At 51.6% G+C, this 57,671-nt stretch carries 57 protein-coding genes and 1 tRNA gene (1 of these 58 running past the window's edge); 21 read left to right on the top strand and 37 right to left on the bottom strand.

The features are described from left to right. The first annotated feature begins 46 nt into the window (after positions 1–46). The 7 genes from AC07N2_RS06545 (at position 47) to AC07N2_RS06515 (ending at position 6,496) form a co-directional block, all read left to right on the top strand. Positions 47–670 (top strand): alpha/beta hydrolase, encoded by a 624-nt coding sequence (locus AC07N2_RS06545; protein ID WP_494777515.1) that lies wholly within the window; start codon positions 47–49, stop codon positions 668–670. A gap of 115 nt (positions 671–785) precedes the next feature. Then, positions 786–1,934, top strand: coding sequence for a D-alanyl-D-alanine carboxypeptidase family protein (locus tag AC07N2_RS06540; RefSeq protein ID WP_494777514.1), 1,149 nt, complete (start codon positions 786–788; stop codon positions 1,932–1,934). 195 nt (positions 1,935–2,129) lie between these two features. After that, positions 2,130–2,981, top strand: coding sequence for a D-amino acid aminotransferase (locus tag AC07N2_RS06535; RefSeq protein ID WP_494777513.1), 852 nt, complete (start codon positions 2,130–2,132; stop codon positions 2,979–2,981). 82 nt (positions 2,982–3,063) lie between these two features. After that, positions 3,064–3,342: an HP0495 family protein gene (locus AC07N2_RS06530; RefSeq protein ID WP_076593165.1), complete on the top strand. Its 279-nt coding sequence runs from the start codon at positions 3,064–3,066 to the stop codon at positions 3,340–3,342. Between the two features lie 10 nt (positions 3,343–3,352). Continuing rightward, positions 3,353–4,003: a lipoyl(octanoyl) transferase LipB gene (gene lipB / locus AC07N2_RS06525; RefSeq protein WP_076593164.1), complete on the top strand. Its 651-nt coding sequence runs from the start codon at positions 3,353–3,355 to the stop codon at positions 4,001–4,003. Positions 4,004–4,139: 136 nt separating this feature from the next. Then, positions 4,140–5,147 (top strand): lipoyl synthase, encoded by a 1,008-nt coding sequence (gene lipA, locus AC07N2_RS06520; protein WP_494777512.1) that lies wholly within the window; start codon positions 4,140–4,142, stop codon positions 5,145–5,147. 41 nt (positions 5,148–5,188) lie between these two features. Beyond that, complete coding sequence (locus tag AC07N2_RS06515; protein ID WP_494777511.1) at positions 5,189–6,496, top strand: MFS transporter; 1,308 nt, start codon at positions 5,189–5,191, stop codon at positions 6,494–6,496. A 115-nt stretch (positions 6,497–6,611) separates the two neighbouring features. Here AC07N2_RS06515 and AC07N2_RS06510 read toward each other — a convergent pair whose 3' ends face one another. Further along, positions 6,612–8,468 (bottom strand): ABC transporter ATP-binding protein, encoded by a 1,857-nt coding sequence (locus tag AC07N2_RS06510; RefSeq protein ID WP_494777510.1) that lies wholly within the window; start codon positions 8,466–8,468, stop codon positions 6,612–6,614. 168 nt (positions 8,469–8,636) lie between these two features. On the opposite strand from AC07N2_RS06510, the gene AC07N2_RS06505 reads away from it, so the two are divergent. The 11 genes from AC07N2_RS06505 (at position 8,637) to AC07N2_RS06455 (ending at position 23,047) form a co-directional block, all read left to right on the top strand. Beyond that, entirely contained in the window at positions 8,637–9,083 is a 447-nt protein-coding gene (locus AC07N2_RS06505) for a CopD family protein (RefSeq protein WP_076593160.1), read from the top strand. Positions 9,084–9,918: 835 nt separating this feature from the next. Beyond that, the gene (locus tag AC07N2_RS06500) at positions 9,919–12,849 is read left to right on the top strand and encodes a monovalent cation/H+ antiporter subunit A (protein ID WP_494777509.1); all 2,931 of its coding nucleotides are present in this window, start codon (positions 9,919–9,921) and stop codon (positions 12,847–12,849) included. Beyond that, positions 12,849–13,193 carry a Na+/H+ antiporter subunit C gene (locus AC07N2_RS06495; RefSeq protein ID WP_494777508.1) on the top strand — a complete coding sequence of 115 codons (345 nt, stop codon included), beginning with the start codon at positions 12,849–12,851 and terminating at the stop codon, positions 13,191–13,193. The genes AC07N2_RS06500 and AC07N2_RS06495 overlap by 1 nt, the downstream gene beginning before the upstream one ends. Then, on the top strand, positions 13,190–14,818 hold the full coding sequence (locus AC07N2_RS06490) for a monovalent cation/H+ antiporter subunit D (RefSeq protein WP_494777507.1): 1,629 nt from the start codon (positions 13,190–13,192) through the stop codon (positions 14,816–14,818). The genes AC07N2_RS06495 and AC07N2_RS06490 overlap by 4 nt, the downstream gene beginning before the upstream one ends. Beyond that, entirely contained in the window at positions 14,815–15,306 is a 492-nt protein-coding gene (locus AC07N2_RS06485; RefSeq protein WP_494777506.1) for a Na+/H+ antiporter subunit E, read from the top strand. Before AC07N2_RS06490 ends, AC07N2_RS06485 begins: the two co-directional genes overlap by 4 nt. 12 nt (positions 15,307–15,318) lie before the next feature. Beyond that, positions 15,319–15,597, top strand: coding sequence for a K+/H+ antiporter subunit F (locus AC07N2_RS06480; protein ID WP_494777505.1), 279 nt, complete (start codon positions 15,319–15,321; stop codon positions 15,595–15,597). Next, positions 15,594–15,968, top strand: a complete 375-nt coding sequence (mnhG, locus tag AC07N2_RS06475) for a monovalent cation/H(+) antiporter subunit G (RefSeq protein ID WP_494777504.1) — start codon at positions 15,594–15,596, stop codon at positions 15,966–15,968. Before AC07N2_RS06480 ends, mnhG begins: the two co-directional genes overlap by 4 nt. A gap of 218 nt (positions 15,969–16,186) precedes the next feature. Then, positions 16,187–19,531, top strand: coding sequence for a DUF748 domain-containing protein (locus AC07N2_RS06470; RefSeq protein WP_494777503.1), 3,345 nt, complete (start codon positions 16,187–16,189; stop codon positions 19,529–19,531). Positions 19,532–19,719: 188 nt separating this feature from the next. After that, entirely contained in the window at positions 19,720–22,068 is a 2,349-nt protein-coding gene (locus AC07N2_RS06465) for a Tex family protein (protein ID WP_494777502.1), read from the top strand. Positions 22,069–22,125: 57 nt separating this feature from the next. After that, positions 22,126–22,440: a Grx4 family monothiol glutaredoxin gene (gene grxD / locus AC07N2_RS06460; RefSeq protein ID WP_494777501.1), complete on the top strand. Its 315-nt coding sequence runs from the start codon at positions 22,126–22,128 to the stop codon at positions 22,438–22,440. 1 nt (position 22,441) lies between these two features. After that, positions 22,442–23,047 carry a UbiX family flavin prenyltransferase gene (locus AC07N2_RS06455; RefSeq protein ID WP_494777500.1) on the top strand — a complete coding sequence of 202 codons (606 nt, stop codon included), beginning with the start codon at positions 22,442–22,444 and terminating at the stop codon, positions 23,045–23,047. Position 23,048: 1 nt separating this feature from the next. On the opposite strand, the gene AC07N2_RS06450 is transcribed toward AC07N2_RS06455, so the two are convergent. From AC07N2_RS06450 to petA, 7 genes are all read right to left on the bottom strand, one after another. After that, positions 23,049–24,179, bottom strand: coding sequence for a branched-chain amino acid ABC transporter substrate-binding protein (locus AC07N2_RS06450; protein ID WP_494777499.1), 1,131 nt, complete (start codon positions 24,177–24,179; stop codon positions 23,049–23,051). Between the two features lie 131 nt (positions 24,180–24,310). After that, positions 24,311–24,386: transfer RNA gene (locus AC07N2_RS06445), tRNA-Thr, on the bottom strand. A gap of 28 nt (positions 24,387–24,414) precedes the next feature. Then, a complete protein-coding gene (locus AC07N2_RS06440; RefSeq protein ID WP_494777498.1) occupies positions 24,415–24,924 on the bottom strand; it encodes a ClpXP protease specificity-enhancing factor in 510 nt (169 codons plus the stop codon). Between the two features lie 115 nt (positions 24,925–25,039). After that, a complete protein-coding gene (locus AC07N2_RS06435; protein ID WP_012081111.1) occupies positions 25,040–25,651 on the bottom strand; it encodes a glutathione S-transferase N-terminal domain-containing protein in 612 nt (203 codons plus the stop codon). Positions 25,652–25,733: 82 nt separating this feature from the next. Beyond that, a complete protein-coding gene (locus AC07N2_RS06430; protein ID WP_494777497.1) occupies positions 25,734–26,498 on the bottom strand; it encodes a cytochrome c1 in 765 nt (254 codons plus the stop codon). Between the two features lie 22 nt (positions 26,499–26,520). After that, on the bottom strand, positions 26,521–27,987 hold the full coding sequence (locus tag AC07N2_RS06425; protein ID WP_494778125.1) for a cytochrome b N-terminal domain-containing protein: 1,467 nt from the start codon (positions 27,985–27,987) through the stop codon (positions 26,521–26,523). Continuing rightward, the gene (petA, locus tag AC07N2_RS06420; RefSeq protein ID WP_076593144.1) at positions 27,987–28,595 is read right to left on the bottom strand and encodes a ubiquinol-cytochrome c reductase iron-sulfur subunit; all 609 of its coding nucleotides are present in this window, start codon (positions 28,593–28,595) and stop codon (positions 27,987–27,989) included. The genes AC07N2_RS06425 and petA overlap by 1 nt, the downstream gene beginning before the upstream one ends. Positions 28,596–28,871: 276 nt before the next feature. On the opposite strand from petA, the gene mscL reads away from it, so the two are divergent. After that, positions 28,872–29,288 (top strand): large conductance mechanosensitive channel protein MscL, encoded by a 417-nt coding sequence (gene mscL, locus AC07N2_RS06415; protein WP_494777496.1) that lies wholly within the window; start codon positions 28,872–28,874, stop codon positions 29,286–29,288. Between the two features lie 82 nt (positions 29,289–29,370). Here mscL and AC07N2_RS06410 read toward each other — a convergent pair whose 3' ends face one another. Next, positions 29,371–30,087 carry a response regulator gene (locus tag AC07N2_RS06410; protein ID WP_494777495.1) on the bottom strand — a complete coding sequence of 239 codons (717 nt, stop codon included), beginning with the start codon at positions 30,085–30,087 and terminating at the stop codon, positions 29,371–29,373. Positions 30,088–30,240: 153 nt separating this feature from the next. Next, positions 30,241–31,008 carry a Nif3-like dinuclear metal center hexameric protein gene (locus tag AC07N2_RS06405; RefSeq protein ID WP_494777494.1) on the bottom strand — a complete coding sequence of 256 codons (768 nt, stop codon included), beginning with the start codon at positions 31,006–31,008 and terminating at the stop codon, positions 30,241–30,243. Positions 31,009–31,022: 14 nt separating this feature from the next. Between AC07N2_RS06405 and AC07N2_RS06400 the strand changes: the two genes are divergently transcribed. Together AC07N2_RS06400 and AC07N2_RS06395 are read left to right on the top strand one after the other, a co-directional pair. Further along, positions 31,023–32,198 (top strand): Do family serine endopeptidase, encoded by a 1,176-nt coding sequence (locus AC07N2_RS06400; protein ID WP_494777493.1) that lies wholly within the window; start codon positions 31,023–31,025, stop codon positions 32,196–32,198. Positions 32,199–32,213: 15 nt separating this feature from the next. Continuing rightward, on the top strand, positions 32,214–32,876 hold the full coding sequence (locus tag AC07N2_RS06395; protein WP_494777492.1) for a DUF2461 domain-containing protein: 663 nt from the start codon (positions 32,214–32,216) through the stop codon (positions 32,874–32,876). Between the two features lies 1 nt (position 32,877). Here the strand turns inward: AC07N2_RS06395 and tatC are convergent, their stop codons facing one another. The 27 genes from tatC to AC07N2_RS06260 all read right to left on the bottom strand — a co-directional run. Beyond that, positions 32,878–33,624, bottom strand: a complete 747-nt coding sequence (gene tatC, locus AC07N2_RS06390) for a twin-arginine translocase subunit TatC (RefSeq protein WP_157889171.1) — start codon at positions 33,622–33,624, stop codon at positions 32,878–32,880. A 104-nt stretch (positions 33,625–33,728) separates the two neighbouring features. Next, the gene (tatB, locus tag AC07N2_RS06385; protein ID WP_494777491.1) at positions 33,729–34,229 is read right to left on the bottom strand and encodes a Sec-independent protein translocase protein TatB; all 501 of its coding nucleotides are present in this window, start codon (positions 34,227–34,229) and stop codon (positions 33,729–33,731) included. 72 nt (positions 34,230–34,301) lie between these two features. Then, entirely contained in the window at positions 34,302–34,532 is a 231-nt protein-coding gene (tatA, locus tag AC07N2_RS06380; protein WP_076593136.1) for a Sec-independent protein translocase subunit TatA, read from the bottom strand. A gap of 47 nt (positions 34,533–34,579) precedes the next feature. After that, positions 34,580–34,954, bottom strand: a complete 375-nt coding sequence (locus AC07N2_RS06375; protein WP_494777490.1) for a histidine triad nucleotide-binding protein — start codon at positions 34,952–34,954, stop codon at positions 34,580–34,582. A gap of 54 nt (positions 34,955–35,008) precedes the next feature. After that, entirely contained in the window at positions 35,009–35,350 is a 342-nt protein-coding gene (locus AC07N2_RS06370) for a phosphoribosyl-ATP diphosphatase (protein WP_076593135.1), read from the bottom strand. Between the two features lie 13 nt (positions 35,351–35,363). Then, complete coding sequence (hisI, locus tag AC07N2_RS06365) at positions 35,364–35,768, bottom strand: phosphoribosyl-AMP cyclohydrolase (RefSeq protein WP_076593134.1); 405 nt, start codon at positions 35,766–35,768, stop codon at positions 35,364–35,366. Continuing rightward, a complete protein-coding gene (hisF, locus tag AC07N2_RS06360; RefSeq protein ID WP_494777489.1) occupies positions 35,765–36,529 on the bottom strand; it encodes an imidazole glycerol phosphate synthase subunit HisF in 765 nt (254 codons plus the stop codon). Before hisF ends, hisI begins: the two co-directional genes overlap by 4 nt. After that, positions 36,526–37,311, bottom strand: coding sequence for a 1-(5-phosphoribosyl)-5-[(5-phosphoribosylamino)methylideneamino]imidazole-4-carboxamide isomerase (hisA, locus tag AC07N2_RS06355; protein ID WP_494777488.1), 786 nt, complete (start codon positions 37,309–37,311; stop codon positions 36,526–36,528). The genes hisF and hisA overlap by 4 nt, the downstream gene beginning before the upstream one ends. 57 nt (positions 37,312–37,368) lie before the next feature. Next, positions 37,369–38,007, bottom strand: coding sequence for an imidazole glycerol phosphate synthase subunit HisH (hisH, locus tag AC07N2_RS06350; RefSeq protein WP_494777487.1), 639 nt, complete (start codon positions 38,005–38,007; stop codon positions 37,369–37,371). A 54-nt stretch (positions 38,008–38,061) separates the two neighbouring features. Next, positions 38,062–38,658, bottom strand: a complete 597-nt coding sequence (hisB, locus tag AC07N2_RS06345) for an imidazoleglycerol-phosphate dehydratase HisB (RefSeq protein ID WP_076593130.1) — start codon at positions 38,656–38,658, stop codon at positions 38,062–38,064. Positions 38,659–38,902: 244 nt separating this feature from the next. Then, positions 38,903–39,721, bottom strand: a complete 819-nt coding sequence (locus AC07N2_RS06340) for a DNA-methyltransferase (RefSeq protein WP_494777486.1) — start codon at positions 39,719–39,721, stop codon at positions 38,903–38,905. 19 nt (positions 39,722–39,740) lie between these two features. Further along, positions 39,741–41,054: a histidinol dehydrogenase gene (gene hisD / locus AC07N2_RS06335; protein ID WP_494778124.1), complete on the bottom strand. Its 1,314-nt coding sequence runs from the start codon at positions 41,052–41,054 to the stop codon at positions 39,741–39,743. A gap of 66 nt (positions 41,055–41,120) precedes the next feature. Next, entirely contained in the window at positions 41,121–41,783 is a 663-nt protein-coding gene (gene hisG / locus AC07N2_RS06330) for an ATP phosphoribosyltransferase (RefSeq protein WP_494777485.1), read from the bottom strand. Beyond that, entirely contained in the window at positions 41,783–43,033 is a 1,251-nt protein-coding gene (gene murA, locus AC07N2_RS06325) for a UDP-N-acetylglucosamine 1-carboxyvinyltransferase (protein ID WP_494777484.1), read from the bottom strand. Before murA ends, hisG begins: the two co-directional genes overlap by 1 nt. 30 nt (positions 43,034–43,063) lie before the next feature. Beyond that, the gene (locus tag AC07N2_RS06320) at positions 43,064–43,300 is read right to left on the bottom strand and encodes a BolA family protein (protein ID WP_494777483.1); all 237 of its coding nucleotides are present in this window, start codon (positions 43,298–43,300) and stop codon (positions 43,064–43,066) included. A gap of 59 nt (positions 43,301–43,359) precedes the next feature. After that, on the bottom strand, positions 43,360–44,115 hold the full coding sequence (locus tag AC07N2_RS06315; RefSeq protein ID WP_494777482.1) for an ABC transporter permease: 756 nt from the start codon (positions 44,113–44,115) through the stop codon (positions 43,360–43,362). Then, positions 44,112–45,023: an ABC transporter ATP-binding protein gene (locus AC07N2_RS06310; protein ID WP_494777481.1), complete on the bottom strand. Its 912-nt coding sequence runs from the start codon at positions 45,021–45,023 to the stop codon at positions 44,112–44,114. Before AC07N2_RS06310 ends, AC07N2_RS06315 begins: the two co-directional genes overlap by 4 nt. A gap of 157 nt (positions 45,024–45,180) precedes the next feature. Then, complete coding sequence (locus AC07N2_RS06305; RefSeq protein WP_494777480.1) at positions 45,181–45,468, bottom strand: STAS domain-containing protein; 288 nt, start codon at positions 45,466–45,468, stop codon at positions 45,181–45,183. Positions 45,469–45,476: 8 nt separating this feature from the next. Then, positions 45,477–46,112 (bottom strand): MlaC/ttg2D family ABC transporter substrate-binding protein, encoded by a 636-nt coding sequence (locus tag AC07N2_RS06300; RefSeq protein ID WP_494777479.1) that lies wholly within the window; start codon positions 46,110–46,112, stop codon positions 45,477–45,479. Positions 46,113–46,284: 172 nt separating this feature from the next. Continuing rightward, positions 46,285–47,007 carry an MlaA family lipoprotein gene (locus AC07N2_RS06295; protein ID WP_494777478.1) on the bottom strand — a complete coding sequence of 241 codons (723 nt, stop codon included), beginning with the start codon at positions 47,005–47,007 and terminating at the stop codon, positions 46,285–46,287. Next, entirely contained in the window at positions 47,004–47,477 is a 474-nt protein-coding gene (gene mlaD, locus AC07N2_RS06290) for an outer membrane lipid asymmetry maintenance protein MlaD (RefSeq protein ID WP_076593119.1), read from the bottom strand. The genes AC07N2_RS06295 and mlaD overlap by 4 nt, the downstream gene beginning before the upstream one ends. 130 nt (positions 47,478–47,607) lie before the next feature. Next, positions 47,608–48,387 (bottom strand): lipid asymmetry maintenance ABC transporter permease subunit MlaE, encoded by a 780-nt coding sequence (gene mlaE, locus AC07N2_RS06285; RefSeq protein ID WP_494777477.1) that lies wholly within the window; start codon positions 48,385–48,387, stop codon positions 47,608–47,610. Then, positions 48,384–49,187, bottom strand: a complete 804-nt coding sequence (locus tag AC07N2_RS06280; RefSeq protein WP_494777476.1) for an ABC transporter ATP-binding protein — start codon at positions 49,185–49,187, stop codon at positions 48,384–48,386. Before AC07N2_RS06280 ends, mlaE begins: the two co-directional genes overlap by 4 nt. A gap of 158 nt (positions 49,188–49,345) precedes the next feature. Continuing rightward, entirely contained in the window at positions 49,346–50,809 is a 1,464-nt protein-coding gene (locus AC07N2_RS06275; RefSeq protein WP_494777475.1) for a glutamate synthase subunit beta, read from the bottom strand. A gap of 88 nt (positions 50,810–50,897) precedes the next feature. Beyond that, positions 50,898–55,586 (bottom strand): glutamate synthase-related protein, encoded by a 4,689-nt coding sequence (locus AC07N2_RS06270; protein WP_494777474.1) that lies wholly within the window; start codon positions 55,584–55,586, stop codon positions 50,898–50,900. 172 nt (positions 55,587–55,758) lie between these two features. Continuing rightward, complete coding sequence (locus tag AC07N2_RS06265) at positions 55,759–56,472, bottom strand: transposase (protein WP_076593114.1); 714 nt, start codon at positions 56,470–56,472, stop codon at positions 55,759–55,761. A gap of 91 nt (positions 56,473–56,563) precedes the next feature. Then, a protein-coding gene (locus AC07N2_RS06260; RefSeq protein ID WP_494777473.1) for an HDOD domain-containing protein crosses the window boundary here: on the bottom strand, positions 56,564–57,671 show its 3' portion. 410 nt of this gene lie beyond the right edge of the window; the window shows 1,108 of its 1,518 coding nt (coding positions 411–1,518); its start codon lies off the right edge, out of view; the stop codon is at positions 56,564–56,566.

Raw genomic sequence — 57,671 nt, 5'->3', positions numbered from 1 at the left:
AGCCAGTGTTGCCGCAATCGCACCTATCGTCATAGACCGTTAAACCATGAACGCACAAACACAATATTTCTCCTTGCCAGGCGTCGCCGGTTCACTCGAGTGCGCGCTGGATCTGCCTGCGGATGCGCCACGCGGCTTTGCGCTGGTGGCTCACCCACATCCCTTATTCGGTGGCACGATGGACAATAAAGTCGTGCATACCTTGGTACGTTCCTTTGTCACGCTCGGTTATGCAGCAGCACGCATGAACTTCCGCGGCGTCGGTGCATCGGGCGGCGTACATGATGGCGGCGCGGGTGAAACTGACGACATGGCGCAACTGTTGGCACACATGCAAGAACAATATCCAGACTTGCCGTTTGCGCTGGCTGGCTTTTCCTTCGGCACCTTTGTTCAGGCGCAATTGCAAAAACGCCTGGAAGCACAAGGCACGTCCGCTGAACGCTTGGTACTAGTTGGCACAGCAGCCGGAAAATGGCCGCTGCCTACGGTTCCAGCCGGAACCATCCTGATCCACGGTGAGCAGGACGACACGATTCCGCTGACAAATGTATTCGACTGGGCACGCCCGCAAGACTTGCCTGTACTGGTGGTTCCGGGCTGCGATCATTTTTTTAATCGAAAATTGCAACATATCAAGAATCACGTTGTCGAAATGTGGCTGCGTTAATCCGCATGTATCGATAAATGTTCATCGATCACCACGACAGCGCAGCGCTATAATCCGATAACTTTTTCCAAATCGACGCTCGCACTCCGATTGCGAGCATCCACCACAGAGTCCAATGAAAAAATTACTTGCGGCCGTCGCTGCTACCGTCCTATCGCTTTCCACCGCCTTTGCCCAAAGTGTTCCATCGCCAACCATCAATGCCAAATCATGGTTATTGCTGGATGCAACCAGCAATCAGGTACTCGCATCGAATGAGCCTGATATGCGCATCGAACCAGCATCGCTGACCAAATTGATGACGGCTTACGTCGCGTTCACCGCAGTTCAGGACAAAAAACTGGACTTGAATCAGATGATCACCATTTCCACGAATGCGTGGAAAGTCGATCCTAGCAGCTCGAAAATGTTTATCGAACCGCGCGTACCCGTCAAGGTCAACGATCTGCTGTACGGCCTGATCGTGCAATCCGGTAACGATGCTGCGGTGGCAATTGCCGAAGCAGTCGCCGGCACCGAAGATGCATTCGTCTCCCTGATGAATCGTGAAGCCGAACGCATGGGCATGAAGTCCACTCACTTCGCCAATCCACATGGTCTGCCTAGCGCCAGCAACTATTCGACCGCACGTGATTTGTCGATACTGGCTTCGCACCTGATCAACGATCACCCTGAGTTCTACAAGATTTATTCGACCAAAGAATTTACCTACAACAACATCAAGCAACCTAACCGCAACCGTTTGCTGTGGTTGGACCCAACTGTGGACGGTATGAAAACCGGCTACACACAAGGTGCTGGTTATTGCCTGATTTCGACTGCAAAACGTCCTAACGGTACCGGCGAACGTCGTCTGATTTCTGTCGTACTCGGCACCGCTTCCGATCAAGCACGTGCGCAAGAAAGCCAAAAACTGTTGAACTGGGGTTTCCAGAACTTCGACACGGTCAAGCTGTATGCGAAGAACGAGCCTATCGCCACGCCTAATGTCTGGAAAGGCACACAAAACAGCATCAAGATCGGCTTCACCCGTGATGTCTTTATCACCGTACCAAAAGGCGTAGCTAACTCAATGAAGCCAGTTTTGGCACGTAAAGATCCACTGGTCGCGCCTATCGACAAGAACAGCCAAGTCGGCACCATCAAGGTAATGTCGGCTGACGGCAAGGTTGTTTCCGAATTGCCAGTCCTCGCGCTGGAACAAGTTGGCCAAGCCGGTCTGTTCGGTCGCGCACTGGATTCGATCCGCTTGTGGGTGCATTGATTGACGACATGCGTATGGCTTGACCATACGCAATCATCTAACGGCAGGCTCAACTTCATGTTGATCCTGCCGTTTTTGTTTGTGCAAGTTTCCATGAGTCAAACTGCCTCAACGTGACAGCTTGCCGCGATAACGTAACGCCGCTTTAGTGTTTGTGCCAAAATTAGCCTCTCAACACTGATGGGAAAAGCTGCCATGGATAACGATCCACTCGTCTACCTGAACGGCATCATGACACCGCTTTCCGAAGCGAAAATTTCCGTACTGGATAGAGGCTTTATTTTTGGCGATGGCATCTACGAAGTCATACCCATCTATGAGCGCAAACCATTTCGTCCCTCACAACATCTGGCACGCCTGTTCCGCGGCCTCAATTCCATAGGCATCGATAATCCATATACAGAACAAGAATGGCTGGGTTTAGTAGAAAAAGTCACCCGCGTCGATCCGGCAGATGATCAACTGGTCTATATGCAAGTCACGCGCGGCGTAGCCAAACGTACGCATGCCTTTCCGAATATCGAACTAACGCCCACTATTTTCATCATGAGCAATCCGCTCACCTTGCCATCGGCGCAAGCACGCGCGAATGGTGTTGCCTGCGTAACCATGGAGGACAAGCGCTGGCTGCACTGCGAGATCAAGTCCATTTCCCTGCTCGGCAATGTGCTGGCCGCGCAGAATGCGGCGGAGAATGATGCGATTGAAGCCATACAGTTTCGCGACGATTTTTTAACCGAAGGATCAGCTTCCAATGTCTGGATCGTCAAGAACGGTATACTGTCGGGTCCGCCCAAGGATAATTTGATTCTGGAAGGCATACGTTACGGCTTGATAGAAGAGCTGTGTGCAGCGGACAATATTCCATTCCAGGCGCGCCGCATCAGCCGTGATGAAGTATTTGCGGCCGACGAAGTGTTATTGTCATCCGCCTCCAAGGAAGTGCTGCCGGTGACTAGTATCAACAACCAAACCATTGGAAACGGCAAACCCGGCCCCATTTATCAAAAACTATACAAGGCTTACCAAAAAGCCAAATTCGCCTGATTTCGCTTCATTCTTCGCTTAATTTTTATTACCCGCCTTTGTGCTTTCTTGCATGAACGGCAATATTCAAGAGCAACTCATCATGACAGAACCACTAGACCCAACTGAAAGCCTGATCGAATATCCTAGCGACTTTCCCATCAAAGTCATGGGCCTGACGCACGATCAATTTGTACCTACGATAGTTGAACTGGTTACAATTCACGACCCTGAATTCCATGAAGGCAGGATAGAACAACGCCCGTCTTCGGCTGGTAATTATCTGTCGCTGACTGTGACCGTGCGCGCAACCAGCCGCGAGCAACTCGATAATCTGTATCGTGCGCTGTCGTCGCACCCTATGGTGAAGTACGTCCTCTAAGCAAGTGGATATGTCAGCTCTCAACCAGCCTATCGTCCTGCAGCGTGGGCTGGAAGCTTACGAGACCACTTTTGCCGCGATGCGCGCATTTACCGATGCACGCACGGCAGAAACCGCTGACGAACTATGGGTCGTCGAGCATCCACCTGTCTTCACGCTAGGTCTCGCAGCCGATACTGCGCATGTACTCAATGCGCACGATATTCCAGTGGTACAAACCGACCGCGGTGGCGAAGTCACGTATCACGGTCCTGGCCAAGTTGTCATTTACCTATTACTGGATCTGCGCCGCCACAAGGCCGACGCGCGTCTATTCGCTCGAGAACTGGTCAATAAAATCGAACAGGCGGTGATAGATACGCTGGCAGCGTATAATCTTGCCTGCGAACGCAAACCCGGCGCACCCGGCATTTATCTGTCGGATGGACCGGCGCAAGGCGCCAAAATCGCTGCACTCGGCTTGAAGATACGAGGCAACGGTTGCACGTATCACGGCGTCTCGCTAAATGTAGCAATGGATTTGACCCCGTTTACCTGGATCAATCCCTGCGGTTATGAAGACCTGGCCACCATAGATATGCAAAGCCTGGGCGCGCAGACGACACTTAGTGCCGTGCAAAATGCACTGGCAGAAAAATTGAGCAAGAGCCTGTCTCGATAGACTCTGCTGTATGACCGCTTTGTACCCGTAATATCCATTTTCATCGTGGCAAAGACGAACGTCGGCGCTACGCGTTGTTATCCAGCGCCGCACCCAGCGTTGACATAGCGACACCTGATAAAGAGCGACCAGCCTAATGACAATCGATACCAATCCAGAAGCGTCCACACCTTCTACGCCCGCCTACAATCCAAGCGAAAAGCAAAAAGGCGCAGCCAAAACCATCCGCATCCCGATCAAAGTGATCCCGATGGAACGGCTGCCAAAACCCGACTGGATACGTGTCAAGGCTGCATCGCCAACGACCCGCTTCTACGAAATCAAAGACATCCTGCGTGCCAACAACCTCGTCACCGTCTGCGAGGAAGCAAGCTGCCCTAACATCGGCGAATGTTTCGGCAAAGGCACTGCGACCTTCATGATCATGGGTGACAAGTGCACACGTCGTTGCCCATTCTGCGACGTTGGTCATGGCCGTCCTGATCCACTTGACGTCAACGAGCCGGAAAATCTGGCCAAGACCATCGCTGCACTGCGCCTGAGCTACGTCGTCATTACCTCGGTTGATCGCGACGATCTGCGCGATGGCGGTGCTGGTCACTTTGCCGAATGCATACGCCGCGTCCGCGAACTGTCACCGAATACCCGTATTGAAATTCTGGTGCCAGACTTCCGTGGTCGCATGGACCGCGCGCTGGAAATCCTGAACGCATCACCACCTGACGTGATGAATCACAATCTGGAAACCGCACCGCGCCTGTACAAGGAAGCGCGCCCGGGCTCCGATTACGCATATTCATTGAATCTGTTGAAGCGCTTCAAGGCGCAACATCCAAACACACCTACCAAATCCGGCATCATGGTCGGCCTCGGCGAAACCGACGAAGAAGTATTGCAAGTCATGCGTGACATGCGTGCACACGATGTGGACATGCTGACCATCGGCCAATACCTGATGCCTAGCGGCGACCACTTGCCGGTGCGTCGTTACGTTCATCCCGATACTTTCAAAATGTATGAAGAAGAAGCGTACAAAATGGGCTTCGCCCATGCGGCTGTCGGCGCAATGGTACGCAGCTCCTATCATGCCGATCAGCAGGCGCATGGCGTAACCAGCGGCCAAAGTGATCAGTTAAGCAAATAATCCGCGCAGCGGATAACAATCAGGGATGAAGGAAAGCAATAATGAGTCAAAGTAACGCCGGTGCCGAGAAAAAAAATTCACCGGGCACCGTGTTGTTTGCCAGTTTGATCGGCACAACAATTGAATTTTTCGATTTTTATATCTACGCCACTGCGGCAGTTCTCGTATTTCCCACACTGTTCTTCCCATCGTCAAGTCCGACTGCAGCCATGCTGCAGTCACTCGCGACTTTTGCGATCGCATTTTTCGCACGTCCTGTCGGCTCTGCCGTCTTCGGTCATTACGGTGATCGCATCGGTCGCAAGGCAACGCTGGTGGCAGCACTATTGACGATGGGTATCTCCACCGTTGTTATCGGTTTGCTGCCAACTTATGCAAGCATCGGTACCTGGGCACCTTTGCTGCTGGCTTTGTGCCGTTTCGGCCAAGGCTTGGGCTTGGGTGGTGAATGGGGCGGCGCCGTATTGCTGGCGACCGAGAATGCACCACCGGGCAAAATCGCTTGGTATGGTTGCTTCCCGCAATTGGGCGCACCACTCGGCTTCTTCCTCTCCGGCGGTATCTTCCTGTTGTTGAGCGAGACGCTGACCAACGAACAATTCTTCAGTTACGGCTGGCGTATTCCTTTCCTTGCCAGCGCCGTGTTGGTACTGGTCGGTTTGTATGTGCGTCTGAAAATTACCGAAACACCAGTCTTCCAAAAAGTATTGGACAAGAACGAACGCGTCAAAGTGCCGTTGGCTACCATCTTCCGTGAGCACAGCCGCATCTTGGTATTGGGCACCATCATCGCCACCGCAACCTTTGTACTGTTCTATCTGATGACGGTGTTTGCCTTGAGCTGGGGTACGACTGCGCTCGGTTACTCGCGCAAGCAATTCCTGATACTGCAATTGTTTGCAGTCGTATTCTTTGCGCTGACAATTCCTATCTCCGCTCTGCTGGCAGATAAATATGGCCGACGCATCACGATGATTTTGGTATCGGTCGCGATTGCATTCTTCGGCTTGCTGATCGCGCCTATGTTTACAGCCAACGACATGGTCGGCGTGACAGTTTTCCTCTCGCTCGGATTGGCGCTGATGGGCATGACATACGGCCCGCTGGGTACGATGTTGTCCGAATTATTCCCGACAGAAATTCGCTATACCGGCGTTTCCTTGACCTTCAATCTGGGCGGCATCATAGGCGCATCACTGGCACCTTATATCGCCACCTGGCTCGCGACCAATTACGGCTTGTCTTACGTCGGCGTTTATCTGTCCGGCGCTGCCTTGTTTACTTTGATTGCTTTGCTGATGGTAGGCAAACAGAAATCCATCACTGAAGCAGAACTCACGCCATCCTGAATCCATTCCTGACGGCGTAAGCTGAAGTACACGTAATAAAAAATCCGGTGTGATGATTGGCTTGCAAAAGCCCAACCGTCACACCGGATTTTTTACATCACGCGTTCAAGACGACTTATGCGTTAGCAGCAATTTCCTCATCGTCGTCTTCCTCACCCAGAAAGCCACCGCTCTGATGCGCCCACAAGCGCGCATACAAACCGTTCTGCGCCAACAGATCGCGATGCGAACCTTCCTCGACGATTTCACCTTTATCGAGCACGATCAATCTATCCATTGCAGCAATCGTGGACAAACGATGTGCAATCGCCACCACCGTTTTACCTTCCATCAATTGATACAAGCTGGCTTGTATCGCCACTTCAGCTTCTGAATCCAGCGCGCTGGTTGCCTCATCCAATAATAGAATCGGCGCATCCTTCAACATCACGCGTGCAATCGCGATACGCTGACGCTGACCGCCAGACAGCTTCACACCGCGCTCACCCACATGCGCATCGTAACCAGTACGTCCTTTGGCATCACTCAAAGTCAGAATGAATTCGTGCGCTTCTGCGCGTTTGGCTGCCGCGATCATTTCCGCATCTGTCGCGTCTGGACGTCCATACAAAATATTGTCGCGCACAGAACGATGCAGCAAGGATGTGTCTTGCGTCACCATACCAACCTGCGCACGCAGGCTGTGCTGCGTCACATGCGCGACATCCTGGCCATCGATCAAAATCCGACCACCCTCCAAATCGTAAAACCGCAAGAGCAGATTGACGATGGTGGATTTGCCAGAACCCGAGCGACCAACCAGACCCACCTTTTCTCCCGGATGTATCGTCAAATTCAGTTGTTCAATCACTGGACGCGTACCACCGTAAGCAAAATCGACATTTTCAAAATGCAGCTCACCTTTGCTTACATGCAGAGGCTGGGCATCAGGTGCATCCGTTACTGCATGCGCGCGCGACAAGGTATTGATGCCGTCCTGCACCGTGCCGACTTGCTCGAACAAGCTTGCCATTTCCCACATCACCCAATGCGAGATGCCGTTCAGACGCAAAGCCATTGCAGTCGCTGCCGCCACCGCACCGACGCCAACCTCGCCCAGCGTCCACAACCACAGTGCCACGCCTGCCGTACTCAGGATAAGCAGCATACTTAATGCGTGGTTCACCACTTCAAAGCCGCTGACCAGACGCATCTGGTTATGCACGGCAGCAAGAAACTCTTGCATCGCATTACGCGCATAGCTCGCTTCGCGACCGGCATGCGAAAACAATTTAACCGTGCCGATATTGGTGTACGCATCGGTGATGCGGCCAGTCATCAGCGAACGTGCATCCGCCTGCTTTCTGGAGACACGGCTCAAGCGTGGCACGAAGTAACGCAAAGCCACGCCATACAGCACAGCCCAACTCAAGAACGGCACCAGCATCCACAAATTGAAGGTGCCGACCACACTCACCAGTGTGACGAAATAAATAATCACAAACACCAGGATGTCGCCCATGATCATGCAGACATCGCGCACGGCCAATGCTGTTTGCATGACTTTGGCAGCAACGCGTCCGGCAAATTCATCCTGATAAAAACCCATGCTTTGATTCAGCATCAAGCGATGGAAGTTCCAGCGCAACTGCATAGGGAAATTACCGGCCAATGCCTGATGCTTGAATAAGGTCTGCAAGGCCACCAATACGATGCTGAGTGTGATCACGCCAGCCAGCATCAAAAGGCTTCCTCGCTCCTGCGTCCACAGCAATGCCGGCTTCACCGTGCTGAGCCAATCAACTATGCGTCCCATCATCGCAAACAGCAACGCTTCAAATGCACCTATGGCAGCAGTCAGCAAAGTCATGGCCGCAATATAACGACGCGCACCTTTGGTACACGTCCAGACAAATGCAATGAACCCGCTCGGCGGCGGAGTCAGCACATCTTCCTGATACGGGTGCAGCATTTTTTCAAACCAGACAAACATTCATTTCTCCAAAAACAGGATGTGGGAATTCACTTCCCATGTATTTATTACTACGACTGCGCATAGCCGACGAGACCAAGAGCACAGCGTGCTATTCAATTTTCTTTGTAATCCGCACACCTTCGGCTACCCTATGGCTCTCAATATCATTTCATCAAAGAGAACCTCATGATCATCGCGAAATTCTTACACATACTCGGATTCACCGTCTGGGTCGGCGGCATGTTCTTCGCTCATAACGCACTGCGCCCTACCGCAGCTGTCGTACTGGAACCGCCACAACGGCTGACTTTGCTGGCGGGTGTGTTCTCCAAGTTCTTCGCGTGGGTCTGGGTCTCGGTCGCACTGATACTCGGCAGCGGGATGTATATGATGGCCTTGATGGGCAAGCCACCGCTTTACGTCACCCTGATGTTTGTGCTCGGCATCATCATGATGCTGATCTTTGCACACATCTTTTTCGCGCCCTACCGTCGCCTATTACGCGCAGTCGCAGCACAGGAATGGAAAGCCGGCGGAGCCGCAATGGCCACGATCCGCAAACTGGTAGGTATTAATTTGATACTCGGATTGGTGACGATCGTCATCGGTACGCTAGGACCGCTGTTGCGTTAAACCTTCGCGTGGAATGCTTCTTTTGCAGAAGCATTCCACGCTGTACGTAGCATACCTGAATTGAAATTTTCGCGAGCGCATCACCGCGATATGATGCGTTCTCAAGTAGATGCAATTCAACTTCAGACTTTGCAAATCAGAAACACGATTGCACATACAAAACGAAACACACATCATCACCAATGATGAAATCTGTGCACCGCAACAAAAAGTTGCGCGCAAGCACACAAAGCAAGTCTGTTATTATTGACGGGCTGAAAAAATCGGTAACAAGATTTTATAAGCGGTGCGTAACATGCGCGCGCACGAGTAGACATGCTGACCACCGGTCAGTACCAGATGGGCCAATGGCGACCATCCGTCGGTACAACGCCATGTGTATCCAGATACGTTCAGGATGTTCAAGGAAGAAATACAAGGTAATTTTGCTCATGCGAACTGCAAGTGCAAAATGAACTTGCGGTGCGCGTAGCAAAAGCAGGCAAGAATTTTGCTCATGCCGTGCAACCGTTTTGATTTTCTTGTGCATTAAATTTGATTCGTTCATGCAGCAGGTTCAAGCGAGAAGTGATTGTGTCATTTTCTGCTTAGACTTCCTTGCTGCTCGTTCGCGTACAAGGTGGGATGTCCATGTACACATGTCGATTTTCCAGCGTGCTGCCGTCTGACAAAACAGCTTTGATGGAGATGATGTCCATCGAATGGCGAATGAGAACACTGACTTTGACTCAACCTGATGGAATAAATGCCTATGCCTTTAACATCTTGAACACATACGGTCCGCCGGTCGCGGCTATAACCCGACTCGCCATTTCTCCTGAATGTTTTCCTGCGCATGTATAGACTTATTCCAGACTCCTTACCTTTACTCTCCCTCGTCATCGTTCCCTTTATCGGTAGCGTGATCGCTGCCTGCATGCCTGCCAATGCGCGTAACCGCGAATCTCTGTTGGCTGGCGGCATCGCTTTATACGGTTTGCTCATATCGGCGTATCTATATCAGCAAGTCGGCGACGGCGAAATAGTGCGCTACCACGCGGCGTGGTTGCCTATGCAAGGCGTGGACTTTGCATTGCGCATGGATGGTTTGGCCTGGTTGTTCTCGATGTTGGTACTGGGTGTCGGTTTGCTGGTGGTGCTGTACGCGCGCTATTACATGTCACCAGAAGATCCCGTGCCACGCTTCTTCGCTTTCTTGCTGGCCTTCATGGGATCGATGCTGGGGGTCGTCCTGTCCGGCAATCTGATTCAACTGGTGGTCTTCTGGGAATTGACCAGTCTGACTTCATTTCTGCTCATCGGTTACTGGCACCATCGTATCGATGCGCGACGCGGCGCACGTATGGCGTTCACTGTCACTGCTGCGGGCGGATTATGTTTGCTGTGCGGCGTACTGATCCTGGGTCATATAGTCGGCAGCTACGATCTCGATACTGTATTAGCCGCTGGCGACAAGATACGCACACATGATTGGTATGTGGCAGCGCTGGTGCTGGTGGCACTGGGCGCGTTGACCAAGAGCGCACAATTTCCTTTCCATTTTTGGCTGCCGCACGCGATGGCGGCACCTACACCGGTTTCTTCCTATCTGCATTCTGCGACGATGGTGAAGGCAGGTGTTTTTCTGTTGATACGCTTCTGGCCTGCATTGTCCGGGACCGAAGAATGGACCTGGCTCATTGCTGGTGCTGGCGTGACTACGCTACTGATTGGCTCCTTCGTTGCGATTTTCCAGCACGATCTGAAAGGCTTGCTGGCGTATTCCACCATCAGCCATCTGGGCTTGATCACGGTATTGCTGGGCATCGGTTCACCGCTGGGCGTCGTGGCAGCAATTTTCCACACGCTGAATCACGCGATTTTCAAAGCCTCGCTGTTCATGGCGGCTGGCATCATCGATCATGAAACCGGCACACGCGACATGCGCGTACTACGCGGCTTGCGCCATGCGATCCCGATTACGGCGACGCTGGCGATTGTCGCCAGTGCTTCGATGGCTGGCGTACCACTGCTCAATGGCTTCCTGTCGAAAGAAATGTTTTTTGCCGAAACCCTGCACGTAGGCGGTACAGAAAACTGGTGGATGTCGTATGCCGCAGTAGCGATGGGCATTTTCAGCGTCGCGTATTCATTACGCTTCATTAGTGTGTTTTTTGGCAAGCTGCCTACCGACTTGCCGAAAACACCGCACGAACCACCACGCTGGATGCGCTTCCCGGTTGAGCTGCTGGTACTGCTCTGCCTGATTGTCGGCATTGTTCCTGGCTTGAGCGTCAAACCGTTTTTGAATAGTGCCGTCGTGTCTGTGCTGGGCGTGCAAACCCCTGAGTACGATCTTGGCATGTGGCATGGCTTTAATTTGCCACTGTTGATGAGCTTCATCGCGCTGGGCGGCGGGATTCTGTTTTACGTCATCTTGCGCCGCTACTTCTACCTGGCTTCAAGAGATAGCGTGCCGCTGTTCCGGCATTTCAGTGGTGCACAAGTGTATGAAACCGCGATGCTGCGCCTGACCTCAAGTGCTGCTTTCCTGGTGAAATGGCTGGGTACGCGTCGTCTGCAACCGCAATTATTCCTGATGATGGCTGCGATGATAGGCGTGCCTTTGTTGATGGTGCGACCGCTACCGACACTGAACGCAGCATCGTTTGCAAACATCGATCCGCTCTTTGCGACGATGTGGTTCATAGGTTGCGTATGCGCGGTCTCGGCCGCATGGCAGGCGAAATACCACCGACTCGCTGCGCTGATTCTGGTTGGCGGCACAGGCGTAGTCGTCAGCATGACCTTCCTGTGGTTGTCAGCACCTGACTTGGCATTGACGCAAATGATGGTGGAAACCGTCACCGCCGTACTCATTCTGCTCGGCATGCGTTGGTTGCCACGCCGCTTGGTGCCGAAAGAACTCAATATGCAAGTGCCGCGTACCGTCTGGCTGCATCGCTCACGCGATCTGGCGCTGGCAGTCGTTGGCGGATTGAGTATCGCTGCCGTCAGCTATGCCGTGTTGACGCATCCGCAACCAAAAAGCATAGGTGACTTCTTCCTGCTGCGTGCACTATCGGAAGGCGGCGGCTCGAATGTCGTCAACGTGTTGCTGGTGGACTTCCGCGGCTTCGATACGATGGGTGAAATCACCGTGCTCTCGATCGTGGCCCTGACTGTCTATGCCTTGTTGCGTCGCTTCCGTCCTTCGCCAGAAAGCATGGCGCCGCCGGAACAACAAATCAACGACATCGATCCAGCTGCACGACAAACACCAGTGGAACAAGTCGAGAGTGGTTATCTGATGGTTCCTGGCGTTTATCTGCGCTTCCTGCTGCCGTTCATGGGCATGATCGTCGCCTACTTCTTCATGCGCGGACATAATCTGCCTGGCGGCGGCTTCGTTGCCGGATTGATTTTTGCGGTCGCCATCATCGTGCAATACATGCTGGCTGGTACGACCTGGGTGGAATCGCATTTGCATCTGCGGCCACTGCGCTGGCTCTCATTTGGCTTGGTCCTTGCCTGTCTGACCGGATTAGGTTCTCTCCTGTTTGGCTATCCGTTCCTGACCAGCCATACCGCACATTTAAACCTGCCTGTACTCGGTGAAATTCATGTCCCGAGTGCCTTCTTCTTCGACCTCGGTGTGTTCGTGGTGGTGGTCGGTGCAACCATGTTGATCCTGGTCGCGCTGGCGCATCAAACGATACGTAGCCGACGTCCGCAACAGGGCGGCGCGGCCGAACCTACTGCAAGCAACAAGCGAGGGACCGTCTGATGGAAATTGTTATCTCTCTCGCCATAGGCGTACTGTTTGGATCAGGTATCTGGCTGATACTGCGTCCGCGCAGCTTCCAGGTACTGACTGGTTTGATGCTGATGTCTTATGCAGTCAATCTATTCATCTTCATCATGGGACGCTTGTGGGTCAATCGTCCGCCGCTGACACTCGGTGGCGCTGCACCCGATCCGGCCATGTTCAGTGATCCACTCCCGCAAGCGCTGGTCTTGACGGCGATTGTGATTGGTTTTGCCACCACGGCACTGTATCTGGTTGTCATGATCGGTTCGCGCGGCTTGACCGGCACCGATCACGTCGATGGTGAGGAGTCCGATCAATGAAGCTGGATTGGATGCAACATCTCATCATTCTGCCGGTGCTGTTGCCGCTGCTATGCGGCGCGCTGCTGATCCTGATCAATGAAAGCCGACATCAGTTCAAGTTCTTCGTGAATTTGACCTCTGTATTGCTGCAATTCGTGATTGCCGTCGTACTGATACAACTGACGGACAGCGGACATTGGGTCGATGGCATAGGCGTATATCTGGCTGCGAACTGGACTGCGCCATTCGGCATCTCGCTCGTCGCTGATCGCCTCGCATCATTAATGCTGTTGCTGACAGCCTTGCTCGCTACTGCCGCGCTGCTGTATTCGATGATGCGCTGGAGCCGCATAGGCGTGCATTTCCATTCGCTGTTTCAGTTCCTGTTGATGGGGATTAACGGTGCCTTCCTGACGCATGATCTGTTCAACCTGTTTGTCTTCTTCGAAGTCATGCTGGCAGCATCATACGGCTTGGTACTGCACGGCTATAACACCGCCCGCATCCGCGCCGGCATGCAATACATCGCGATCAATCTGGCTGCATCGCTGCTGTTCCTGATCGGCGTTGCGCTGATCTATGCCAGCACCGGCACCTTGAATATGGCCGATCTGGCCGCGCGTCTGCCGCAGGTCGAAGCGAGCGATCTGGTCTTCTTGAAAATCGGTGTTGCGATACTTGCCATCGCCTTCTTGGTGAAAAGTGCAATGTGGCCGCTCGGTTTTTGGTTACCAACCACTTATGCAGCAGCCTCTCCACCGGTCGCTGCGATGCTGGTCTTGATGACCAAAGTCGGTGCCTACGTGATCCTGCGCTTGTGGCTGCTGATCTTTTCACCGGATGCAGGAGCCGTTGCCGGCTATGGCTACGACGCACTACTGTGGGGCGGCATGGCGACCATCGTCTTCGGTGCCGCCGGCATGCTTGCCAGCGAAAATCTGGGACGCATAGCTGGTTATGGCGCCATCACGTCTTCCGGCACGCTGCTGGCTGTCATCGGTTACGGCCAAGCCTCGCTGGTCACTGCCGGCCTCTATTATTTAATCGGCTCCACCATGGCGATGGCAGCCTTTGTCTTGCTGATCGAACTGGTAGAGCGCATACGCTCACCCGGTGCGAACATGCTGGCACTGACGATGGAAGCGTTTGCGATTGAAGAAAAACCGGAGGAAACCGCCGGTGTCGGCATTCCGGGCGCGATGGCTTTTCTTGGCTTGGCCTTTGCCGGTTGCGCTTTGATCATCGCCGGTCTGCCACCGTTATCTGGCTTTGTCGCCAAATTCGGTTTGTTCCACGCGCTACTCAATCCTGATTCGAGCAGCATCGTCATTACCTCAGCCACTTGGGCCTTGATGATACTGATCGTGCTGTCAGGTTTTGCGGCGATTATTTCGCTGATGCGTTTTGGCGTACGGACATTCTGGGCATCGGGAGCGATCACTTCACCACGTTTGCATTTAACGGAAGTGCTGCCTATCAGTGTTCTGCTCTTGCTCTGCGTAGTGCTCACCGTGCAAGCAGGGCCAGTCTTTGCCTATCTGGAACGGACCAGCAACGATTTGCATAAACCTGCGCAATATATAGACCGGGTTATTTCCGAACCGGCCGTATCGCGCATCCAAAGTGAAGGGAGCCGCCCATGAAGCGCTGGTTACCTTCACCGGGGATGTCTTGCGTGTTGCTGCTGTTCTGGCTGCTGCTTAATGAAAGCGTCGACCCAGCGCAAATATTACTCGGCGTCATACTTGCCATCGCGATGCCGCTGCTGACCCAACGACTGCAACCATTAGGCTATCCACGAATATCCAAGCCGTTCACGCTGTTTCGCTTGCTGGGGATGGCGCTAGTGGAAATTGTGCGCTCCTGCTTCAACGTCAGTTGGCTCATTTTGTCTCCACGTCCAGGCAAACTGAATTCGCAATTCATACGCGTCCCACTGGACATCCGCAATCCATATGGCTTGGCGCTGTTATCGTGCCTGATCAATTCGACACCCGGCACGGTATGGGTAGAAATTCTGCCTGATACCAACGAGTTGGCGCTGCACGTGTTCGACCTGCATGACGAACAGTGGTGGATAGACACAATCAAGACGCGCTACGAAAAGCCGTTGATTGAAGTTTTTGAATAGGAGAATGTAAGCATGACGATACTGCTGGGATGGGCTATCCAATTCGCCTTCATCTGCATCCTCCTGGCGATGCTGTTCTGTGCCGTCCGGCTACTCATCGGCCCGACTGCGCACGATCGCGTGCTCGCACTGGACACCTTGTGGATGTGCGCCATGCTGTTGGCGCTGATGCTGGGAATACGCTTTGGCGACCTGATTTATTTCGAAGCGGCGATGATGATTGCGCTGCTGGGCTTTGTATCGACCATAGCCCTGACCAAATTCCTGATGCGTGGGGAGATTATTGAATGAACGGATTGGAAAACCTGCCAGCATGGGCAGCCCTCATTGTCTCCGTGTTACTGATCCTCGGTGGCGCCATCATCTTCATCGGCGCACTGGGCTTGATGCGTCTGCCCAGCTTCTATCAGCGCATACACGGTCCGGCCATCACGGTGACACTAGGTGCAGGCTGCCTATTGATTGCCTCGATGCTGTATTTCAGCGTGTTGCAGTCCAGGCTGGTGATACATGAACTGATTATTTCCGCCTTCATCATGCTGACGGCACCAGTCGTGTCCATGCTCATCATGCGCGCGGCAGTCTATCGGGATTTACGTGCCGGCAAGCGGGATGCCGGCGCTGACTCAGGCGAGGTTTACAGCTTCCCCGACAAAAAGTAAGTCTGCTCTGAAAATTGGGCGCAAAACGCGCTCAATTTTTGCCTTTCCGGCTTCCTGCCAAATTCGCCCTCTGGGCAAAAACCACTCCCAGCATCCACTTTCCCCGCCGTTGTAGCGTTTGCATAAGCTCACATTCGACGTATTCAAATCAGCAACATTTCGCCCGATCCGACTGGTAGAATCGAATTACCCATCACTCCGGCTTATGCTGAACTCCCATGCCAAACTCACGCACTCAGCAGCTAGCGCAATCCGCTCGCAATTTCTCGGGTAAACCGGTAGTTCGGCGCACCCTCATCGGGCTTGTTGTATTTGTTGTGTTGATCGGCCTGTTTGGCTTCTTTGCCTTGCCGGGCATCATCAAATCACAGGCAGAAAAGCTGATCACGGAAAAACTGCATCGCCAGACCACGATAGGCAAGGTTGAAGTCAATCCGTACGCGATGCGCGTCACGATTCATGACATGAAGCTGATGGAACCGGAAGGCGATGTTGTCTTCGCCAGCTTCGAGAAGCTGATGGTCAATACCTCGTATAAATCCATACTGCGCTTTGCGCCAGTAATAAAACAAGTACAACTCAGCGCACCCTACGTTCATCTGGTACGCAAAGATGCGACACACTACAACATCGATGACATCATCGAATTGATCAACAGCCAGCCACCGTCACCTGAACCGGCACGCTTTTCCGTCTTCAATATCGAAGTGGATAAAGGCCGCATCGAGCTCGATGACAAGCCGGCACAAACCAAGCACGAAATCGCCGATCTAAAGATAGGCGTACCTTTCATCTCATCTCTGCCGTCGCAGGTTGAAGTCAATGTTGAACCGTTGTTGAGTGCCACCGTCAACGGTTCGCCACTGCTGATCAAGGGCAAGGCGCATCCATTTGCCGACCCTGTCGATGCCGTCGTCGATCTCAATCTCGACGATGTGGACTTGACCGACTACATTAAATACGTGCCTGGCACGCCGCACTTCAAAGTACCTAGCGCCAAACTCGATCTGCACATGACGGCTAATTTCCGTCAGGAAAAAGACAAGGCACCTGCCCTGCTCCTGAGCGGCAACGTCAAACTGAAATCATTGCAAGTCAATGATCAGAATGGCAAATCAATAGTCAAACTGCCGGAACTGGCCATCACGCTGGACAATGCCAAAGTACTGAGCGAACGCTTTGAAGTTGCCAAGCTGGCGATCAACGGCATAGAAGCGGATATCGCTCGCAATGCAAACGGCCAATTTAATTTTGACAATCTACTGACGCCACCAGCGCCATCCAAAACTGTGGCAACAGCGAAAGCTGAACCTGCACCCGCAACGCCAGCGCCACCGGTTGCTACTGCAGCAAAAGCCCCTGCAGCCTTTACCTTTGCACTGGCAGAACTCGATATCAACAATGCAGCTTTGCGCTACGCAGATGCACAAGCGGCACGCCCGGTACTCGCCAGCATAGAAAAATTCAATCTGACAGTACGCAAGGTTGAAGTCGATACCAGCAAGAAAACCGTGATCGTCGATGAAGTCACATCCAATCAAGCCGGCTTCTCTTTGCAACAAGGCAAACCACGTAGCGCTGCAAGCACAAGCAATAAAACTAGCGAAACGCATGCCGCGACCAAAGCCAAAACACCAACCCAAACCACGGATGCCTCCTACACCGTAGACATCAACAAAGTTGGCATCGCGAATTGGTCTGCGCGTTTGGAAGATCGCAGCTTGCCAAAACCAGCCGTCACCGTCATCGACCCGCTGGCCTTGTCCTTGCAAAATCTATCCACCAAACCGAATGCACGCGGACAGATAGACCTGAAAGCTTCGGTCAACAAAAACGGACAACTCGCCGTCAACGGCAGCGTTGGCATGACACCTTTGCACACCGATCTCGCGCTGGATTTCAAGAGCGTAGACATCATGCAGTTGCAGCCGTACTTCACCGATCAGGTCAACATTCTGCTGACGCGCGCCGACATCTCTGGCAAAGGCAAACTGCAAATCGATCAGGGTAAAGGCGATGCACTAGTCGGCGGCTTCAAAGGCGATCTCACGCTGGGCAATCTGGCTACAGTGGACAAACTCAGTACCAATGATTTCCTGCGCTGGAAATCGCTGTACTTCGGTGGCATGGATGTAAAACTTGCACCATTTTCATTGAGCATAGATCAAGTTGCACTCAGCGACTTCTTCGCGCGCATCATCATCGACCCAACTGGTCGTATCAATCTGCAGGATGTGAAGATCAATGAAGCGACCGGTCAGAAAAGCGTAACGGAAGAACACAAAGCAGCACCGGGCACACCGCCCGTCGCAGCGAATAAAAATACCGTTACCTTGCCGCCGCCAGTCAAAACGGCCAGCGACATTCCACCAATTAAAATCAAGAAGCTGACATTGCAGGGTGGTCAGGTACGCTTTACCGATAATTTCATCAAACCGAATTACACCGCCAACCTGATGAAGTTCGGCGGCGTAGTGACCGGCTTGTCGTCCGATGCCAATAGCAATGCCAACGTCGATTTGAAAGGTCAGGTCAATAGCGCCCCGCTCGCTGTTGCCGGCACCATCAATCCGCTCAAAGGCGATCTGACCATGGATGTCAAAGCAGAAGTACACGGCATGGAACTGGCACCGCTGTCGCCATACTCCGGCCGCTACATCGGCTACGGCATAGAGAAAGGCAAACTCTCGTTTGAAGTCGCCTACAAGATTCAAGATCGCGTACTCAGCGCACAGAATCGCCTGATTCTGGAGCAGCTCACTTTGGGAAACAAGGTTGAAAGCCCGGACGCACCAAATCTACCAGTCAATTTTGCGTTAGCACTGCTACGCGATCGCAACGGCGTGATCGATATCAACCTGCCGATTGGCGGTTCGCTGGACGATCCACAATTTTCGATCGGCGGCATCATCGTCAAGGTGATCGTCAATCTCATCACCAAGGCAGTCACCGCACCGTTCGCGCTGATCGGCTCATTGTTTGGTGGCGGCGAAGAATTATCGAATCTGGATTTCGCTCCCGGCTTCGCCACGATCAACGATGCTGGCGAAACCAAACTCAAGACCATGGTAAAAATGCTGACAGATCGTCCAGCATTGAAACTGGAAATCACTGGCCGCACCGATCCAGAAGCTGATCGCGAAGGTTTGAAACACGCATCCATTACACGCAAAGTACGCGCGCTGAAATTGAAAGACATGGTGGCACGCGGTCAATCCGGCGATCTGGACAGCCTGACGGTCACACCGCAGGAATATCCAGCTTTGTTGAAACGTGTGTATAGCGATGAAAAATTTCCTAAACCGCGCAATATGATCGGCTTGCAAAAAGATTTGCCAGTGGAAGAAATGGAAAAACTGATGGTCACCAACACTACTGTCAGCGACGATGATCTGATTGCACTCGGCAATCGTCGCGCACAAGTCGTCAAGGATTGGCTGCTGCAAACCGGCAAGATCCCTGAAGACCGCATTTTCATCCTTGCTTCCAAGTCCGGTGGCACGGCTGCGAAAGACGGTGCTGCCGCAGCCAAAGCAAGCCGTGTAGATTTTTCCTTGAAATAAAGACACGCATTTCCTCAATCGCTTCCGCCTTGCATACGACGCAGCTTTCGCGTCGTATGCATTCCCCCGAATAGTTGCAACATAGAAAACATCTGCTTATTCCTCTGTCTTTTTCTCTGCTGTCAAGACTGGCGCATTCGCGTCAATTGCGTATCATCTAGCGCTCGTTATCCTCATTCTGATTATTCATGCTGCCTTCCATCGAACAACGTCTCGCCCTCGAACTTGCCGCTAAACCTATACAGGTCGCTGCTGCCATAGCTCTGCTGGATGAAGGTGCCACCGTGCCTTTTATCTCGCGTTACCGTAAAGAAGCAACCGGCGGCCTCGACGATATTCAATTACGTTTGCTGGAAGAGCGCCTGCGCTATCTGCGCGAACTGGAAGATAGACGCGCCGCGATTGTGGCCTCTATCGAAGAGCAAAATAAAATGACACCAGTCTTGCTCGACGCGATCATGCACGCAGAAGACAAGACACGACTGGAAGATTTGTATCTGCCGTACAAACAGAAACGCCGCACCAAAGCGCAGATTGCAGTTGAAGCTGGCTTGACGCCATTGGCTGATGCACTGATCGCAGACCCGACGCTGAATCCGGAAGAAGAAGCCACCAAATACCTGAAACCTGCTTTCACAGTAGATGGGATCGACAATCCAGGTGTAGCCGATACCAAAGCAGCGCTCGACGGCGCGCGCCAAATTTTGATGGAACGTTTCGCCGAAGATGCAGCGCTGCTGCAAGCCTTGCGTGAATACATCACCGAGCACGGCATTGTTGAATCCAAAGTGGTTGAAGGCAAAGAAGATGCGGGCGCGAAGTTCTCCGATTATTTCGATTACTCGGAAACCATCAGCACCATCCCTTCGCACCGTGCGCTGGCGATGTTCCGCGGTCGTCGTGAAGAAATGCTGAACGTCAATCTACGCCTCGACACAGAAGAAGAAAAACCGAAATGGGATGCGCCACACAATCCGTGCGAAGGTCGTATCGCTTCGCGCTTCGGCATCAGCAATCAAGGTCGTCCTGCAGATAAATGGCTGGCCGACACCGTACGCTGGACCTGGCGTGTCAAAGTCTTCATGCATCTGGAAACAGAGCTGATGACCAATCTGCGCGAGAAAGCAGAAGTCGAAGCGATCAATGTATTTGCACTGAATCTGAAAGCGCTGCTACTGGCAGCGCCAGCCGGACCGCGCGCCACGATGGGACTCGATCCTGGCCTGCGTACTGGCGTCAAGGTCGCAGTGGTCGATGCCACCGGCAAAGTGGTCGATACCGCCACCGTCTATCCGCACCAGCCACGCAACGATTGGGACGGCACGCTGCATACGCTGGCACAACTGGCAGAGAAACATAAAGTCGCGCTGATCTCTATCGGCAACGGCACCGCCTCGCGCGAAACCGACAAGCTGGCGCAAGACTTGATCAAGATGCGTCCAGAATTAAAGCTGACCAAGATCGTCGTCTCCGAAGCCGGCGCGTCGGTGTACTCCGCATCTGAATTCGCATCGCGCGAATTGCCGGATATGGATGTCTCGATCCGTGGCGCAGTATCCATCGCACGTCGCTTGCAAGATCCTTTGGCAGAACTGGTCAAGATCGATCCGAAATCTATCGGCGTCGGTCAGTACCAGCACGATGTCGGCCAAACTCAATTAGCGCGCTCACTAGACGCCGTGGTTGAGGATTGCGTGAATGCGGTAGGTGTAGACGTCAACACAGCGTCTGCGCCGCTGCTGGCACGTGTATCAGGCTTGAATAACAGCGTCGCGCAAAGCATCGTCAGCTATCGCGACATGAAAGGCATGTTTACTTCACGTGCTGACCTGCGCGCGGTGCCGCGCCTGGGCGACAAGACTTTTGAGCAGGCAGCAGGCTTCCTGCGCGTGATGTCAGGTGAGAATCCGCTGGACGCGTCGGCAGTCCATCCTGAATCCTATCCGCTGGTCGAAAAAATCCTGGCCGACATCAAGAAAGATGTGAAAAGCATCATCGGCGATGAAAAGGTCTTGAAGTCACTGAGCCCGGCCAAATACGCGGATGAAAAATTCGGTATCCCGACCATCACCGACATTCTGAAAGAACTGGAAAAACCAGGCCGCGATCCACGTCCGGAATTCACCACCGCCACGTTCAAAGACGGCGTGGAAGAAATCAAGGATTTGCGCCCAGACATGATTCTCGAAGGCGTAGTCACCAACGTCGCGGCCTTCGGTGCCTTCGTCGATATCGGCGTGCATCAGGATGGCTTGGTACATATCTCCGCACTGTCCAATACCTTTGTCAAAGATCCACACACCGTGGTCAAAGCCGGACAAGTTGTCAAAGTGAAAGTGCTGGAGGTTGACGAGAAGCGTAAACGTATCGCTTTGACAATGCGCCTGTCGGACTCGGCACCAGTTGCCGGAAGCAAACCAGAGCAACGTGCCGACCGTAATGACAGCCGCCGCCTGTCACAACACCAGAATCAGCAGAGCCGTCAGCCAGATAGCGGTAGCGCAATGGCAGCAGCTTTTGCCAAACTGAAGGGATAAGCAGCAAGTTTCCCCGGTTTTTCTTATAATGGCGCATTAACTTACAGTGAGGCAGCAATGAGCGACGACGTACAATCCTGGATCAAAGAAACCGTAACCCAAAATCCAGTCGTTTTATTCATGAAGGGCACGGCACAATTTCCACAGTGCGGCTTTTCCGGCAAGGCGATTGCATTGCTGAAAGAAAGTGGCGTAACCGATCTGATCACGGTCAACGTACTGGACGATGCTGAAGTTCGCCAAGGCATCAAAGACTATTCGAAATGGCCTACCGTACCTCAGTTGTACGTCAACGGTGAATTCATCGGCGGCTCCGACATCATGAACGAGATGTTTGAATCCGGCGAACTGCAAACACTGCTGAAAGCCTGATGTGACAGCGTCTGCTGACGCTATCACTGCGCCACGCCGGAAGCGATTAATCATCGCGATCACCGGCGCTACCGGCGTCATCTACGGCATACGCCTGCTGCAAGTACTACGCGATATCGCAGATGTGGAAACACATCTGCTGATATCTGAAGCAGGCGTGCTGAATCTCCATCAAGAACTTGATATGAAGCGCAAGGATGTGGAAGCGCTGGCTAATGTCGTGCATAACGTGCGCGATGTAGGCGCTGCTATCGCCAGCGGTTCTTTTCAATCCGACGGTATGATCATCGCGCCCTGCTCGATGAAGACGCTCGCAGCAGTCGCCCACGGCTTTTCCGACAACCTGATCTCACGCGCGGCCGATGTCGTTTTAAAAGAGCGCCGCCGTCTGGTTTTGATGGTGCGTGAAACGCCTTTCAATCTCGCGCATCTGCGCAATATGACTGCCGTCACGGAAATGGGCGGCATCATCTTCCCGCCGCTACCCGGCTTTTATCATCGCCCGGCATCGATTGCAGAAATGGTCGATCACACAGTAGGACGCGTGCTGGATTTATTCGATATCCAGCATAGCCTGACACCACGCTGGAACGGTCTGAAGGACTGACTCAGTTCGCCAGACGACGCTTGCCATCCTGGTAGGTGTAGATAGAAATTGTCGGATTCTTGATCTCGCCCCGCGCGTCAAACTGCACGTTCGACATCACGCCTGCAAAATGCACCTTGGTCATCGCCGGCAGATACTTCTGCGGTTCTATGCTATTGGCCGCCTGCATGGCTTTGGCAACTGCCAGCACAGCGTCGTAGGAATACGGGCCATGCATCTGGAATTGCCCGGGAAATTTTGCGTCATAACGCTTCTTCCAATCACGACTGGCCGCCATGCGATCCAGCGCAATGCCGCTATGCGCACACACCACATTGTCCTGAATTTTAAAACCTGCGGTACGCTGCTCCATGCTCTGCGTGCAGATACCATCGCCACCAAGGAATTTTTGCCGCGTCAGGCCTAGCTGTTCCATTTGCCGCAACATCGCACTGCCCTGCGGATCCATGCCACCAAAGAAAATACCATCCGGATTAAGCGCTTTGACCGCGGTCAGGATCGCACTGAAATCAACTGCCTTATCATTAGTGTATTGCTGCGTCACTACCTTCACCGGCGTATTACGCAATGCCGTCCTGAATGCATCAGCCAGTCCCTGACCGTAAGCACTGCGATCATCGATCACTGCCACCGTCTTGAGCTTCAAAACATTCACCGTATAGGCGGCAATCGCCTGTGCCAGGGTGCTGTCATTTGCCAGCATGCGGAAGGTGGTGTTGTAGCCGAACTTGCTCAGTTCCGGACTGGTCGCAGACGGTGTCAGATTCGGCAAGCCGCATTGATTGTAAATCCGCGCAGCCGGGATGGTAGTACCTGAATTGGTATGTCCGATCACCGCATTCACATGCAGGTCGCAAAAGCGTTGTGCGACTGCAGCTCCTTGCTTGGGATCCGCAGCATCATCTTCGGACAACAATTCAAACCGAAGCTGTCGTCCATCAACGATGATTTTCTTTTCATTCAACTCATCCACTGCCATGCGTGCGCCGTTCTGGCTATCCTTGCCATAAAAGGCTTGCGGCCCGGTCAGTGGTGCGGCAAGTCCGATTTTGACAGTCTGCACTTCCTGCGCCTGCACCAGCGCGGCAGCGGATGCGATCAATAAAGGAAAAATGAGGGAACTTGATTTCATGGAACCATTGCAGAATAAATGAATGACTTCATTCTATCCGCAGATCCGCACAAGACTGAAATGTGCACGCAATGAGAAGTGAACGGACAAGAAAAAGCCCTTTATAACTCGCGTTATAAAGGGCTTTTATTTGGTGCCGACTGCCGGTTTCGAACTGGCCACCTGATGATTACAAATCAACTGCTCTACCAAATGAGCTAAGTCGGCTAAACTTTTTGCAGAGCAGAATTATACTCTATTTGATGCGAGTAAGTGTAGGTCTTCCACCTTTTTTTGGTGGATCTGGCACATCGTCCGAACCATCATCGTCCTCATCTTTGTCATTCGGCTTATTTTGTGCCGTCGGAACCGAGGTTAATGCGGGCGCAGAAGACGCAGGAGCTTGATCTGCTGGTGCGGCATCGGCCTCATCAGCTTGCTCATCGCTCGACTTGTTACTCGCTTCAAACGCCATACCTTGCCCGTTTTCACGCGCATAAATGGCAACAACGTTATCGACAGGTACAGAAATATCACGTGAGACACCGCCGAAACGCGCACTAAAACGGATGAGATCGTTCTCCATCTTCAAGCCACTGGTTGCGCTGAAGCTGATGTTGAGCACGATTTCGCCGTTCTTGACGAATTCCATAGGCACACGTGTTGCGCCATCCACTACTGCAGCCATGTAAGGCGTGTAGCCATTGTCTGTGCACCACTCGTAAATGGCGCGCAGCAAATAAGGTTTTGTTGAAGTTTCAGACATGATTGCGATCAGCTCTACACGGCTAAAAAGTGTGCCATGAAACCCAAACGATGTCGTTGATTGAAATACAAGCTTTCACTCAACAGACATCATCGGGAACAACACGACGCAATTTTTAACGACGCATGACCTTTTCAGAAGGTGTCAGTGCTTCGATATAGGCAGGACGCGAGAAGATGCGTTCTGCGTATTTCATCAGCGGTGCAGCGGTTTTCGACAACTCGATACCGTAATGATCCAAACGCCACAGCAACGGTGCGATTGCAACGTCCAGCATCGAGAATTCATCACCCAGCATGTACTTGTTCTTCAAGAACAGAGGTGCCAGCGTCGTCAGGCGATCACGAATTTCGTTACGTGCTTTTTCCTGAATTTTTTCGCCGCTACGGCCTTTGTCATTTTCCAACGTATGAACGTGGATGAACAATTCTTTTTCAAAATTGAACAACATCAGACGTGCACGCGCGCGCATCAATGGATCTGCCGGCATCAATTGCGGATGCGGGAAGCGCTCATCGATGTACTCGTTGATGATATTTGATTCATACAAAATCAAATCACGCTCAACCAGAATCGGCACTTGGCCGTACGGGTTCATCGTCGAAATATCTTCCGGCTTGTTGAACAAATCTACGTCGCGAACTTCGAAGTCCATGCCTTTTTCAAACAGAACCAGGCGGCAACGTTGGGAGAATGGGCAGGTTGTACCCGAATAGAGAACCATCATTTTTATAGTTCCTTAGAAACAAAAGGGTGAGACCCGTTACGGCTCACCCTAAAACAAACCCCGCAAACTGCGGGCAAGAAAATTACTTGATATCTTTCCAATAGGAAGCATTCAAGCGCCAGGTGATTACGATGAATACACCCAGAAACATCAATACCCAAGCGCCGAGGCGTTTACGGGTATTTTGTGCCGGCTCAGCCATCCAGGTCATAAATGACACCAGATCGGCAACAGCTGTATCGTACTCCAACGGGGTCAATGTCCCCGGTGTGACTTGTTCAAAGCCGGCAAATTTGTGCACAACCTTGTTCGGGTCATGTGGATCTTTTTCATCTACGAATTTGGCATCACGTATGCCTTGAAGTTCCCACAGAACATGCGGCATACCGACGTTCGGGAACACCATATTGTTCCAACCCGTCGCACGTGTGTCATCTTTGTAGTACGAACGCAGATAAGTATAGAGCCAATCCGGACCAGTACCAGCGCCGGAAGCCTTGGCACGTGCGATCACCGACAAATCCGGTGGAACCGCACCAAACCAGTTTTTGGCATCTTTCGGTGCCATTGCAATGGTCATCATGCTGCCAACCTTGTCTGAGGTGAAGAGCAAATTATTCTTGATTTGCTCTTCAGTCAGGCCGAGATCCTGCAGCTTGTTATAACGCAATGACGATGCAGAGTGGCAGCTCAAACAGTAGTTCACAAAAAGTCTGGCACCGTTCTGCAGCGAAGCGAGATTTTTGGTGCGGTCTGGCGCATGATCCAGCGGGAAATCACTTTCCGACGCCAGCACCAAGCCTGGCAACAGCACCAAAGTCGCGATCAGTTTTTTCATCAATGTCATGATTCTCTTATCCCTTTGCGGCTTAGTGCGGATGAAAAACAACGCGATCCGGTACAGGCTTGAATGTTCCCATGGCACTCCACCATGGCATCAAGAGGAAGAAGCCGAAGTAAATGAAAGTACCAACCTGCGCGATGTACGTGCCAATTGCGGTCGGCGGCTGCACACCCAGATAACCGAGAATAACAAAGGCGATGCCGAACACACCATAGATATACTTATGCCAAGTTGGACGATATCTGATCGACTTGACAGGGGACACATCCAGCCATGGCAAGCCGAACATGATCATGACCGACACACCCATTAACACAACACCAAAAAACTTAGCGTCAAACCCTTTTAAAACATCAGGCACTGCGGCTGACAAATTTAAATGAGAAGCGATAATAGGGAAAAGGCCCATTGCAACTGCGATTAAAAACGCAATGACGACAACAGCAAGCTTGATAGGTTTTTGCAACTTCGTTTTAAACCAAATCAATGCCGCATAGGCAAAAATACCCGCTATCAGCCATACCATAAAGTCCGAAGTAGTCGCACGCAGAATCGAATAGAACGGCGTGAAGTACCAAACCGGCGCAATATGTGGCGGTGTTTTCAGCGGATCAGCTGGAACGAAGTTGTTGTACTCGAGGAAGTAACCACCCATTTCCGGCGCGAAGAACACAACAGCGGTGAACACGAACAGGAAAATCGTCACGATAAAAATATCGTGCACTGAGTAATAAGGATGGAATGGAATACCGTCGAGCGGAATACCTTTGTCATCCAGTTTTTCCTTGATTTCAACGCCATCAGGGTTGCTCGAACCTACTTCGTGCAGAGCAACGATGTGCGCTACAACCAAACCAATCAGGACCAGTGGAATTGCAATCACGTGGAATGCAAAGAAACGGTTCAGGGTTGCATCGGAGACGACGTAATCACCGCGTATCCACAAGGACAGATCAGGGCCGATGAAAGGGATCGCACCGAACAAGTTAACAATAACTTGTGCACCCCAATATGACATTTGGCCCCATGGCAGCAAATAGCCAAAGAACGCTTCTGCCATCAGGCACAGGAAAATCGCAACGCCGAACAACCAGACCAGTTCACGTGGTTTGCGATACGAACCGTACAGAAGGCCGCGCAGCATATGGATGTAAACCACGACGAAGAAGGCCGACGCGCCAGTCGAGTGCATATAACGCACCAGCCAGCCCCAAGGCACATCGCGCATGATGTATTCAACCGAAGCAAACGCAAGCGTTGCGTCCGGTTTGTAATGCATGACGAGGAAAATACCGGTAACGATCTGGATGACCAGCACCAACAGTGCGAGTGAGCCAAAAACGTAGAGGAAGTTGAAATTCTTTGGGGCGTAGTATTCGGAGAGATGCGCTTTCCAGGTCGATGACAAAGGGAAACGGGCATCTACCCAGTTCAATGCTTTGTCAGCAATCGGTGCGTCGGCAGGGAGTTGTTTTTCGTGGAAAGCCATGATTACGCCTCACCTTTCTCATCTTTGCCGATAACCAGCTTGGTGTCGCCTTCGAACATATATGGCGGAACCTGCAGATTGTCTGGCGAAGGCTTGTTCTTGTAGACGCGGCCGGCCAGATCGAAAGTCGAACCATGGCATGGGCAGAGAAAGCCACCGTGCCAGTCGTCCGGCAACGATGGTTGCGCACCGGTCTGGAATTTGGCAGTTGGTGAGCACCCCAAGTGTGGGCAGATACCAACAACGACCAGCAGATCCTTTTGCCGTGAACGCCATTCGTTCATTGCGTACTCTGGCGTGGTCGAAAATTGTGTTCGTACAGATTCGGGGTCGGCAAGTTCAGCATCGAATTTTCCAAGCTCCGCCACTTGCTCTGGCGTACGCTTCAAAATCCAGACTGGATTTCCGCGCCACTCTACAGTTTTCATCTCACCTGGGGCTAGGCTTGCGATATCAACTTCAACTGGCGCACCGGCGGCTTTTGCTCGCTCGGACGGCTGAAAAGTTGAGACCAACATACCAGTTGTGGCTAATCCAGCCACGCCACCCGCCGCACACGTAGCGACGAGCAAGCCCCGTCGACCAGAGTCGACCTGCTTTTCGTTACTCATACCAACCCCAATCAGTCAAAATGCGAAATGTGTACGAAACTTCTAGCAACCTTAGATTATAACGGAGCTAACGCTTGTTTTAAAGCAAATAGACATGCTTAAAGTAATTTTTACGGAACTTTTTGGAGCATTCCGTTGCCGCATCGGCTTATTTGCGTCGCATTATCCATCGAATTTGCACAAAAAAGAGGAAATTTAATTTGACGTTTATAGCGCTAAAAATTAGGATACATTGGCACATTGCACTTTTACAAACAAGTTAAACGGAGGATTGCCATGGGCATGATGCAGGAATTTAAGGCTTTCGCAGTCAAGGGAAATGTAGTCGACTTGGCTGTCGCAGTCATTATTGGCGCCGCATTCGGCAAGATCGTCGATTCGCTGGTACAAGACATCATCATGCCGATTGTTGGCAAAATTTTCGGTGGATTGGATTTCAGTAATTACTACCTTGCGCTGAACAATCAGGACCCGCACTTGACGCTGGTTGAGGCAAAAAAACTGGGCGCCGTCCTCGCCTATGGTAACTTCATCACAATTGCGCTGAACTTCATCATTCTTGCCTTCATCATTTTTCAAATGGTGCGTTTGCTAAGCAAATTGAAAAGAAACGATCCGCCAGCAGAAGCCCCGGCAGCAACGCCTGAAGATGTTTTGCTGTTACGAGAAATTCGCGACTCATTGAAGAAGTAAATAAAAAGGCCGCCAAATTTGGCGGCCTTTTTTATGAAATGTGGGCAAACAAGATGAGTGGTAAACAAACAACGTTTTACGCTTATCTTTTAGACTTCAATTGATCCATTTGCAACAAACCACGACGATTTGCCTCATACACGGCCTCACCGCGTGAATGCACTGACAATTTATCGTAAATGTTTTTGATATGCGTTTGTATGGTGCCAACAGAAAGAGAAAGCTGACGCGCCACTTCTCCATAACTATCACCGCGCGCAATCAAATCAAGTATCGTTGATTCGCGCTTGGTCAGAGATACCTGATCCTCTGCAGCACCCTCATTCTGAGCACTCACCACATCAGCAGGCTTTTTCCCGTCGCGCATGCGACCCAGCACTTTACGTGCAATCGTCGGACTGATCGGCGAACCACCCGCATGCAAGTCCAGTAGCGAACGCGCAACATCCAAACGGTCCACATCCTTCAATACATAACCGGATGCACCCGCCTCAATACTATCGAGCACGCTATCTTGATCACTGGAAGTCGTGATGACCATCATGTTGCACGCAGGATAACGTTGCGCACAAAAACGGATGATGTCGATACCGGAACCGTCCGGCAAACCAAGATCAACCAACAAGAGATCAGCGGAATGGAGTTCCAACCACGCCAATGCGGATTTTACCGAGCTCAGCGCATCAAGCAGTTTGAGTGACGGCTCTTTGCCAATTGCGAGACACAAGGCTCGCTGCGTAACAGCGTCATCTTCAACAACCAACACAGTGATCGGCCCATCGGCTACCGGTTCCAGCATATTGATCTGTACTCCTATCTATGCCCTGACACGCGAGAATTGCATGCCCTGTATTTTTTGCCAATATTTGTAGTTATACCATAGCAAATTGCTATGCGGCATGATCGCTTGTGACATTCACTAATATCTTGCAATCGATCAACACGAAAAATTTCAAACAGGATTATCGATATCGATGAAGTGATGATTGATATGAAATGTCGCGGCCAGATGTTCACCCAAAGCCTGAACGCCATAACGTTCCGTCGCATGATGACCACAGGCGAGATAGGCAACACCGCTTTCGCGCGCCAAATGTACCGTCGGCTCGGAAATTTCTCCGCTCAAATAAACATTGGCACCCGCCGCAATCGCGTCACCAAGCAAACTTTGCGCAGCACCAGTGCACCAGCCGATTTGCCCCAGCTTTTGTGCAGGATCGCCGATGATCAACGGCCGCCTACCCAAACGCTTCTCAATTTGTACGGCCAGATCACCTACCGAAACAATAGCCGCATCAGACATCGTTCCAAGCCAACCCAAATCATCTTCGCCAAAACGTGACTCAGCCTGCAAACCCAATCGACGTGCCAATTGCGCGTTATTACCAAACTCCGGATGCATATCGAGCGGCAAATGATAGGCAAACAAATTCACATCATGCGTCAACAACATCTTCAAGCGCTGGTGCTTTTGTCCGATCACGCGCATATCTTCACCACGCCAAAAATAACCGTGATGTACAAGGATTGCATCGGCACCTTTTGCCAACGCCGCTTCAAGCAAGGCAACGCTGGCCGTGACACCACTCACCAATGTTTTAATTGATCTGCACCCCTCAACTTGTAAGCCGTTTGGGCAAAAATCTCGAAAACGGGTAATATCAAGCGTTCTAGCTAGATATTTGGCGAGATCGTCTCTATCTATCGTTTTCTGATCCACTTTTCCTACCTTTTATGCGACGTCTTTGGCTGTTGTTTGCGCAAACCGTAACTGTCGGTTTAGCAATTTTATTCATTGTAACGACCTTGAAGCCCGAATGGGCAAGCGGCGTCTTGGGCGGAACACAAAAGGTACGCAGCGCAACCTCAGTAGCAATGCTGGAAGCGCCATTGAATGCGGCACCTACGCAAGGCTCGTTCCGCGACGCTGCAAAAATAGCGATGCCATCGGTGGTGAATATTTTCACCAGCAAAACCGCGACCCCGTCACAGAACCCGTTCATGGACGATCCCTTCTTCCGGAAATTCTTCGGCGATCGTTTTGATGAACAACAAGACAAACAAGTCAGCCTTGGCTCCGGCGTGATTGTCAGTGCAGAAGGCTACATCCTCACAAATAATCACGTAGTCGAAGCAGCGGATGAAATCGAAGTTGCACTGACCGATGGCCGCAAAGCGATAGCCAAGGTCGTTGGCGCCGATCCAGAAACCGATCTAGCCGTCATCAAGATCAATCTCGACAATCTGCCTGCCATTACGCTGGGCCGGGTGGAAGAAGCGCGCGTCGGTGACGTGGTACTGGCAATCGGCAATCCTTTCGGCGTCGGTCAGACCGTGACCATGGGCATCATTTCGGCGCTCGGTCGCAACCACCTCGGCATCCTCGATGCATTTGAAAACTTTATTCAAACCGATGCCGCGATCAATCCCGGCAATTCCGGCGGCGCATTGATCGATGCCAACGGCAATCTGCTTGGCATTAACACTGCGATCTATTCCCGTAGCGGTGGCTCACTCGGGATTGGCTTCGCCATTCCTGTTACCACCGTTAAATCAGTCATGGATGCCATCATCAAGAATGGTCACGTCGTGCGTGGCTATATCGGTGTTGAACCACAAGACATCACGCCAGAACTCGCAGAGAGTTTTGGCCTGAAGAAAAGCTCAGGCGCCATCATTGCCGGCGTCTTGAAAGGTGGTCCGGCAGACAAGGCTGGCATGCAGCCTGGTGACATATTGATTTCGGTAGAAGGTAAAGCCGTCGCCGATATGGCAGACATGCTGAATCAGATCGCTCAACTATCTCCTGGCACCAAGGCCAAGATAGTCGTACTGCGCCGCAATCAGGAAAACATTCTCAACGTCACGATAGGTATGCGGCCTAAAGCGCCGCAACGCTCTGAGGAATAACAGGTAACTAGTACCATGCACATTCGCGATCTCACGCAATTTTTAGCCGAACTATCCGAGAACAATAATCGAGCATGGTTCGTCATGAACAAGCCGCGCTACGATATTCTGCGTGCGGAATTTCTCGAACTGGTAACGCAGTTGATCCGCGACATCAGCAAATTTGATCCGGCTGTTGCAGGCTGTAATCCAAAGAAAGCGCTGTTTCGCATTAACCGCGACATGCGTTTTTCAAAAGAAAAAATCCCGTACAAAACGCATTTTTCTGCTGCAATCAATGCAAGTGGCCTGAAGAAACCCAGCCAAGGTGGCGGTCCGACGTACTACTTCCACATAGACCAGACCGGCACCTTGCTGATCGCAGGTGGTGAGTGGATGCCACCAGCTGATCGCCTACGTGCCATACGTCAGCACGTGATCGCAGACAAGACTGGATTTTCCAAACTGTTGAACAACAAAGCGCTGGTACAGACTTACGGTGATTTGCAGCAGGAAGGGAAATTGACACGTCCACCTAAAGGCTTCGACGCAGATGCGCCGCATCTTGAGTACATCAAGTTGAAAAGCTTTATTGTGTGGAATGAGTTCCAGATCAAGCAAGTCGCTGATCTGGAAAAAGCACTGGTATCAGGCTTCAAGGATGCCTACCCATTGATAGCATGGCTACGCCAAGCCTGAGTTACATCGATTCGGATTCTTTTGGTGCCTGCGTAATTTTCACGAACATTGGTGCCAACAACAGACCCACCTCATACAGCAGGCACAAGGGCACCGCCAGCAATAGCTGACTCATGACGTCTGGCGGCGTCACCACTGCGGCAATAACAAACGCACCGACGATCACGTAAGGGCGGATTTGCTTCAGCTTTTCGACCGACACCAAACCCATACGCACCAGCACAATCACAATTACAGGCACCTCGAAGGTCAGACCGAAAGCGATAAACATCGTCATGACAAAACCGAAGTAGCTATCGATATCCGGCGCAACCGAGATTGATTTTGGCGCGAAGTTATTGATGAAGTGGAAGATGACACCAAATACGAAGAAATAACAAAACGCCACGCCAACAACGAACAATGCCGACGACGACACCACCAGCGGCGCAATCAATTTCTTTTCGTGTGTATACAGGCCAGGCGCAATAAATGCCCACAGTTGGTACAGCACCCATGGCAGAGAGATCAGGAAGGCCACCAGCATCGTGACCTTGACCGGAATCAGGAAAGGCGTGATCACGCCAGTCGCGATCATCTTGCTACCTTCGGGCAAGGCATGCATCATCGGCCGCGCCAGCAAATCGTAAATATCACCCGCCCACGGCATCAGGCACAGGAATATCACGATCACCACGATGGAGGCTTTCATCAGCCGACTGCGCAGCTCGATCAAATGAGAAATGAACGAATCTTCGTTACCAGTCATGTTCTTTTCTTCAGTCATTGTGGCGCGACGACATTCATTTCATGTACCCGGGAATTGGATAGTGGCATATAAACCGACGCAACAGGCAAGGTGTGTCGGATAGATCAGCTAAAAAAAGGCGATGATTTGCGCGCGTTCGCAGGCGTGTGTTTTGCCATACGCGCAGCGCCGGAAATGACCCGCGATTTTTGCCCGCTTTGACGCTTGTACCAGGACGGTATAGCCGAGGTATGCGCCAATTTCTTTCTGCGGAAGTTTTTCGATTTGACCGATGACTGATCGAAAGTCGGCGGCTCCATCAATGGATTGAGGTTCGTATCCGAATCATCCCAAGCAGAATGCAAGCTGCTTTCGACCTGAGATACATTCTGTGTAATCGTCCGCTCGACATCACTGGCGGCATCCTGCACGTCTTGATGCATCTTGCGCAGCTCGTCGAGTTCCATCTCGCGACTTACTTCGGATTTCACATCATTGATGTAGCGTTGCGCACGACCAAACAAAGTACCGGCCATACGCGCCACTTTCGGCAATTTTTCCGGTCCGATGAAAACCAGTGCCGCAACACCAATGATCGCAAGCTTGGAGAAGGCGATATCGATCATACGATTAGCGATAGGCTGAACATAATGTGCGTAATAGAACGACGATTAGCCGAGTCTTTACACACAAGATGATCAGCTATTCGACTTCTCTTTCACTTCAACGTCAACTGTACCTTTGTCTGCAACCTGGGATGGTGCAGCGTTCTGAGCGGCTGGCTTGTCGTCCTCGCCTTTCATGCCATCCTTGAAACCTTTGACAGCCTTGCCGACGTCTGAACCCATATTGCCAAGTTTTTTGGTGCCGAATACCAGCATCACAATGACCAGCACAATCAACCAGTGCCAGATACTAAATGAACCCATCATCTTCTCCTTGTAAGCGTCGCCGCCCTGAATCCAGAATTATTTTTTTAAGCCAACGACCTGCGCCACGGACGTGGTCCGCCGATCACATGCATATGTAGATGGTACACCTCTTGCCCACCATCCGGCCCGATATTGAACAGCGTTTTAAAACCGCCTGTGGCAACGCCGTTCTCGTCCATGCTGTAACCACATCCCAACTCTTGCGCCAACTTCGGTGCGAGCAGCGATATTTTACCCAACAAAGCAGCATCATTTGTCGTGCAATCAGCCAATGTTGCCAGATGTTTTTTAGGAACAATCAGAAAATGAACAGGCGCAGCCGGATTGATATCATTGAAGGCGAGCATATCGTCGTCTTCATAAATGATTTGCGCGGGAATTTGTTTCGCAGCAATTTTACAAAAAATACAATTATCCAAATGAAACTCCATCGTGGTTGAATCTCAACACCAGCGTATCAGATGCGATGATAATTAGTCAGCTTTGCGTGCCGCTTTTTCTTCAATGCCGGAAATACCTTCGCGGCGTGCCAACTCATTGAGGACGTCTTGCGGCGTCAAATCGAATTGCGCCAACAACACTGCCGAGTGAAACCACAAGTCAGCGCACTCATACAAGACCTTGGATTTATCAGCGCCGACGCGCGCATCCTTGGCAGCCATGACAAGTTCCGTTGCTTCTTCACCGATTTTTTTCAAAATCGCATCATCGCCCTTGCTAAACAAGCGCGCCACATACGATTTCTCCGGATCGCCACCGTTTGCCGGTTTGCGCGATTCGATGACTTCCGACAGACGCTTCAAGGTTTCACTCATTGCTACTCTGCCTTCACTTGTAAATCGTTTCCGGATTTTTCAGCACAGGTTCGACCGTTTCCCAGTCGCCTTCTTTCGCGTCGCCTTCAAACTTCTGGAAGAAGCAGGAATGACGTCCGGTATGGCAGGCGATCGCGCCGACTTGCTCAACCTTCAGCAAGACCACATCTTCATCGCAATCAAGACGTACTTCGTGCACTTTTTGTGTGTGACCGGACTCTTCGCCTTTGTGCCACAACTTCTTGCGCGAACGGCTCCAATAGATGGCTTCGCCCGTCTCTATGGTTTTTGCCAAGGCATCGCGATTCATCCACGCGAACATCAACACGTCGTTACTACCTACTTCTTGCGCGATGACCGGCACCAAGCCGTGCTCATCCCACTTCACCTTGTTCAGCCATTTTGCATTGCTGCTCATACCAACCTCATTGGAATACCTTGATCTGCCATGAAACGTTTGGCTTCCTGCACCGTGTGTTGCCCGTAATGAAAAATACTTGCGGCCAACACTGCATCTGCGCGTCCGATTTTGACGCCATCAGCCAGATCTTGCAGTCCACCAACACCACCGGAAGCAATCACCGGAATACTGATCGCATCCGACACCGAACGCGTCAGGTCCAGATCGAAACCAATCTTGGTGCCGTCTCTATCCATGCTGGTCAGCAGAATTTCTCCTGCGCCCAGACTTTCCATTTTTTTCGCCCACTCGATAGCATCCAGACCGGTTGCCTTGCGACCACCATGTGTGAATACTTCCCAGCGTCCATCTGATGCTTTCTTCGCATCAATGGCCACGACTATGCATTGCGAACCGTATTTTTGCGATGCGTCGAACACCAGTTGTGGATTACTGATAGCCGAACTATTGATGCCAACCTTGTCCGCACCCGCATTCAACAAACGTCGTACGTCATCTACAGCGCGCACACCGCCGCCTACCGTCAATGGAATAAAGACTTGTGAAGCGACTGCCTCGATGATGTCGAGGATTAAATCACGACCATCCGAAGTAGCAGTAATGTCGAGAAAGGTAATCTCGTCCGCGCCCTGATCATCGTAACGTTTGGCGATTTCGACCGGATCACCGGCGTCACGCAATTCCAAAAAATTAACGCCCTTGACGACACGACCTGCAGTGACATCGAGACAAGGGATGATGCGTTTTGCCAATGTCATTCGTCTGCTTCCGGTTCCAAGCCACTCAGCTCATCTGCTCTATCCTGCGCCGAGCGCAGATCCAGCGTGCCTTCGTAAATCGAACGACCGCAAATCACGCCTTCGATACCTTCATCTTGCACTGCGCATAAGGATTCAACATCCTTGATGTTGTGTACACCGCCAGATGCAATGACAGGAATCGTCATGCTTTGCGCCAGTTTGACGGTGGCTTCGATGTTCACACCACCCATCATGCCGTCGCGGCCGATGTCAGTATAAATAATCGATTCACAACCGTAGTCTTCAAATTTTTTCGCTAGGTCGATCACTTCATGACCGCTCAACTTGCTCCAGCCATCGGTTGCAACCTTGCCTTCTTTGGCATCAAGGCCGACGATAATCTGGCCAGGGAAAGCGCTGCAAGCATCGTGCAGGAAACCCGGATTCTTGACTGCCGCAGTGCCGATGATGATGTAGCTCAAACCATCATCAAGGTAGCGTTCAATCGTGTCCAGATCGCGTATCCCGCCACCGAGTTGGACCGGGATTTCTTCAATGCCGTGTTTTTCCGCATATTCGCGCACGGCTTGCAAGATCGATTTGACCGCCGATTCATTCTTCGGCTTGCCGGCAAATGCACCGTTCAAATCAACCAAATGCAGACGTCGTGCACCTTGTTCCAACCAGTGCCGCGCCATGTCGGCTGGGTCTTCGGAGAATACGGTAGCTTGGTCCATATCGCCTTGTTTCAGGCGAACGCAGTGACCGTCTTTAAGATCGATGGCAGGTATGAGCAGCATGGATACGTTTGGAGTGTGAGGTTTTAGATAGAAAAGAAAGCGATTTAGAACAAAAGCTTACGGATTCCAATGAACAAAATTTTTGTAGAGCTGCAGTCCGGCTGAAGCGCTTTTCTCCGGATGAAACTGTGTCGCGAAAATATTATCGCGCGCAATCGCACTGCAAAATGGTGCGCCGTATGGTGTTTCGCCAACGATATGCGCACGATCCGCAGGAACAGCGTAATAACTATGCACGAAATAGAAGTAGCTGTCGTCAGCAATTCCATTCCACAAAGCATGTGACTGCGTTTGATGCACGCGGTTCCAGCCCATTTGCGGGACTTTAAAACGTGAACCATCTTCCTGTAATTGATGATCAAAACGGAATTTCACAACCTTGCCAGGAAACAAGCCAAGACCAGCCGTATCGCCTTCTTCACTCCAGTCGAGCATCAGTTGTTCACCGACGCACACACCGAATAAAGGCTTGTTGCGCGCAGCTTCCAGCAATGCTTCCTGCACACCGGATTCCTGCAAGGAACGCATGCAATCCGGAATCGCACCCTGCCCTGGCAAAACCAGTCGATCAGCAGCACGGATATCACTGACTTCGCCCGAAATCCGCACATCCGCCTCTGGAGCAACTTGACGTAAGGCTTGTGCGACTGAGCGCAGATTGCCCACGCCGTAATCCACTACAACTATTTTGTTCATACCGGTTGATTCAAACTTCAGTGAATTGAAACGTTCTTGCAGGCCGCGAGCAGCTTACAGACTGCCTTTGGTCGATGGAATCGTACCAACGGAACGCGGATCCAGTTCAGCAGCCATGCGCAATGCGCGGCCGAATGCCTTGAATACGGTTTCGCACTGATGATGTGCGTTTTCGCCACGCAAATTATCGATATGCAAGGATACCAAGGCGTGATTGACGAAGCCCTGGAAGAATTCATGCGTCAGATCGACGTCAAAAGTACCAATCATCGAGCGTGTGAACGGCACGTGGAACTCCAAGCCAGGACGACCAGAGAAATCGATCACGACACGCGACAAGGCTTCATCCAGCGGCACATAGGAGTGACCGTAACGACGGATGCCTTTTTTGTCGCCGATGGCTTTGGCAAATGCCTGGCCCAGCGTAATGCCGACATCTTCCACCGTGTGATGCGCATCGATATGCAAATCACCTTTGGCATCGATATCAAGATCGATCAAGCCATGACGCGCGATCTGATCCAGCATGTGATCAAGGAAAGGCACGCCGGTATTCAGCTTTTGCTGACCGGTACCATCGATATTGATCGCAACGCGGATTTGCGTCTCGTTGGTATTGCGCGTGATTTCTGCAGTGCGTGGCGTAGACATATTCGATTAACAACCAGTAGTAACGATGAGAGTGATGCTTGGACAGCATTGAGATATTAGGTGTTCCGTCTAGCGTCTAAGGTAAACCTTCAACAACTTTCCGGCAACACATGCATTTTACCCACATTTCGGCGTGCACTTTGCGTTCCAGCCTCGATTGGACGCATCCTCGCGATTTTTATCGCTTACAAAGCGCAGAATCAGCTGAAAACAAGCGTCACCAAGAATTTAAATGTCATATTGATCAGATTTCTTCTGACACTTTCCCAAGGTCTTCACTTGGCGTAGCTACATTTTCTTCAATTGCCGGCGTCAGCGCAGCCAATCGTTTTTCGATCAGATCGCAATATTCAGCATTCAATTCAAAACCGACAAAGTGACGACCACAACGCTTGGCTGCCGCTGCCGTCGTACCACTTCCCATGAAAGGATCGAGTACAACACCACCTGGTGGGCAGGATGCTTTCAACATGCGCTCGATAATCTCCAGCGGCTTTTGTGTTGGATGATCGGCGCGCTCGCGATGTTCCTTGTGCAGACGCGACACGCTCCAGACATCTTTCGGGTTGTAGCCCATTTCCAGCCATTTGGCGCCGACAAAGATGGAACGTGAACGCGCCTTCTTGGTTTCCGCATCATAGGGAATACGCACAGCATCCAGATCGAAATAGTAATCCTTGGCCTTGGCAAAGAAGCCGATGGTGTCATGCACGGAAGAAAATTTGCGCGTACCGCCACCCATGGATGGCACACGCCTATCCCAGACAATTTCATTCAGCATAGTCATGCGCTTCTTCAACATGACAAATACTTCCGGCGAATAACGCCAGGTCAGGAAAATATAGAAACTGCCATTCGGCTTGAGCTTGGGAATGGCAGCGTCTATCCACTGCTCCATCCACTGCAGATAAGCATCTGCATCCAGCTTGTCGGAATCGTTGCCGTAATCCTTGCCCAAGCCATAAGGCGGATCAGCAATGATCACGTCGATCACACCATCGGGAATACGCGCCAGACCAGCTAGCGCATCTTCACAGAATATGCGATCGCGCCAATCTGTCATCGCTGAGTCCGGATGATTTTCATTTCAATCGATATTCTGCGGAACGTGCATGCGCTTGCAAACCTTCGCCATATGCAAGTTCTGCAGCAACTTTGCCCAGTGTTTGCGCACCACCTTCACTCACATGCAAAATGCTGGAACGCTTCTGGAAGTCATACACACCCAGCGGCGAAGAAAAACGCGCAGTACGCGAAGTCGGCAGCACGTGGTTAGGACCAGCACAATAGTCGCCCAGCGACTCGGAAGAAAAACGACCGAGGAACATCGCACCGGCGTGGCGTACCTTGTCCGCCCACTGCTGCGGATTTTCGGCAGAAATTTCCAGATGTTCGGCTGCGATCAGATTGGCGATTTCACACGCCTCATCCATATCGCGCACCTTGATCATCGCCCCGCGATTCGTCAGCGAAGTAGCGATCACATCCTTGCGTGGCATATCGGCTAACTGGCGATTGATGCTGGCTGCAACTGCTTCGATATAGTCTGCGTCAGGGCAGATCAAAATCGATTGTGCCAACTCATCATGCTCGGCTTGCGAGAACAGATCCATCGCGATCCAATCAGGATCAGTGGTGCCGTCACAGATCACCAGAATCTCGGACGGTCCTGCAATCATGTCGATGCCGACAGTACCGAACACACGGCGCTTGGCGGCAGCGACATAAGCATTGCCTGGACCAACGATCTTGTCGACTTGCGGGATCGTAGCTGTGCCATACGCCAGCGCTGCAACTGCTTGCGCACCACCAATAGTAAATACACGATCAACGCCAGACATCGCAGCAGCGGCTAGCACCAATTCATTCTTCACACCATTCGGCGTAGGCACCACCATGATGACTTCTTGCACGCCAGCCACTTTGGCCGGGATTGCATTCATCAAGACCGATGATGGATATGCAGCCTTACCGCCCGGCACATAAATGCCGACGCGATCCAGCGGCGTCACTTTTTGACCAAGTACAGTGCCGTCAGCTTCGGCATAAGTAAAGCCATCCGAGCCAATCGCATTTTTTTGGCGCTCATGATATGCACGCACGCGATCTGCTGCCGTCTGCAATGCAGCGCGACGTACTGGCGACAATTGCGCCAGCGCAGCTTGCAATGCATCGCTCTTGATTTCCAATACTTCCATGCTGTCCGCATTCACATGATCGAACTGCTTGGTGTATTCAAGCACAGCGACATCACCACGCACCTTGACGTCTTCAAGGATGCGCTGCACAGCGCGATCTATCGCTTCATCTTCGCTCGCCTCGAAAGCAAGCACAGCCGCGAGTTGCGACTTGAAGTCGGGATGCGTAGAGTCAAATTTGCGTATCTGTATGGACATCATTTTTCTCAATCAAGCCATGTGGAATCGAATTCCGTTATTCCAATATCAATTACAAACATCAATTCAAGATTGACGTTTCGATGCTTTTTCAAATGCTTCAAGTATAGGCTGCAAGCGTTCACGTTTCAGTTTCAAGGCTGCCTTGTTAACCACCAGGCGCGATGAAATATCCATGATGTGCTCGACTTCAACCAAATGGTTGGCGCGCAAAGTGCTGCCAGTGCTGACCAGATCGACGATGGCATCAGCCAAGCCAACCAACGGACCCAACTCCATCGAACCGTACAGTTTGATCAAATCGACGTGTACGCCTTTAGCAGCGAAATGCTCACGAGCAGTCTGTACGTATTTAGTCACAACGCGCAAACGTGCGCCCTGTTGCACCGCATTCTCGTAATCAAAACCATCCTTGACCGCGACCGACATGCGGCAATTCGCGATATTCAGATCAATGGGCTGATACAAACCTTCACCGCCATGCTCTAACAAAACATCCTTGCCAGCCACACCGAAATCCGCTGCACCGTATTGCACGTAAGTCGGCACATCCGATGCGCGCACGATAATCACGCGCACATTGGCGTCAGTGGTTTGCAGTATCAACTTGCGCGAGGTTTCCGGATCTTCGGTGACCTTGATACCGGCAGCTTCCAGCAGCGGCAAGGTTTCTTCGAAGATACGGCCTTTCGATAGTGCCAGTGTCAGTTGTTGTGTTTCTTGCGTCATTATTTCACTCGCTGAATATGTGCGCCGACGGCGGAGAGTTTGACTTCCATGCGATCGTAACCGCGATCCAGATGGTAAATGCGGTCTATCAGTGTTTCACCTTCTGCCGCCAATGCAGCAATCACCAGCGAGGCAGATGCGCGCAGATCGGTTGCCATTACCGGCGCACCAACCAATTTATCAACACCAGTGATGATCGCAGTATGGCCTTCGATCGTGATGGCAGCACCGAGACGATTCATCTCTTGTACATGCATGAAGCGATTTTCAAAAATCGTTTCGATCACGCGACTACTACCTTCAGCAATACAGTTCATCGCCATGAATTGCGCCTGCATATCTGTCGGGAAGCCTGGGTATTCGGTAGTGCGGAAACTCACAGCTTTAGGACGCGATGCCATTTGCACCCGGATCCAGTCATCGCCGGAAGTCAAAATCGCACCGGCTTCACGCAATTTATCAAAAGCCACATCCAGCGTATCAGTACGTGCATTACGCAGAGTAACGTCACCACCAACAGTAGCAACCGCACACATAAAGGTTGCAGTCTCAATCCGATCCGGGATCACTGCATACGATGCGCCGTGCAAGCGTTCCACACCCTGGATTACCAAACGGTCGGTACCTATGCCTTCGATCTTCGCACCCATTGCTACCAGCAAGTGCGCGAGATCGGTAACTTCCGGTTCGCGCGCGGCATTTTCCAGTATGGTTTCGCCGTCTGCCAGCGTCGCCGCCATCAACAGGTTTTCAGTTCCGGTGACGGTAATCATATCGGTAACGATACGCGCACCCTTGAGCTTCTTCGCCTTGGCGTGGATATAACCGGCTTCTATCGTGACTTCGGCACCCATCGCCTGCAAGCCCTTGATGTGCTGATCAACCGGACGCGAACCAATCGCGCAACCGCCCGGCAACGATACTTTTGCCTCGCCGAAGCGTGCCAGCAAAGGTCCCAGCACCAGGATGGAGGCACGCATGGTTTTCACCATCTCGTACGGCGCTTCCAGCTTGTCGATAGCGCTGCCGTTCAACGTCACCTTGTCGCCGTCCTGCTCTGCCTGCAAACCCATTTGACGCAACAACTTCAACATTGTCGCCACGTCTTGCAGTTTAGGCACATTGCTCAGTTGCACAGCATCAGCAGTCAGCAAACCCGCGCACAAGATCGGCAATGCCGCATTCTTCGCGCCGGAAATAGCGATTTCGCCGGAGAGGCGATGACCGCCTTGTATTAAGAGCTTATCCATTTAAAGCGTATCCGTTCAGATATGTGAGTCTTACTTCTGGAATTCTTCAGGCGTCAGTGTCTTCATCGACAAGGCATGAATTTCTTCACGCATGCGATCGCCCAATGCGGCGTATACCAATTGATGACGCTGGATCAAACGTTTGCCGGCAAATGCATCTGACACGATCACGGCTTCGAAGTGCGCGCCATCGCCACTAACTTCGAGGTGCGAGCAATCCAGTCCGGCTGCGATATAACTTTTAACTAATTCTGGTGTGGGCAACATGATTCTGCCTTTATCTATGTGGTGATGATGTGTTGAATAAATAGGTATCGACGGCGTCATTAATGACGCAACTTGTATCCGCTTTTCAGCAGAGACATGCCCAACCCGGCAAGCAGCACCAGGAAAAAGGCGACGACAGAAAAACTGATCAATGGATTAACGTCAGACTGACCAAAAAAGCCATAACGAAAACCATCAATCATGTAAAAGAACGGATTCAAACGCGATACCGTTTGCCAGAATGGCGGCAAGGAATGCACTGAATAAAATACACCTGACAGGAAAGTCGCCGGCATGATCAGGAAGTTCTGAAATGCCGCGAGCTGATCAAATTTCTCAGCCCAAATGCCAGCGATCAAACCCATGGTGCCTAACATTGCTGCACCGAGTATCGCAAAAATCACTATCCACCATGGCGCAACAAACGCGATATCGGCAAACCAGGCGGTGACGATAAACACACCAGTACCCACGACCAAACCGCGTACGACTGCAGCCATCACATACGCACTGAACAATTCCCAATGCGACAGCGGCGGCAGCAAAACGAATACCAGATTGCCGGTGATCTTCGATTGAATCAGCGACGAAGACGAATTGGCGAATGCGTTTTGCAAGACACTCATCATCACCAAACCGGGGATCAGGAAAGCAGTGTATTTCACACCTGGATAAACCTGCACATGATCTTCCAGCACATGGCCGAAGATCAACAAATACAAGACTGCCGTCAGAATAGGTGCGGCAACAGTCTGCGTCGCGACTTTCCAGAAGCGCAGCATCTCTTTATAAAACAATGTTTGGAAGCCGATCATTTTTCACCTTCCATGATCTGGATAAAAACATCTTCCAAATCCGCTTGTTGCAATTGCATGTCTTCTATTACCACGCCAGATAAACGCAGCTTGGCGAGTATTGGTTCGACATCGCTGTAATCATTCACGCGCAAAGTATATTTGCTGCCAAACATGAGTTCTTCCGGATGCGACACCAGTTCTTTCAGCTCATCAGGCAACGTGCCCGAGGCAAGCTTCACGACCAGTTGCGATCCGGAGATACGCTTGATCAAAGTCGAAGTCGTATCCAAGGCAACCACTTGCCCAGCCTTCAACATCGCGACGCGATTACACAGCGCTTGCGCTTCTTCCAGATAATGCGTGGTCAGGACAACGGTATGCCCTTCGCGATTAAGACGTGAGATGAATTTCCACAAAGTCTGACGTAACTCAACGTCGACACCCGCAGTCGGCTCATCCAATACGATCACAGGTGGTTTGTGCACCAAGGCTTGCGCTACCAGCACACGACGCTTCATGCCGCCCGACAGCGCACGCATATTCGCGTCTGCCTTGCCGGTCAGATCAAGGTGATGCATCACTTCATCTATCCAGGCATCGTTATTCTTCAAACCGTAATAGCCGGATTGCATGCGCAAAGTCTCGCGCACGGTAAAGAAGGGATCGAACACCAATTCCTGCGGCACCACGCCGAGCAGTTTACGCGCCTGACGATAGTCACTGACGACGTCATGCCCGTGGATGCTGACATTGCCCGAATCCGCACGATTCAAGCCAGCAATGATGGAAATCAATGTGGTCTTACCCGCACCGTTAGGGCCGAGCAGGCCGAAAAATTCACCCTCTTCGATAGACAGTGAAATGCCATTCAACGCTTTCAGAGCGCGATAGCTTTTTTCGACATTATTTATTTGAATTGCAGCCATGGTGGCTAATGACACTTTACGGAAAATAAAACGCTGATCGAAGCGCAATTCGCGCTAACCGAATGGCGAAACCCTTGATTATATTGGATTTTCGCTATGGAACGCCGGTTTAGGGTGCGGATGAGGCGCGTGCGAGGAAGACGACCTTAACAAAAGGTCAATGATGTGGCAGATCTGCGCGCGGAAGGCTGGCATCGAGCAAGGTCTTGACGTCATACAAAGAAATCAGACTGCTCAGATTAGCCGGTAAATTATTGAAAACCAGCGATGCGGCACGCGCTGTTGCCGCGCGCCGCCAAACCAGCATCGCCGCGACCGCAGAGGAATCTACAGTCACGACATTGGAGAAGTCGATCACCGTCTGCCCGCCGGCGATTGCCTGCAAGCCATTTGCCAATATTACTTGGGCATTATTGAAGGTGAGCGATTCGCCGGGTTGAAACATGCTGATGATTACTTAACTGTTTTTGCCATACTGCCGGCAAGTTTCTTGTTTTTGTCCGACAGCGTTTTGATCAAGCCATCGATACCGGATTTGCTGATTTCTGTGGCAAAGCTGCCTTTATATGTCTCGACCAACCATGCGCCGAGTACATTCACGTCATAAATTTTCCAGCCAGCAGGCGATTTTGCCAAACGGTAGCTCAACTGAATCGGCTCACCGCGCGGCTGCAGCACTTGCGTATTCACGATGACTTCCGTATCGGCTGGGCTCGCACGCAATGGACGATATTCAAGTTTTTGATCACGGATCTGTGCGATCGCGCCAGAATAGGTGTACATCAGCAAGCTACGAAACTCTGTCGTCAATTGTTTTTGCTGATCCGGCGTGGCATCGCGCCAGTAACGGCCTGCCGCCAATGCGGTCATACGTTGGAAATCAACATACGGCAGAATTTTTTCATCGACGAGTTGCTGAATACGACGCGAATCACCGCTCTGGATAGCCTTGTCTGCCTTCGCGGTCGCCATCACGTCTTCACTGATGCGCTTGATCAATACATCAGGCGCTTCCACATCTTGTGCAGCGGCATATCCCGCAAAGGTCAACGCTACCAGCGCCAGCGATAATTTTTTAAAAATATTCATGTTTCTCCGATTCAATCAGGAATTACTTGTTGCCTTGAAAACATTGTCGCATCAAAAAACAATGCAACATCGTTGTTTGCAGGCATTTCGACCGGTTTTATTGTGCGGGGTTCAAGCACGAAACGATTGGTAACAAAATCAGCCGCCACCAACACCGAGCAAGAACTCTACTTTATGGTGCTAAAGGCTTGTTGGTATCCGGCGCATCGTCCTTGATCTTGCCATCATTCACGAGGCTCTCGCGGCGTTGCAAGTAAGCACTGCGCACAAATGAGTAACGATCAATTGCGATATCTTCCAGCAAATTAGTGGCACCCAGCGCCGATGCCCGCTGGTCGATAGCACGCACGACGTAGCCGCTGTTACGCACAGGAATCGAGTCTACATATGTCCAGACATCGCCATAGAAGTCGACTGGTAATGCAGCGGTATCACGCACCGTTGATGGACCAAAAAGCGGCAAGACCACATAAGGACCTGACTGAACGCCCCAGCGACCCAAGGTCTGACCGAAGTCTTCTTTATGCTTTGGAATACCGGCTTCGGATGCGATATCGAGTATGCCGCCCAGACCAAATGTACTGTTGACGGCCACGCGCATTACGTCAGACATACCGGCTTCGCCTTTCCCTTGCAGGAAATTGTTAACCATCGTCCAGACATCGCCGAGGTTACCAAAAAAGTTACCGATTGCCGTTTGTGCAAACGATGGCAATACATCCTGGTATGCAGTCGCTACCGGCTTCAAGGCAACGCGATCAACGGTATCGTTGAAATCGAACATTGTTCGGTTGAAGCCTTCCAATGGATCGCCCGGCGTATTGGTGTTGGTCGTCGCGCATCCGCTCAGAAACAATGCTGAAACCAGCACAAGTGTTTTGCTTATATTTTTCATTTTTGATCTTCTTTCCCTTCGGCTGCCTTGCTAAAGAGGAATTGACTAATCAAGTTCTCCAGCACCATCGCCGATTGTGTCATTGTAATTCTGTCGCCTGCTGCCAGATTGACCGTATCACCGCCCGGTTCCAATCCGATGTATTGCTCGCCAAGCAAGCCCGAGGTCAAAATCTTGGCCGATGAATCTTTTGGAAAAAGATAGCGGCTTTCAATATTCAAGGTGACGGTTGCCTGATAACTTTTATCGTCAAACGAGATGTCGGCTACGCGCCCAACAACCACGCCCGCACTTTTCACCGGCGCGCGTGGCTTCAGCCCGCCGATATTGTCAAAACGTGTGACAACTGGATAAACCTGCTCGAACGACAGGGAGCTCATATTCCCGGCTTTCATCGCCAGAAAGAACAAAGCGGCTGCACCCAGCAGCACAAAAAGGCCAACCCATAAGTCTAATGATTTTCGTTGCATAAACAGATACCTCAAATATGGGAGAAAGCGCTATTTCTTAAGAATAGATCATCCTCATCCATTCACACGAACAAAGCGTTGAGGGGGCGCACATTCTAATTGAAAAGTGCCATGCCCGCTCCGCACCCTTTTAACTGAACATCAACGCCGTCATCAGGAAATCCAGCCCCAGCACCGATAACGAAGCAATTACCACCGTGCGTGTCGTTGCACGAGCAACGCCTTCCGGCGTCGGCTGTGCTTGATATCCCTGATACAAGGCAACAAATGTTACTGCGAAGCCAAATACGATACTTTTGATCACACCGTTCAGGATGTCATTCACTACATCGACGCCACCCTGCATTTGCGACCAGAATGCGCCTTCGTCAACGCCGATCAATTTCACGCCGACGATATAACCACCCATGATGCCGACCGCGCTGAAAATCGCCGCCAGCACCGGCATTGCAATCACGCCAGCCCAGAAGCGAGGGGCCAACACGCGCTGCAACGGATTAACGGCCATCATTTCCATCGCCGACAATTGTTCGCCAGCTTTCATCAAACCAATTTCTGCTGTCAGCGAAGTGCCAGCACGACCAGCGAATAACAAGGCAGTCACGACCGGACCCAATTCACGTGTCAGCGACAAGGCAACCAACAAACCCAGCGCCTGCTCGGAACCGTATTTATTGAGCGTGTAATAACCTTGCAAACCCAGCACAAAACCGACGAACAAACCGGCAACCGCGATCAAAACCAGCGAATAGTTACCAATAAAATGAATCTGACTCACCACCAAACGTGGCCGACGCCACAAACTGCCGGAGGCGCCGATGATGCCAAAGAAAGTACGTGTAGCGAAACCAAGATTGACAACAAACTCGCGCACCAAGCGCCCAATTGTCTCTAGAAACCACACAATCATGAGTGTGCTCCCAGGCCCAAATCGTCTGCCAATGACTTCCCGGGATAGTGAAACGGCACTGGACCATCCGGCTCTGCATTGACGAACTGCTTCACATACGGATCACTGGAAGCCATCATTTCTGCCGGAGTACCCTGCGCAACTATCGCACCGTTCGACAGGAAGTACACATAGTCAGCAATCGAAAACGACTCATGCACATCGTGCGACACCAGTATCGTGGTCGAACCCAAAGCATCATTCAATTTGCGGATCAGATTAGCCGTCATACCCATCGAAATCGGATCAAGGCCGGCAAACGGTTCGTCATACATGATGAGTTCCGGATCCAGCGCAATCGAACGCGCCAATGCGACGCGACGCGCCATACCGCCGGAAATTTCGGCAGGCATCAGTTGTGCCGCATTACGCAAGCCAACTGTATGCAACTTCATCAAGACCAAATCACGAATCAATTCTTCGGATAAGTCCGTATGTTCGCGCAACGGGAAGGCAACATTCTCGAACACCGAGATATCGGTAAAGAGCGCGCCATGCTGGAACAGCATGCCCATCTTGCGACGTAACTGATACAGCGCTTTTGTTTCCAGCTTATGGACAACTTGACCATCGATCGCGACTTGACCGGATTGCGGCTGTAACTGACCGCCGATCAAACGCAGAACGGTTGTTTTGCCCGAGCCGGAACCGCCCATGACGGCAATAACCTTGCCGCGCGGGAAATCCATGTTGAGCGCCGACAGTATCGGACGCTCAACATAGCCAAAATGTAGATCGCGGATTTCAACAAGATTAGGCACTAGGGGAGTATTTCTTTTGCAATGTCATAATTGTAGTGCAGAAAACGAAAACGCTCCCGCGTCCATTTCTTTTGAGCAGCTTACATACACCAAACGTTGTAAAAAAACCCACGGCATCTTGCGACGCAGTGGGTTTTCTGTACAAAAAGACTTTTTGCTTAGCGTGGCAGCACTGATTCGCCCATCAAGAACGTATCAACTTCACGCGCGCACTGACGACCTTCACGGATCGCCCACACCACCAGCGATTGACCGCGGCGCATATCGCCTGCAGCAAAAACTTTGTCGACCGATGTACGGTAGCAAGCTTCGCCATCCGTAGTCGCCTTGGCATTACCGCGTGCATCCTTGTCGACACCGAAAGCATCCAACACTTGTGCCACTGGTGAAACGAAGCCCATTGCCAGCAATACCAGATCGGCTTTCATTTCGAATTCCGAATTCGGCACTTCTTGCATGCGGCCATCTTTCCATTCGACGCGAGCGGCGATCAGTTTTTCAACCTTGCCGTTTTTGCCTTCCAGACGCTTGGTCGCTACCGCCCAATCACGCTCACAACCTTCTTCATGCGAAGACGAAGTGCGCAGCTTGGTTGGCCAGTAAGGCCAGACCATGGGTTTGTTTTCTGTTTCTGGTGGTTGTGGCAGCAGTTCAAATTGCGCAACCGATGCAGCGCCGTGACGATTCGAGGTACCGACGCAATCGGAACCAGTATCACCACCACCGATCACAACCACGTGCTTGCCGGTTGCCATCAATTGATCTTTGATCTTGTCGCCAGCATTGACCTTATTTTGCAATGGCAAGAATTCCATCGCGAAATGCACGCCTTTCAACTCACGACCTGGAACCGGCAAATCGCGTGGCTGTTCCGCACCACCAGCGATGATGACTGCATCGAAGTCTTTGTTGATCTGCTCTGGCGAAATCGTTTCTTTCGCCCAGTTGATGATGTTCGCCGGGAAATCCTTGCCAACCAAGACGCTGGTACGGAACTTCACGCCTTCGGCTTCCATCTGTTTGACGCGCAGATCGATGTGCGATTTTTCCATCTTGAAGTCAGGGATACCGTAACGCAGCAAGCCGCCGACGCGATCGTTTTTCTCGAACACGGTGACATCGTGACCAACGCGCGCCAACTGCTGAGCAGCAGCCATACCGGCAGGCCCCGAACCGACGACAGCAACTTTCTTGCCGGTCTTCACACTAGGTGGCTGCGGTACAACCCAGCCGCTGTCCCAACCTTTGTCGATGATGAAGTGCTCAATCGATTTGATACCGACTGGGTCTTCATTGATGCCCAAGGTACATGCGGACTCGCATGGCGCCGGGCAAATGCGGCCGGTGAATTCAGGGAAGTTGTTGGTCGAATGCAGGGTATCCAGCGCTTGCTTGTATGCGCCGCTAAACACCAGATCATTCCAGTCAGGAATGATGTTATTGACCGGACAGCCGTTATTGCAAAACGGAATACCGCAATCCATGCAGCGTGTCGCTTGCACTTTTGCTTCCGCATCGCTCAAATGAACGGTGAATTCCTTGTAATGCTTGGTACGTTTTTGCGGCTCTTCGCTTGCTTCTTTCAAGCGTTGAAATTCCATAAAGCCGGTAATCTTTCCCATGTTTCTCTCGCCTTCTAAACCATTCGTTTCGGCCCGATCGCTATGCAATCGGGCCATGACATCGTTTGTTGACTGTGTTTATGCAGCCTTACACAGCGACCTTGGTTGACACTGCCTGCTCAGCCTTGGCAGCATGCATCTCAGCCAATGCGCGTTTGTATTCCGATGGGAATACCTTGACGAACTTGCTACGTGCGGTGCTCCACTCATCCAACAGTGCGCGTGCACGTGTGCTGCCGGTGTACTTGAAGTGACGCTCGATCAAACCTTTGAGAATTGCTTCATCGGTTTGTGCATCAGCACCACGTACATGGCTATGCCAGGAATTGTGCTCTGCCTTGTCTTCCTGTTCGGCCGCGGTCTGCACTGCATGCAGAGAAACCATCGCCATATTGCACTTGCTCGCGAAATCGCCTTTTGGATCGTAGACATACGCGATACCGCCCGACATACCAGCAGCAAAGTTACGACCGGTTTCGCCCAATACAACAACGGTGCCACCTGTCATGTATTCACAACCGTGATCGCCGGTACCTTCAACCACGGCAATCGCGCCGGAGTTACGTACCGCAAAACGTTCGCCTGCAACGCCGTTGAAGAAGGCTTCACCTGCAACAGCACCGTACAACAAGGTGTTACCGCTGATGATGTTCTCTACTGCACGACCACGGAACTCGGTGTTAGGACGCACGATGATGCGACCGCCCGACAAACCTTTACCGACGTAATCATTACCTTCGCCGACCAGATCCAGCGTAATACCGTGCGCGAGGAAAGCGCCGGCCGATTGGCCTGCAGTACCTTGCAACTGGATATGAATCGTGTCGTCAGGCAAACCTTCGTGACCGTATTTCTTCGCGACCATGCCAGACAACATTGCGCCAACCGTACGGTTGACGTTTTTGATCGGTGAAATGAACGAAACTTTTTCGCCATTCTCAATCGCAGCCTTGGCTTGTGCGATCAACTTGTTGTCCAGCGCTTTTTCCAAAGCGTGATCCTGACCTTCGGTGTGATAGCGTGCAACGCCTTCAGCCACTGCAGGTTGATAGAACATACGGCTGAAATCCAGACCCTTGGCTTTCCAGTGCGAAATCGCTTTCGATTTGTCGAGCAGGTCAGCGCGGCCGATCAGTTCGTCGAATGTACGAATACCCAGTTGTGCCATGATCTGACGTGCTTCTTCTGCGATGAAGAAGAAGTAGTTAACCACGTGCTCAGGCTTGCCGGAGAACTTGGCGCGCAAGACTGGATCTTGCGTAGCAACACCGACCGGGCAAGTGTTCAGATGGCATTTGCGCATCATGATGCAGCCTTCAACGACCAGCGGTGCTGTCGAGAAGCCCATTTCATCCGCGCCTAACAACGCTGCGATGACTACGTCACGGCCGGTTTTCATTTGACCGTCAGCTTGTACACGAATACGTGTGCGTAAACCGTTCAAGATCAGTGTCTGCTGTGTTTCAGCCAGACCTAATTCCCATGGCGAACCAGCATATTTAACCGATGACAATGGCGATGCACCAGTACCGCCGTCATGACCAGCGATCACAACGTGATCCGCTTTCGCTTTGGCCACACCGGTTGCAACTGTACCGACACCAACTTCCGCTACCAGCTTGACCGAAATCGATGCGTTTGGATTGACGTTTTTCAAATCGTGAATCAGCTGCGCCAAATCTTCGATCGAATAAATATCGTGATGCGGTGGCGGCGAAATCAAACCAACGCCAGGAACCGAGAAACGCAGACGTGCGATGTACTCGGACACTTTGTGGCCTGGCAACTGACCGCCTTCGCCAGGTTTTGCACCTTGCGCCATCTTGATCTGAATCTGTTCAGCCGACGTCAGGTATTCGGTAGTGACACCAAAACGACCTGATGCAACTTGCTTGATCTTCGAACGCAGCGAATCGCCTGGCAACAATGGCATGTCGACTTCAACCACGTCTTTACCAATGACCGATGCCAAGGTCGAACCGTCCTTGATAGGAATACCACGCAGTTCCGAACGATAACGTTTGGTATCTTCGCCGCCTTCGCCGGTATTCGATTTACCACCGATACGGTTCATCGCAATCGCGAGGGTTGCATGTGCTTCGGTCGAGATCGAACCCAGCGACATCGCGCCGGAAGCAAAGCGTTTGACGATTTCTTTAGCCGGTTCGACTTCATCCAGAGAAATAGCACTGGCTGGATCGAACTTGAATTCGAACAAGCCACGCAATGTCATGTGACGCTTCGATTGATCATTGATGATCTGTGCGTACTCTTTATATGTGCTGAAGTTGTTCGCACGGGTCGAATGCTGCAATTTTGCAATCGCATCCGGCGTCCACATGTGTTCTTCACCACGTACGCGGTATGCATATTCGCCACCGGCGTCGAGCGAATGTGCCAACACTGGATCAGCGCTGAATGCCGACTTGTGCAAGCGCAAGGCTTCTTCAGCCACTTCAAATACGCCGATGCCTTCTACGTTCGACGATGTGCCTTTGAAGTACTTCTGGATCAGCGATTTGTTGAGGCCGATAGCTTCAAAAATCTGCGCGCCGCAGTACGACATGTATGTCGAAATACCCATTTTTGACATGACTTTCATCAAGCCTTTACCGACGGCTTTCTGGAAGTTGGCGATGGCTTTTTCTGGCGACAATTCGCCCGGCAAACCTTTCGCCATTGCGCTGACGGTATCCATCGCGAGGTATGGATGGATCGCTTCTGCACCGTAACCGGCGAGCAATGCAAAGTGATGCGTTTCACGTGCCGAACCGGTTTCAACCACCAGACCGGTCGAGGTACGCATACCTTTGCTGACCAGATGCAAGTGGATCGCCGATGTCGCCAGCAGAGCTGGAATCGCGACGTGATTTTCATCGATCTTGCGATCGGAAATAATCAGGATGTTATGACCGGATTGCACTGCATCGACTGCCTGTGCGCACAGCGAAGCCAGACGCGCTTCAATGCCTTCTTTGCCCCACGCGATCGGGTAGCAAATGTTCAGTTCATGCGATTTGAACTTGCCGCCAGTATGTGCGCCGATATTGCGCAACTTGGCGATATCCGCGTAGTCGAGCACAGGCTGAGACACTTCCAAACGCATCGGTGGATTGATGTTGTTTGTGTCGAGCAGGTTAGGTTTAGGACCGATGAAGGAAACCAGCGACATCACCATCGCTTCGCGGATCGGATCGATAGGCGGGTTAGTCACTTGCGCGAACAACTGACGGAAGTAGTTGTACAGCGTCTTGTCTTTATTCGACATGACAGCCAGCGGCGAATCGTTACCCATGGAACCGGTTGCTTCTTCTGCCGTGATAGCCATAGGCGACATCAGGAACTTCAAATCTTCCTGTGTATAGCCAAATGCTTGCTGCAAATCGAGCAAGGCCGTGGTCGGCTTGGCTTCTGCCGCTTCCTTGTTCAATTCGTTGAGCTTGATACGTACCGACTCAATCCATTGTTTGTATGGCTTGGCGTTCGCGTAAGTATCTTTCAGTTCTTTGTCGTCGATGATGCGACCAGCATCCAAATCGATCAGGAACATTTTGCCTGGTTGCAGGCGCCATTTTTGAATGATCTTGGACTCTGGAATTGGCAACACGCCGGATTCCGATGCCATCACGACCAAGTCGTCGTCAGTCACGATATAACGTGCTGGACGCAAGCCGTTGCGATCCAAAGTGCCGCCGATATGACGACCATCAGTGAAGGCCATCGCAGCTGGGCCGTCCCATGGTTCCATCATTGCAGCGTGGTATTCGTAGAAAGCACGACGGTTGTCATCCATCGTCGTATGGTTTTCCCACGCTTCAGGAATCATCATCATCATCGCTTGTGCGATTGGATAACCAGCCATCACCAACAGTTCGAGCGCATTGTCGAAACATGCGGTATCCGATTGACCTTCATAGATCAGCGGGAACAGTTTTTTCAGATCGTCGCCCAACACGGCCGACTTCATCACACCTTCGCGCGCGCGCATCCAGTTGAAGTTACCTTTAACGGTATTGATCTCACCATTATGCGCCAGCAAACGATATGGGTGAGCCAATGGCCACTCAGGGAAAGTATTGGTCGAGAAGCGTTGATGCACCAGAGCCAGCGCGGAAACGCAGCGTGGATCTTGCAGATCTTTATAGTATTCGCCAACTTGATCAGCCAGCAGCAGACCTTTATAGACTACGGTACGTGCCGACATCGACGGCACGAAGAATTCCTGACCGTGCAACAGATTCAATGCTTGAATCGCGTGACCGGAAGCTTTACGAATAACGTACAGCTTACGTTCCAGCGCATCGGTCACCATGATGTCTTGACCACGGCCAATGAAAATCTGGCGTATCACCGGCTCTTTTTCACGCACGGTAGGCGACATAGGCATTTCTTTATCGACCAAGACATCGCGCCAGCCCAGAACGACCTGACCTTCAGCCAGAACCGAGCGCTCGAGTTCTTGTTCGCAAGCGATGCGGGAAGCATTTTCCTTAGGCAGGAAAACCATGCCGACGCCGTATTCGCCTGCTGGCGGCAAGGTGACGCCCTGCTTCGCCATTTCTTCGCGATAGTATTGGTCCGGGATCTGAATCAAGATACCGGCACCATCGCCCATCAGCTTGTCGGCACCGACAGCGCCGCGATGGTCGATATTTTTGAGGATGAGCAAACCTTGCTCAACAATAGAATGGCTCTTTTTGCCTTTGATGTGGGCGACAAAACCTACGCCACAAGCATCATGTTCATTAGCCGGATCGTACAAACCTTGCGCGTGCATAGCCTTCTCCACTACTTTTCAATGAGCCTGAAGGATAGTGCAGCGCAACGCTAAATTCAACATCAAAAATTAGGGTCAGAGTAAATTAAAATAACCACAAATTTTAACGAGGAATTAAATAGGGCCAGAGTGGTGAATTTTGCACCAAATTGCACCAATTCAACGTGGGGGCTTAGTATATTTTGGTGCGATCCTCAGCCAATTTGCTTGCTGGACGCCCCCGCTTTGCCGGACGAACACGTCGTGCAACCTGCTTTTCCAGTGATGACTGGAACTGCTCCGAGCCAAAAGCCCAGCCTTTTAAAGTCGCCTCCGTCAGACGGCGCACTTCATCCTCATTCACCCCATTTTCAACCCGCGCCTTGTAGGCAGCCTCGCGTTCGAACGGTGTATTGCCCAAAGACCAATACAAAGGATGGTCGGAAATAATCGGATCAGGCCGAATCCCGATGTGATGTTGATAACTTGACCATAGATACTCTCCCGCCGTGTGCACTATCCCACCACGCACAGGATTCAACTCAATGTAGGCAGAGCAAGTCATGAAGTAATGCTCTGGATCAATCACCGTCGCCTTGTAACGCCCTTGCCATAGCGTGCCGGTACGCGAGTATTTTTGATTGAAGTAAGGAACGTAAGAGCGGCCTATCCACTGCATCATTTTGCCCAAACCGTCCGCATCACTAGGCGTAAGCAACAGATGCAAATGCGTAGGCATTAACACATAGGCGTGAATGGCGACCTTGAATTGACGGGAAGCATCTTTCAAGCGGCTCAGAAATGCTGTGTGATCGGCAAGATCACGGAAAATGACCAGTCCGTCATTACCGCTCTGGATAACATGATGCGGTTGATTGGGAATAACAAGACGAGGGAGCCGGGCCATAGGTCACCATGAGAAGTCAATTTAGAGCATATTAAATCGACTCTGACCCCAATAGTTACTTTTTATGCCGATATTGCCCCGCTTAACTGGATTAGCGCATTGCACGCGTCCAGGACGGCTCCAGTTTGCTGCGATATTCGATCGCTTTAACTACCAGCGCGCGTAACTCATCCAGTAAGACCACTTCCTGCGGCGCGATCTTGGCTGCAGGCAAAGAACTATCCCAATCGCCGTACATGAATCCGACCGGATGGAAATTCACCATCAAAGGCAAGATGACAAAGCTGCGCGACGCTGATAATTCATCGCGCCACCAGCGCGGCAATTTATTCATGAACCCCGGCGCCTGCGCATCTTCGACAAAGATCATCTTGTCGTTCGCCAAGGCAGCATGGAAAACATCCGGCTGATACGCATCCTTGAATGTCAGGCGCGGCAACAACTCTTCTGAACAATCGCCAAAACACATACGCGCCACATACTTGCCTTCATCGTGATTCCGCAAAAAGGCAATGGCGCGGCTCAAACCCAGACCTTGATACACAGTCTCCAGCGCTACTGTCATGACTTGACCGGTGCTGGCTGTCGCGACTTCATCGCGCATATCGCCCACACCACGTTTGAGAATATTGATCGAATCCGCAGGCTTACCCAAAGGCAAAGATAGTTGCGCCTCCGGTTCGTCAGTCTGTTTCCCCTGCCCTGCTAATAGAGACTCGTCTTCCGCAACTTTTTGCGCAGCATCGACAGCGGAAAGAACAACCGCAGAATCGAGACCCAGCATTTCTGCATAATTTTCTGCGATTTCAGTCAAATCGACCGTGGCAGTATCGTCATCCTCACACAACACGCCGGCACAACGTGTGGACATAGTCGATACTGCCGCCAACCACTCGGAATGCTCCAAAGGCTCATGCGACACGCCTATATCCGCGCGTGGCGGCATATCTTTCAAGCTCGCGACTAGTCCACTTGGCAAACCCCAGCGCTTACCAATTAATCGACCTATCTCATCCAATCCCAGGCCAAGCACATCGTGTGCGGCTTCATTTTCTGAAATATCGTTGTCCACTGCACGCGCCTGTACCTCCAACCATTCGTCAGGCAAATAGAAGGACACCATCAAGCGTCCCAGCGAATGCAATATCGAGCAAACGACAACTTCTTCGGTATCGCGTCGGGTCGTAGAAGATGCAACT

It is taken from the genome of Herminiimonas sp. GW821-FHT09C12, assembly GCF_059416385.1.
Note: the sequence above shows the minus strand (reverse complement) of the source record. Positions and strands in the feature narration are given on the sequence as shown.

Coding starts and splice junctions, on each gene's coding strand:
- AC07N2_RS06505 (WP_076593160.1), top strand. CDS start 8,637: ATGATCATCGCGAAATTCTTACACATACTCGGATTCACCGTCTGGGTC.
- mscL (WP_494777496.1), top strand. CDS start 28,872: ATGGGCATGATGCAGGAATTTAAGGCTTTCGCAGTCAAGGGAAATGTA.
- tatC (WP_157889171.1), bottom strand. CDS start 33,624: ATGACTGGTAACGAAGATTCGTTCATTTCTCATTTGATCGAGCTGCGC.
- hisA (WP_494777488.1), bottom strand. CDS start 37,311: ATGCTGCTCATACCTGCCATCGATCTTAAAGACGGTCACTGCGTTCGC.
- AC07N2_RS06470 (WP_494777503.1), top strand. CDS start 16,187: ATGCCAAACTCACGCACTCAGCAGCTAGCGCAATCCGCTCGCAATTTC.
- AC07N2_RS06300 (WP_494777479.1), bottom strand. CDS start 46,112: ATGAATATTTTTAAAAAATTATCGCTGGCGCTGGTAGCGTTGACCTTT.
- tatB (WP_494777491.1), bottom strand. CDS start 34,229: ATGATCGATATCGCCTTCTCCAAGCTTGCGATCATTGGTGTTGCGGCA.
- AC07N2_RS06450 (WP_494777499.1), bottom strand. CDS start 24,179: ATGAAATCAAGTTCCCTCATTTTTCCTTTATTGATCGCATCCGCTGCC.
- AC07N2_RS06500 (WP_494777509.1), top strand. CDS start 9,919: ATGTATAGACTTATTCCAGACTCCTTACCTTTACTCTCCCTCGTCATC.
- AC07N2_RS06540 (WP_494777514.1), top strand. CDS start 786: ATGAAAAAATTACTTGCGGCCGTCGCTGCTACCGTCCTATCGCTTTCC.
- hisG (WP_494777485.1), bottom strand. CDS start 41,783: ATGACGCAAGAAACACAACAACTGACACTGGCACTATCGAAAGGCCGT.
- mlaE (WP_494777477.1), bottom strand. CDS start 48,387: ATGATTGTGTGGTTTCTAGAGACAATTGGGCGCTTGGTGCGCGAGTTT.
- AC07N2_RS06410 (WP_494777495.1), bottom strand. CDS start 30,087: ATGCTGGAACCGGTAGCCGATGGGCCGATCACTGTGTTGGTTGTTGAA.
- lipA (WP_494777512.1), top strand. CDS start 4,140: ATGACAATCGATACCAATCCAGAAGCGTCCACACCTTCTACGCCCGCC.
- petA (WP_076593144.1), bottom strand. CDS start 28,595: ATGAGTAACGAAAAGCAGGTCGACTCTGGTCGACGGGGCTTGCTCGTC.
- AC07N2_RS06265 (WP_076593114.1), bottom strand. CDS start 56,472: ATGGCCCGGCTCCCTCGTCTTGTTATTCCCAATCAACCGCATCATGTT.
- grxD (WP_494777501.1), top strand. CDS start 22,126: ATGAGCGACGACGTACAATCCTGGATCAAAGAAACCGTAACCCAAAAT.
- mlaD (WP_076593119.1), bottom strand. CDS start 47,477: ATGCAACGAAAATCATTAGACTTATGGGTTGGCCTTTTTGTGCTGCTG.
- hisB (WP_076593130.1), bottom strand. CDS start 38,658: ATGTCTACGCCACGCACTGCAGAAATCACGCGCAATACCAACGAGACG.
- AC07N2_RS06340 (WP_494777486.1), bottom strand. CDS start 39,721: ATGACAGATTGGCGCGATCGCATATTCTGTGAAGATGCGCTAGCTGGT.
- AC07N2_RS06465 (WP_494777502.1), top strand. CDS start 19,720: ATGCTGCCTTCCATCGAACAACGTCTCGCCCTCGAACTTGCCGCTAAA.
- AC07N2_RS06370 (WP_076593135.1), bottom strand. CDS start 35,350: ATGAGTGAAACCTTGAAGCGTCTGTCGGAAGTCATCGAATCGCGCAAA.
- AC07N2_RS06295 (WP_494777478.1), bottom strand. CDS start 47,007: ATGAAAAATATAAGCAAAACACTTGTGCTGGTTTCAGCATTGTTTCTG.
- mnhG (WP_494777504.1), top strand. CDS start 15,594: ATGAACGGATTGGAAAACCTGCCAGCATGGGCAGCCCTCATTGTCTCC.
- hisH (WP_494777487.1), bottom strand. CDS start 38,007: ATGAACAAAATAGTTGTAGTGGATTACGGCGTGGGCAATCTGCGCTCA.
- hisI (WP_076593134.1), bottom strand. CDS start 35,768: ATGAGCAGCAATGCAAAATGGCTGAACAAGGTGAAGTGGGATGAGCAC.
- AC07N2_RS06480 (WP_494777505.1), top strand. CDS start 15,319: ATGACGATACTGCTGGGATGGGCTATCCAATTCGCCTTCATCTGCATC.
- AC07N2_RS06440 (WP_494777498.1), bottom strand. CDS start 24,924: ATGTCTGAAACTTCAACAAAACCTTATTTGCTGCGCGCCATTTACGAG.
- AC07N2_RS06515 (WP_494777511.1), top strand. CDS start 5,189: ATGAGTCAAAGTAACGCCGGTGCCGAGAAAAAAAATTCACCGGGCACC.
- tatA (WP_076593136.1), bottom strand. CDS start 34,532: ATGGGTTCATTTAGTATCTGGCACTGGTTGATTGTGCTGGTCATTGTG.
- AC07N2_RS06315 (WP_494777482.1), bottom strand. CDS start 44,115: ATGATCGGCTTCCAAACATTGTTTTATAAAGAGATGCTGCGCTTCTGG.
- AC07N2_RS06545 (WP_494777515.1), top strand. CDS start 47: ATGAACGCACAAACACAATATTTCTCCTTGCCAGGCGTCGCCGGTTCA.
- AC07N2_RS06305 (WP_494777480.1), bottom strand. CDS start 45,468: ATGTTTCAACCCGGCGAATCGCTCACCTTCAATAATGCCCAAGTAATA.
- AC07N2_RS06395 (WP_494777492.1), top strand. CDS start 32,214: ATGCACATTCGCGATCTCACGCAATTTTTAGCCGAACTATCCGAGAAC.
- AC07N2_RS06530 (WP_076593165.1), top strand. CDS start 3,064: ATGACAGAACCACTAGACCCAACTGAAAGCCTGATCGAATATCCTAGC.
- AC07N2_RS06495 (WP_494777508.1), top strand. CDS start 12,849: ATGGAAATTGTTATCTCTCTCGCCATAGGCGTACTGTTTGGATCAGGT.
- AC07N2_RS06275 (WP_494777475.1), bottom strand. CDS start 50,809: ATGGGAAAGATTACCGGCTTTATGGAATTTCAACGCTTGAAAGAAGCA.
- AC07N2_RS06435 (WP_012081111.1), bottom strand. CDS start 25,651: ATGATGGTTCTCTATTCGGGTACAACCTGCCCATTCTCCCAACGTTGC.
- AC07N2_RS06270 (WP_494777474.1), bottom strand. CDS start 55,586: ATGCACGCGCAAGGTTTGTACGATCCGGCTAATGAACATGATGCTTGT.
- AC07N2_RS06320 (WP_494777483.1), bottom strand. CDS start 43,300: ATGTTGCCCACACCAGAATTAGTTAAAAGTTATATCGCAGCCGGACTG.
- AC07N2_RS06535 (WP_494777513.1), top strand. CDS start 2,130: ATGGATAACGATCCACTCGTCTACCTGAACGGCATCATGACACCGCTT.
- lipB (WP_076593164.1), top strand. CDS start 3,353: ATGTCAGCTCTCAACCAGCCTATCGTCCTGCAGCGTGGGCTGGAAGCT.
- AC07N2_RS06430 (WP_494777497.1), bottom strand. CDS start 26,498: ATGACATTGATGAAAAAACTGATCGCGACTTTGGTGCTGTTGCCAGGC.
- AC07N2_RS06400 (WP_494777493.1), top strand. CDS start 31,023: ATGCGACGTCTTTGGCTGTTGTTTGCGCAAACCGTAACTGTCGGTTTA.
- hisF (WP_494777489.1), bottom strand. CDS start 36,529: ATGACATTGGCAAAACGCATCATCCCTTGTCTCGATGTCACTGCAGGT.
- AC07N2_RS06510 (WP_494777510.1), bottom strand. CDS start 8,468: ATGTTTGTCTGGTTTGAAAAAATGCTGCACCCGTATCAGGAAGATGTG.
- AC07N2_RS06310 (WP_494777481.1), bottom strand. CDS start 45,023: ATGGCTGCAATTCAAATAAATAATGTCGAAAAAAGCTATCGCGCTCTG.
- murA (WP_494777484.1), bottom strand. CDS start 43,033: ATGGATAAGCTCTTAATACAAGGCGGTCATCGCCTCTCCGGCGAAATC.
- hisD (WP_494778124.1), bottom strand. CDS start 41,054: ATGTCCATACAGATACGCAAATTTGACTCTACGCATCCCGACTTCAAG.
- AC07N2_RS06485 (WP_494777506.1), top strand. CDS start 14,815: ATGAAGCGCTGGTTACCTTCACCGGGGATGTCTTGCGTGTTGCTGCTG.
- AC07N2_RS06490 (WP_494777507.1), top strand. CDS start 13,190: ATGAAGCTGGATTGGATGCAACATCTCATCATTCTGCCGGTGCTGTTG.